We start from the raw sequence: 56,771 nt of genomic DNA, 5'->3' as shown, positions 1-56,771 counted from the left end.
AACGCGGCAGCGAGGCGTGGTACGACGAATTTATCAAGGTAATGATCAGTCTGGGCTGGCTACCGGTGCGCAGTCGGTTCGAGCGCGTCTCCAGCGTCGGCAAGGGCCTGACGGTGCAACTGGCGGCGTTGAATATGATTGCGACGTTGCTGGCCTCGACGTCATTGAGCGGGCCGTTGCTGGCTACGCTGCCCAAGCTGGCGGCGGATGCGCTGGAGGCGCTGAAGCAGCAGCCGACGTCTTTCGAACTGTTCAAACGCAACAGCGCCGTGCACCAGGGCGGTGATTTCGGCCTGGCGTCCTGCGCCGAATCCGACGGTGAATTGACGATGGTGCTGGTGACCTACAGCACCCAGGGCGTGAGTAAACAGGTGGGGTTGCCATTCCTGGAGTGGGATAGCTCCTCGTTCGAGGCCTTCAGCGGGCAAACCTGCCTGGTGCTCAATACCTCGGTGGTCAACGAAAAAACCATCCAGCTGATGCGCGAGAGCGCCGGAGACAAAGTACAGCTGGCAATCGCGAAATACCGGATTTAGGGCACCAGATAGCCGCGCACGCCCGTAAAAATAATCTGCGCGGCAAGGGCGCAAACAAACAAGCCCATCAACCGACTGACAATCTGCAAGCCCTGGTCACCCAAAATGCGTTCGATGCGGTTGGACAAGTACAGCACCACACCCACCGTGAAGCTGGCCAGGGCGATGCTGAGGATGGCCATGATTTTGTCATCCCAGTGCGGCTGGCTGACCCCCATTACCAGCAACGCACCGATGGTGCCGGGGCCGACGGTGAGGGGGATGGTCAGCGGCACGATGGTTACGTCCTGCTGCACGTTATCGGTCTGCACGGCCGACTTACCCTGAGCCATGCCCAGGGCAGAGATGAACAGCACACTGCCGGCGCCGATGCGGAATGCGTCCACGGTGATGCCGAACACACTGAAAATCAACCGGCCGAACAGGTAGAGCAACACACTGGAAACCAGCGTTGCCAAGGCCACTTTCCAGGCCAGGCGGCGTCGTTCTTTGCTGGAATAGCCGCGAGTCAGGCTGATAAAGCAGGACAGCACGAAGAACGGGCTGTAGAGCACCAGCATCTTCAGGTAAACGCTGAATAGCACGTGGAGCATGGAGGAGGCTCGCGGCAGGAGAAGTGGGGAGAGTCTAACAGGCGCCAGGGGGCAAATGTGGGAGGGCAAGCCCTCTCCCACATGGGATTTCAGGTCACGATGGGGCGTGTTCGGGGCGCTGTTGACGCTGTGCCACCCAGAACTCCACCAGTTCACGCAGTTGCGACAGTTCCACTGGCTTGGCCATATGCCCGTCCATGCCGGCTTGGCGTGCACGCTCTTTATGTTCCGAGAGAATGTGCGCGGTGAGCGCGACCACCGGCGTGCGGATACGTTGGTGGCTGACTTCCCAGGCGCGCAGTTGTTGGGTGGCCGAAAAACCGTCGAGGATTGGCATCTCGCAGTCCATCAACACCAGGTCATAACGCTGGGCTTTCATGGCCTCCAGCGCTTCTTCGCCGTTGCTGGCGGTGTCCGGATCGAGATTGAGTTTTCCGAGCATGCCGCGGATGACTTTGGTGGAAATGCTGTTGTCTTCGGCCACCAGAATGCGGAAATCGCTGGGCACGGTGACAGCTTCCGGCGTCGTCAGGACCGGGCGCGGCGTGGCGCTGCCTTTGCTGCGTTGGGTCAGTTCGTCGGCCAGGGTGGTCTTGAGGGTGTAGCCGGCCACCGGCTTGGCCAGGATGCGCTTGATCCCGCAGTTACGCGCGATGATCTTGCTCGGCGCGTTGCTGATGCCGGTGAGCATGATCAACAGAATGTCGTGGTTCAGGCTAGGGTCTTCCTTGATCTTCGCCGCCAGTTGCATGCCGGTCATGCCTGGCATGTTCTGGTCCAGCAGCACCACGTCGAAGTAGTCGCGCAGGTGCGCCTTGGTACGCAGCAGTGCCAGGGCCTCCTTGCCAGAAGGCGCGGCACTGACGTTCAGGCCCCAGGCCGAGCATTGCTGCACCAGCACTTTGCGGCAGGTGTCGTTGTCGTCCACCACCAGCACGCGGGCGCCTTTGAGCGGACCGTCGAGGTCGGACGTCGGGTGTTCCAGGCGCTCCGGGTCCAGCGGCAGGGTCAGCCATAGGGTGCTGCCCTGATGGCTGCCGCTCTTGATGCCGAATTCGCCGTTCATCAACAGGATCAGCTGGCGCGCGATTACCAACCCCAGGTGGCCACTCAAACGGGTGGCCGACAGGAAATTCTTACTGTGCAGTTCGCTATGCAGCAGGGCATCGCGCTCGGCGGCTTCCATCGGGATGCCGCTGTCTTGCACGGCGATGCGCAGGCGCGGTTTGGTGCTGCGATCGTCCAAGGCCACCACGATCAGCACTTCGCCTTCGTCGGTTTTCTGCAGGGCGTTTTCCAACAGGCTCAACAGCGCCTGACGCAGGCGTGTCGGGTCGCCGCTGATAACGCGCGGCACCTGGGGCTGGATAAAGCTGATCAGTTCGACATTCTGCTGCTCGGCCTTGGCGCGGAAGATACTCAGGCAGTCCTCGATCAGCGCATTGAGGTCGAACTGCACATCGTCCAATTCGATCTGCCCGGATTCGAGTTTGGAGATGTCGAGAATCTCGTTGATCAGCGTGAGCAGTTCGTTACCGGCGCTGTGGATGGTCTGCACATAGTCCCGTTGCTTCACCGACAGCGGAGTGCCCAGCAGCAGTTCGGTCATGCCCAGCACGCCGTTCATGGGGGTGCGGATTTCGTGGCTGATTTTTGCCAGGAACTCGGCCTTGGCGGCGATCTCGGCATTGCTGGCGGCCAGGTCGCGGCTGAGGCTGAAGCGTGCCTCGACAATCGCGCGCTGGCGCTCGCCCAGGGCCAGGCTCATCAACAGGCCACTCAGGCAAATGAATGCCAGCAGCGTCACGATCAGGCCCTGGGGCGAGACCATCGTCAGGCCCAGCAGCGCCGGCAGAATGATCAGAGTGCCGATATTGAAGACCACCATCCCCGCCACGAACAGTCGCGCTGGACGGTAGCCTTTCTGCCAGTGATACGCTGAAACGAACAACATGCTCAGCCCTGCCAACGCCACCAGCGCGTAGGTGATGATATTCAGGGGCAGGGTGTTGACGAACAACAACAGCAGACCGCACAGCACGATGAGCAGGATGTCGGCCATCAGCAGCTTGTTCAGTACATGGGGGCCGAGCGGCATAAAGAAGCGATAGGCAAACATCAGCCCGCACGGTGCGGTCAGCAGCAGGGCCAGGTACGCGCCGGGGGTCTGCACTGCGTGCCAGTTGGGCAGCCACGGGCCGACCAGGTTAAGCAGCAGCGCCAGGCTGAGCATCAACAGGGCCTCGCAGGCGGCCAGCCATAGGCTGCTGCGCGAGCGGTGGTAGGCGAAGCGTGTGAGGTTATGCAGGATCAGCATCAGCAGGCAGCCGAACAGCAGGCCGTAGATCAGCGTCTGCGTCTGGTTGGCGGCGGCAAGTACGGCCGGTTCCAGAGTGATATAGGGGCGCAGCTCGTGTTCCGAGACCAGCCGCACGTAGACCTCAAGGACGTTCTGACTTTGCGGCAGCGGTAGCATGAAGTCGCTGCTGGGCAGCGGGCGTTCCGTCTGGGCCTGGCGGGTGCCGGTGCTTTGTTGCTCTACCAGGGTGTCACCATCGAGCACGTACAGGTTCAGGTGGGACAGGTCCGGGGCGAAGATGCGCAGCACTTGCTCGTGCTTGCCGGGTTGCAACTTGAAACGTACCCACAACGCACCGTCCGGCTCCGCGGCGGTAATACGGTCCAGTTCGATGGGGCTGAATTGATTGGTGTAACGCGAGGAGCGGATGTCGCTCAGTTGCAGGTCAGCCTGTTCATCAAGCAATACTGCCCAGCCACTGCCTTGCGCGGCGGCCTGGGCCGGGAGCAAACAGAGCAGCGTCAGCAGACTGACAGTGAAACCTATGGCGATCCTGAGCCAGCGCACGGCGAAATCCCTTCGTAGGTTGATGCACGGGTTAACTATGCGCGGGGTGGCGGGTATACGGCAAGGGCCTTGAGCCCTTGCCTAACCGAACGGATAGCTACTGACAATGCTAGCGATGTTCGAGATTTACTGGCTCTCACCACGCTCGCGGGCAATGGCGCGATAGCCAATGTCCTTACGGTAGAAACAGCCCTTCCAGTCGATTGCCGCGGCCAGTTTGTACGCTTGCTGCTGCGCGGCGTCGACACTGGCGCCCATGGCGGTTGCGCACAGCACGCGGCCGCCGGCGGTGACGACCTGGCCGTCCTTGAGCGCAGTGCCCGCATGGAACACCTTGCCTTCCAGCTTAGCCGCCGCTTCCAGGCCTTCAATCACGTCGCCCTTGGCGTAGTCGGCAGGGTAGCCGCCGGCTGCCAGCACAATACCGACGCTCGGACGTGGGTCCCACTGTGCTTCAACCTTGTCCAAGGCCTGGGCCAGGGCGGCTTCCACCAGCAGCACCAGGCTCGATTGCAGGCGCAGCATCACCGGTTGGGTTTCCGGATCGCCGAAGCGGCAGTTGAACTCGATGACTTTCGGATTGCCGGCTTTGTCGATCATCAGACCGGCGTAGAGGAAACCGGTGTACACGTTGCCTTCGTCGGCCATGCCGCGCACGGTCGGCCAGATCACCTGATCCATCACACGCTGGTGCACGTCGCTGGTCACCACAGGCGCCGGGGAGTAGGCGCCCATGCCACCAGTGTTCGGGCCAGTGTCGCCGTCGCCGACGCGCTTGTGGTCTTGGCTGGTGGCCATTGGCAGCACGTTCTTGCCGTCGACCATCACGATGAAGCTGGCTTCTTCGCCGTCGAGGAATTCTTCGATGACGACACGCGAGCCCGCATCGCCGAAGGCGTTGCCGGCGAGCATGTCGCGTACGGCGTCTTCGGCTTCCGGCAGGGTCATCGCTACGATCACGCCTTTACCGGCGGCCAGGCCGTCGGCCTTGATCACGATTGGCGCGCCTTTTTCACGCAGGTAAGCCAGGGCCGGCTCGATCTCGGTGAAGTTCTGGTAATCGGCGGTCGGGATCTTGTGGCGGGCGAGGAAATCCTTGGTAAAGGCTTTCGAGCCTTCCAATTGCGCCGCACCGGCGGTGGGGCCGAAGCAATCCAGGCCACGGCTGCGGAACAGGTCCACCACACCGGCCACCAGCGGTACTTCCGGGCCGACGATGGTCAGGGAAACGTTTTTCTCGGCGAAATCGGCCAGTTGCTCAAGGGCCAGCACGTCGATGGCAACGTTCTGGCATTTGGCTTCAATGGCGGTGCCGGCATTGCCGGGTGCTACGAAAACTGTCTGGACGCGAGGGTCCTGGGCAACTTTCCAGGCCAGGGCGTGTTCACGGCCGCCGCTGCCAATGATCAAAACATTCATGTCAAAACCTCAAATTCTGTAGGCGCCGCTGGAGCGCTTTATGTGGAAGGTGGCAAGCCCCTCCCACATTCCGATCGAGTCGGCTTAGTGGCGGAAGTGACGCATGCCAGTGAAGACCATGGCAATGCCAGCTTCGTCGGCCGCGGCAATCACTTCGGCGTCGCGCATCGAGCCGCCTGGTTGGATTACGGCGGTCACACCGGCCTTGGCGGCGTTGTCCAGGCCGTCACGGAACGGGAAGAACGCGTCGGACGCCATTACCGAACCGGCCACCTGCAACCCGGCGTGCTCGGCCTTGATCGCGGCGATACGCGCCGAGTTCACGCGGCTCATCTGGCCGGCGCCGACGCCGATGGTCTGGCGGTTCTTGGCGTAGACGATGGCGTTGGATTTAACGTACTTGGCCACTTTCCAGGCGAAGATCAGGTCGTGGATTTCCTGTTCGGTCGGCGCCCGCTGGGTCACCACTTTCAGGTCGTCGGCGCTGATCATGCCGATATCGCGGCTCTGCACCAGCAGGCCGCCGTTGACGCGCTTGTAGTCCCAGGCCGCGGCGCGGTCGGCCGACCACTCGCCGCAGGCCAGCAGGCGCACATTGGCCTTGGCTGCGACGATGGCGCGGGCTTCTTCGCTCACGGATGGGGCGATGATCACTTCAACGAATTGACGATCGACGATGGCCTTGGCGGTCTCGGCGTCCAGTTCGCGGTTGAAGGCGATGATGCCGCCGAACGCCGACTCGGTGTCGGTGGCGTAGGCCAGTTCGTAGGCCTGGCGAATGCCGCCTTCGGCGTCCGGGCTGACGGCCACGCCGCACGGGTTGGCGTGCTTGACGATCACGCAGGCCGGCTTGACGAAGCTCTTGACGCATTCCAGCGCAGCGTCGGTGTCGGCCACGTTGTTGTAGGACAGCTCTTTGCCTTGCAGCTGGGTCGCGGTGGCGATGCCCACTTCGGCAGGCTTGGCTTCCACGTAGAACGCCGCGCTCTGGTGCGGGTTCTCGCCGTAGCGCATTTCCTGGGCCTTGATGAACTGGCTGTTGAAGGTACGTGGGAACTGGCTGCGGCCTTCGGTGCTGAGGGTTTCGGCGGCTTGATTAACGGTGCCCATGTAGTTGGCGATCATGCCGTCGTAGGCGGCGGTGTGTTCGAACGCCTTGAGCATCAGGTCGAAACGCTGAGCGTAGGTCAGGCCACCGGCCTTGAGGTTTTCCAACACGCTGGCGTAGTCGCTGGCATTGACCACAATGGCCACGTCTTTGTGGTTCTTGGCCGCCGAGCGGACCATGGTCGGGCCGCCGATGTCGATGTTTTCGATGGCGGTCGGCAGGTCACAGCCGGGTTTGTTGATGGTGGCTTCGAATGGGTAGAGGTTGACGGCCACCAGGTCGATCGGCTTGATGCCGTGCTCGTTCATGATCGCGTCGTCGGTGCCGCGACGGCCGAGGATGCCGCCGTGGATTTTCGGGTGCAGGGTCTTGACCCGACCGTCCATCATTTCTGCGAAACCGGTGTAGTCCGCGACTTCTACTGCGGCCACGCCGTTGTCCTGCAGCAGTTTGAAGGTCCCGCCCGTGGAGAGGATTTCCACGCCCAGAGCTTCCAGCTCACGGGCAAATTCGAGGATCCCGGTCTTGTCGGAGACACTGATCAAGGCGCGGCGGATCGGCAGGCGGGTGGTCTGGTCGGTCATTTCAATTTCCATCAAAAGCAAAGGAGTCAGCAAAAAAGGCGACCGGTTTTACGCGGGCGCCTTTCTGGTTGGATTGAATGCTTACAGCAAATCGTACTGCTTGAGCTTCTTGCGCAGGGTCCCACGGTTGAGGCCCAGCAGCTCACTGGCTTTGGTCTGGTTGCCCTTGACGTAGTTCATCACGCTTTCGAGCAAGGGCGCCTCGACTTCGGAGAGCACCAGGTTGTACACGTCCGTGACGGAAGCGCCCTCAAGGTGGGCGAAATAATTGTGCAGCGCCTTCTCGACACTCCCGCGAAGGGTCTGACCTTCTTCGCTCGGCGTGTTGAGGTGCTGTTTCAAATTGACGTTGTCGCTCACGGGTGCTGTTCCACTCACTAAAGTCTCGGTCATCATCGTCATGCGGCCACCCCCTCTCCGTCCCCTGTCACCAGGCTCTTGTAACGTCCGGCGAAGAACTCACGAACGTTGGCGCACTGTGCTTCCGTATCATCCAAACGATTGAAGTGGGCGCGAAACTCCTTGGCGCCCGGCAAGGTTGCGAGATACCAGCCCACATGCTTACGAGCAATGCGTACTCCCATGACGTCTCCATAGAAGGCGTGCAGGGCGGCCAGATGCTCTAGCAGAATACGTTCCACCTCGACCAGCTCCGGCGCCGGCAAGGTTTCGCCGGTGCGCAGGAAGTGCTCGATCTCACGAAAAATCCACGGCCGCCCCTGGGCAGCACGGCCAATCAACAGGCCATCGGCACCGGTCGCGTGGAGTACGCGCCGGGCTTTCTCGGCGGAGTCGATATCGCCATTGGCAAAGACCGGCATCGACACCGCCTGCTTTATCGCGGCGATGGTGTCGTACTCGGCTTCACCGGTGTAAAGGTCGGCGCGGGTGCGGCCATGCACCGCCAGCGCTGTAATACCTGCCTGTTCGGCGATCTTCGCCACCGTCAGACCATTCTTGTTGTCCCGGTCCCAGCCGGTGCGAATCTTCAGGGTTACCGGCACATCGACTGCGGCGACAACGGCCTGCAGGATCTCGGCAACCAACTGCTCATCTTTCAACAGCGCTGAACCGGCGGCCTTGTTGCAGACCTTCTTGGCCGGGCAGCCCATGTTGATATCGATAATCTGCGCACCCAGCTCCACGTTGGCTCGGGCCGCATCCGCCAGCATCTGCGCATCTCCACCGGCGATCTGCACCGAGCGGGGCTCGGGATCACCTTCGTGGATCATGCGCATCCGCGACTTGCGGGTGTTCCACAAACTCATGTCGCTGGTGACCATTTCCGAGACTACTAGGCCGGCGCCCAATCGTTTGCACAGCTGACGAAAGGGCTGGTCGGTGACGCCCGCCATGGGGGCGAGAATCAAGCCGTTCTGCAATGTGTATGGGCCGATGCGTACCGCCGACATAGGACTTCCCTGTTGTGGGGCCGGATCATTAGAGTTCGAAAAAGGGTTGGCATGATACCCGCTCTCGATGACTGGATAAAGGCTGAATTGGATAAAATCTGAACAGTTATTTCTTTATCGCCGTCGGTTTGGTTGAGCGGCGCGCAGTCAATATTCCACCGTCAGGTTTCGGTGGCTGAGTCGTTTCACTCAGGGGAGTGGAAGCTCAGGCTGTAATTCACGGCTCTGTTACCCGGATCGAGGATATCCAGGGAAATATGGATTGGGGTCTGCGATGGCATTTCGCTAACGCCGGCCAGCTCGCCGCTGAGGTATTCGCTCGGTTTGAACCGACGACTGGCAATCAAGCCGCCGTTGAGATCGGCGAAACGCAGCTCCAGCAGTGGGAAGGGCTGGGAGAAGGTCGCGCGGTTGTAGATGATTGCGTCCACCACCAGCGCCCCGGCGAACTCAGGGTGGCTGCGCACCACCAGGTTGCTGCTCTTGATATGGGCGATATCGACCCGAGACGGTACCGTGCAGCCCAGTGTGGGGCACAACTGCTGGAACCACGGACGGTAGGCGTCCTGGCGGGCCAGGTCGTCGAATTGATAGGCGATGTACTGGCCCGCCAGGCCGGCTGCGGCGAGAAGCACCAGCAATAGCCAGATCAGGCGGCGGCCCAGCCCTGAAGGGCGTTTTTGTGCGTAGAGGTGCAGCGGGTCGTCTTCCAGGTCCTGAAGCACGTCGTCGTGGACGCCGGCCGCAGGGCGCGCACGCTTGCGGCGCGGCTGAGGGTGTTCTTCGGGCTCCGGCGTGGGGGCCTCATCGTGTACTGGAGTGACCGGGGGATCGAATGCGTCGGTGTCGCGTATCGGCCGCAACGGCGGCTCATCCTCGATCTCGTCGGTGTGGAACGACATCGACGGTTCGGTGCGCTGACGTGTCGCAGCGCCTGGGGTCGCTTCGGGTTCGTCTTCGTCGGCTTGGACACGTTCTTCAGCGGGTTCGCTGAACAGGCTGGCGGCCCACTTTTCCTCTTCGGCCTTGACCGTGTCGCGACTGGCGCTGAGGGGTTCTTCCTTCTGCCGACGATCGCCGGGTTGGCGACGGTCTGCGCTCACCGATGTGGCGGGCTGAGTGGGGCGGCGTTCCAGCTTGGCCAGTTCTTCGTCCAGGTCCAAGTGGTCCAGGTCCAGCTCTTCGGCGCTCCATTGCTTCTGGCTGATCGCGCGCGGCGCCTCGGGCAAGGCCTCGGCGGCTGTCGGCGGCTCGGTCGTCGGCGCAGGCGCAGGCGCATGGGCCGCGCGTTGCTCCAGTAACTGGCGAGCCGCGTTGAACACTTGCAGGCACGAGCCGCAACGAACCACGCCGCGGGCCACGCTCAATTGAGCATGGTTGACGCGAAAACGAGTCTGGCAATGTGGGCACTGGGTGACGAAACTGTCGGTCATGCGGCCATCCGATTCAGGCAAGCGCTCATTCTAGCGCCGACGACCGCTGATGCGTACCCAGCCATCGCGGTTAGCGATCGGGTCCAGGTCGAAGTCCTGGGCATAAGCGGCGGCGACTTCATCGCCCTGTTCGGCGAGGATCCCCGACAGCGCCAGGCGCCCGCCGGTCTTGACCAGGCTCGACAGCTGCGGCGCCAGGGACACCAGCGGCCCGGCGAGGATATTGGCCACCAGCACATCGGCCTGCACCTGGGGCAAATCCTGTGGTAGGTAAAGCGGGAATTTGCCTTCAGGAATGTTGTTGCGCCCGGCGTTGTCGCGCGACGCTTCCAAGGCCTGTACATCGATATCGGTGCCGACGGCTTCCTTGGCACCCAGCAGCAGAGCGGCAATTGCCAGAATCCCCGAGCCGCAGCCGAAGTCCAGTACGTGGCTGTCGCGCAGGTCCTGACCGTCGAGCCATTCCAGGCACAGGGCAGTGGTGGGGTGGGTGCCGGTGCCGAACGCCAGGCCCGGGTCGAGCAGCAGGTTCACCGCGTCCGGCTCCGGGGCCGCGTGCCAGCTCGGCACGATCCACAGGCGCTGGCCGAAACGCATGGGCTGGAAGTTGTCCATCCAACTGCGCTCCCAGTCCTGGTCTTCGATCACTTCGCTGTGATGTTCCGGCAGCGGGCTGCCGGTGAGCAGTTCCAGGTGGGCCAGTACGCTGGCGGCTTCGGTGCCGCCCTCGAACAGGGCCAGCAAGTGGGTGTGGGACCACAGTGGGGTGGTGTTCAGCTCGGGTTCGAAGATCGGCTGGTCTTCGGCGTCCATAAAGGTCACCGACACGGCGCCCACTTCGAGGAACGCGTCTTCGTAGGTTTCGGCTTGTTCTGGGCTGATGGCGAGACGGACTTGCAGCCAAGGCATGGCGGGCACCTTTGAAAATAATGAGTGTGCGACGAGGGGGTCGCGAAAGCGCGCAAGTTTACGCGAGCGGCGGGCAGAAGACGACACTACTGACTGCACGCCGGTCAAATGTGGGAGGGGGCTTGCCCCCGATAGCGGTGGACCAGTTAGAGAGACTCAGACTGACACACTGCAGTCGGGGGCAAGCCCCCTCCCGCATTTGGGTTGTGTACATTTTCACAATAGAGGGCCCACAAACAACAAAACCGCCCGAAGGCGGTTTTGTTGGGTGGAGCACTTACTGGTCGGCCAGTTTGTGTTCCAGGTAGTGAATGTTCACACCACCTTCGCAGAAGCCTTCATCGCGGACCAGTTCCCGGTGCAGCGGAACGTTGGTCTTGATGCCGTCGACCACGATTTCGTCCAGAGCGTTGCGCATACGGGCCATGGCCTCGTCGCGGGTGGCGCCCCAGGTGATCAGCTTGCCGATCAGCGAGTCGTAGTTGGACGGAACCTTGTAGCCGCTGTACAGGTGCGAATCGACGCGAACGCCGTTGCCGCCCGGAGCATGGAAGTGCTTGACCAGGCCTGGGCTCGGCATAAAGGTTTTAGGGTCTTCGGCGTTGATTCGGCACTCTAGGGAGTGGCCATGAATCTTCACGTCAGCCTGGGTGAACGACAGCACGTTGCCGGCGGCGATGCTCAGCATCTCCTTGACGATGTCGATACCGGTGACCATCTCCGAAACCGGATGCTCCACCTGCACGCGAGTGTTCATCTCGATGAAGTAGAAACGACCGTTCTCGTAGAGGAACTCGAAGGTACCGGCGCCACGGTAGTTGATGTCGATGCACGCCTTGACGCAGCGCGCCAGAACTTCCTGGCGAGCGGTTTCGTCCAGGCCCGGAGCCGGCGCTTCTTCCAACACCTTCTGGTGACGGCGTTGCAGCGAGCAGTCACGGTCGCCCAGGTGGATGGCGTGGCCCTGGCCGTCGGACAGTACCTGCACTTCCACGTGACGTGGATTGGTCAGGTATTTCTCCAGATAGACCATCGGGTTGCCGAACCAGGCGCCGGCTTCCGCACGGGTCTGCTTGGCAGCTTCGATCAGGTCTTCTTCCTTGTGCACCACGCGCATGCCGCGACCACCACCGCCACCGGCGGCCTTGATGATCACCGGGTAACCGACTTCGCGACCAATGCGCAGGGCGGTTTCCTCGTCTTCAGGCAGTGGGCCGTCGGAACCTGGAACGGTTGGCACGCCGGCCGCAATCATGGCGTCCTTGGCCGACACCTTGTCGCCCATCAGGCGAATGGTCTCGGCTTTCGGGCCGATGAAGGCGAACCCGGATTTTTCCACTTGCTCGGCGAAATCGGCGTTTTCCGCGAGGAAGCCGTAGCCTGGGTGGATGCCATCAGCGCCGGTCACTTCTGCCGCGGCGATGATGTTCGGGATATTCAGGTAGGAGTTCGAGGCCAGTGGCGGGCCGATGCAGATGCTCTCGTCCGCCAGCTTAACGTGCATCAATTCGGTGTCGGCCGTCGAGTAAACAGCGACGGTCTTGATGCCCTCTTCCTTACAGGCGCGCAGGATACGCAGCGCGATCTCGCCGCGGTTGGCGATCAGGACTTTTTGCAGTTTCTTCGCAGGTTTCAACATCGAAGGTGCTCCGCGGTTCAAACGATGGTGAACAGCGGCTGGTCGTACTCAACCGGCTGACCGTTTTCTACCAGGATGGACTCGATCACGCCGGCTTTTTCAGCGGTGATGTGGTTCATCATTTTCATCGCTTCGACGATGCAAATGGTGTCGCCCACTTTCACGGTCTTGCCCACTTCAACGAAGGCTGGCGAGGTCGGTGCCGGGGTGCGGTAGAAAGTACCGACCATTGGCGACTTGACCACGAAACCGTTCAGCGCAGGAGCTGCCGGTGAAGCAGGAGCAGCCGGGGCAGCCGGTGCAGCGGCTGGTGCAGCAGCAGCCGGAGCCGGTGCTTGCATCTGCGGGGCATAGAATTGTTGAGCCGGGGTCTTGCTGTGGCGGCTGATCCGTACGGACTCTTCGCCTTCCTTGATTTCCAGCTCGTCGATACCGGATTCTTCCAGCAGTTCGATCAACTTCTTAACTTTACGGATATCCATGAATCATCAACTCCCAAGGGTCGGTCAGGGGCGCTTGGCCGGTTGTTCAAGCTGTTCCAGGGCGGCCTCCAGGGCCAGTCGGTAACCGCTGGCGCCAAGGCCGCAGATCACTCCTACCGCTACGTCGGAGAAGTAGGAGTGATGGCGGAAAGGTTCGCGTTTGTGCACGTTCGACAAATGCACTTCGATGAATGGGATGCTCACCGCCAGCAGCGCGTCACGTAATGCAACACTTGTATGCGTAAAAGCGGCGGGATTGATCAGGATAAAGTCCACACCTTCGCCGCGCGCGGCATGGATGCGATCAATCAACTCGTACTCGGCATTGCTTTGCAGGTATTGCAGATGGTGGCCGGCATCACGGGCCCTCTGTTCCAGATCGAGGTTGATCTGATCGAGGGTCACTGCCCCGTAGACGCCCGGTTCACGGGTGCCAAGGAGGTTCAGGTTGGGTCCGTGAAGAACCAGTAAGGTCGCCATCGGCTGTTCCTTGTTATAGAGGTGGGTACGTCAGAACCCGGCGACTATGCCGCAAAGCCTTTGTGACTGTCCAGTTCTATGCAGTAGGCGGCACGATTAGCGAGGATTGCGCAAAATTTATGACTGTGGGCCAGTATCCGGTCATAGGCGACACGTCATGAACCCTATGGAGATCAAGTGTGGGAGGGGGCTTGCCCCCGATTGCAGTGTGACAGTCTCAGTATCTCTAACTGATCCACCGCTATCGGGGGCAAGCCCCCTCCCACATTAGTTCTTGATATGACGCTGGGTCCGGTTAGACGCGGAATGCCTGTACGGCGGTATTGAGCTGCCCACCCAGCACCAGCAAATGCTCACCCTGGCTGCGACCTTGGCCAATACGCAGCAAATTATCTTCGCCCAGTTGATGAATTCGCTCGCTGTTGTCGCGAATCTCACTTACCGCGCCACTCTGCTGCGCGGTGACATCGGCGATGCGCACGGCGGTGTCGGAAATGGTCTGGATCGCGCCGACGATTTCGTCCAGCGCACCATCGGCCGCCTGGGCTTGCTGGGCGGTGGCTTCGGCGTGTTCCACCTGGGCGCGCATGCCTTCCACCGATTGGCGGGCGGCGCTTTGCAGGCCGGCGATCAAGTCTTGGATTTCGGCGGTGGCGCCGGCGGTGCGCTGGGCCAGGGAGCGGACTTCGTCGGCGACCACCGCAAAACCGCGGCCGGCCTCCCCGGCGCGGGCGGCTTCGATGGCGGCGTTGAGGGCCAGCAGGTTGGTCTGGTCGGCGATGGAGCGGATTACCGTCAGCACGCCGCCGATGGTGGCGGATTCTTCGGCGAGCTTTTCGATCATCTGCGCGTTTTGCTGTACTTCGCCCACCAGGGCATGCAGGCCGGTCAGGCTCAGGCCGATCACCCGCTGGCCCTGTTCTACGGCCTGGCCTGCGCTGCGGCTGGCGCCGGCGGCCTGGCTGGCGTCGCCGGCCACTTGCTGAATGGTCGCTTCCAGCTCACCCAGGGAGTCGCGGATCTGCGCGGTATCGCCGGCCTGGCGTTCGGCGCCGTCGTGCAGGCCGCTGCTCAACTCGGCCAGCGCGCGGCTGCTGCCGGCAACTTCTTCGGCATTGCCACGAATGGTGCCTACCAAGTCCACCAGATAGGCACGCAAGCGGTTCAGGGAGGCTTCGATGTCGTGCAGTTCGCGGTTGGTCTTGCCCAGGGCAATCGGTTGGCTGAAGTCGCCCTCGGCCCAGGTCGATAAGGCCGGCGCCAGGCTGGTCAGCACTCGGGCCAGGCGGCGTTGCAGGGTGTCGATCAGCAGTGCGATCAGCAGGATCAGGCCAATCATCACGCCTTGCATCAGGCGCACTTCGCCCTGGATTTTGCCATGCTGCGCGCGCACCGCCGGTTCCAGCCCGGCGATGGCCTGTTGCACCGCGTTGATCTTCAGATGCGTGGCGGCGGCCAGATCGGCGCGCTGCTGGATCTGCGCGCGGGTGCGTTTGAGTTCGGCCGGGTAACGGGTCAGCAGGCTGTTGAGTTCGCGCTTGAGGTCGACGCCGCTGTCCTGGGCTTCGGCTTTTTCGGTGTTTTCCAGGCCCATCAACGCGGAGAAGTCATCGGTATTGGATTCGGCGCTGGCTTTCACACCCAGTAATGGCAACTGTTCCAGCAGGTCGGCCTGGCCACGGATCTGGCCCAGTTCGCGCTCCACGTCATCGGCCAGCTCGGCGCGCCCGCTGCTGACCAGTTTGTCGCGGGCCAGTGAGAGTTTGCCCAAGTGCTGGGACGCGGCCAGCAGCGCTGGCAGGTAGCGTGCAGCTTCCGGGGAGTTCACGCCCGTGGCGTACTGGCTCAGCTGTTCCAGGTTCGCACCCAGCTCACGCTCGGCCTGCACCAACAAGGCTTGCGGGTCGCCGGCCAACTTGCCGGCGGCGAGCAGGTCGGTCTTGCTGAAGGTGTCCAGCTCCACCAGGCTGGGGCGCAGGCTCTGCGTCAGCTCGGCGGGCAGTTCATCCAGATGTTGCAGCAGGCTTTCCAGGCTTTGGCTGGCGCCGCTCAAACGCAGCGCATCGCCACTGGCCAGATAGTCCTCGATATTGCGTGCCGCCTGGTTCTGAAAGGTCTGCGACAGGCTCAGGTAGCGTTCCATCAGCAGATAAGGGCGCTCCAAGGCGCGTTGCGACCACCATAAGGTCGCCCCCAGCGCCAGGCACACGGCCACTAACAGGAGGGTGTTGAGATTGGTCAGCAGCTTCAGGCGCATGCGTGGTTTCAGCCGGCAGCAAAAGATAAGTGCCTGAAGTTATTGCGTTTCTATTACAGCGTTATGACGGAGTCAGTGGATTCCGGTGAAAAGATGGCACTTTGCTTTGACGTGCGCGCCGCCTGTACGCGGTTGCGTCCTCCACCTTTGGCGCGGTACAGCGCCTCGTCGGCCTGGGCCGCCATCATCAGGCTGTCGGAACCGTCGCACAACTCCACCAGGCCGGCGCTGAAGGTGCACCACAGATCATGGGGCTGGGCGGGGTAGTGGATTTCGGCGAAGCGTTCGCGAATTTCATCCAGCACCTTGCAGGCCGATTCCAGGTCGGTGTCGGGCATGACGATGGCGAACTCCTCACCGCCGTAGCGCCCGATAAAGTCGGTCTTGCGCAACCGCTGCTTGAGAAACAGCGCCAGGCTCTTGATCACGCGGTCGCCCATCGGGTGGCCGTGGCTGTCATTGACGCGCTTGAAGTGGTCGATATCGAGCATGGCAAAGCTCAGCGGCTTGTTTTCACGGCGCGCGCGGAAGCTGCAGTCTTCGAGCAGTTGCAGGATATGGGTGTGGTTGTACAGACCGGTCAGGCTGTCGCGCACCATCCGCGCCTTGAGGTTACGGGCGCGGGCCGCGCGGTTGCGCACGGTGGTGATCAGGTGGCGCGGCTTGATCGGCTTGGTGAGGAAGTCGTCGCCGCCCTCGCTCATGGCATCCAGTTGCTTGTCCAGATCGTCCTCGGCCGACAGGTAGATGATCGGCACGCTCACATAACGGTCATTGTGGCGGATCACCTTGGCCAGCTCGGTGCCGGTGCAGGCGGGCATGTACATGTCGAGGATGATCAGGTCGGGCTGGAAATCCGCCAATTCGGCCATGGCCTGGATCGGCTCGATCAAGGTGCGGGTGACGATGCCGGCGCTGTTGAGCAGGCGCTCGGTGTGCAGGGCCTGGGCCCGCGAGTCATCGATGATCAGTACTTTATAAGGTTCGTACTGGGCGACGCAGGTCAGCACTTCGATCTTTTCCAGCAGGCTGGAGGCTTCCAGCGTGCCGGTGAGGAATTCCTGGCCCCCGGCGCGTACGGCGGCCAGGCGTGTGGGGGTGTCGGTTTCGTGCAGGCTGAAAAACAGCAGCGGCAGTTTTTGCTCCAGGCCCTCTTGGGCTTCGGCGGCGAGCTTGAGGCCCAGCCCGGTGCCGCAGAAATCCACGTCCATCACGATGGCGGATGGCAGACGCTCGGCCATGGACGAGCGAAACGCCGCTACGCTGTCCAAGGATTGGGCGCTCATCCCAAAGAACTCCAACTGCTTGGCCAGTCGCTCGGCGCGGTCGTGGTCGGCCAGCATCACGTAGATCGGCTTGCGCATCGGCGGCAGAACGGTTTGTTCCAGTTGGTCGCCCTGACGCAGGCCGGTGCGGGACAGGCGCTGCATCAAGCGGTTGAGTTCAGTGATCAAATGGCTGCTCAGGCGGCCGCGGTTCTCGTCCACCGCTTTAAGGGATTCGCCGATATGGTGAGCCAGTTGACCGTGCTCTGGCTGCTCAAAGCGCTCGGCAAAACGCAGCAAGCGCAAATTGGCCTCGCTGAGTTCGGAGAGGTCGGCGCTCGACCATTCGCTGCGTTGCAGGCGCTGCCAGATCTCAAGAATTTGACGTGCCTGATGAATTACCCGCTGGGCAAAATGCTGCTTGAGACGCTCACGGCTGGGGTCTTCTGGCTCGGTCATATCCTGACTACTTGGTGAAGGGGCATGCTGAAGTCGACTGATGGCTCTATGCTAGCACCTCTTTTCATGCCAATGAGTGTCATACGTCAATTAACTGTGCGTCTTCGGCATTCAGTTACTGACTCGATGGTCGCGCGGCAAAAAAAACGTGCATCCTTATATAGTTGAATGTGCCGGTTGCGCCAGTTTGGATAAAAGCCCCGCACCGGCGGGCACGATGGGGTAGGGTTGTGGTCGGAGTGTTTTGAACGCACGCCCTCAATTCAAGTGCATGAACTCAAGTGATTGAAAGGATATCGCCATGCTGGACTGGAAAAACCGTGCAGGCAGTGCCACCGGCCCCGCGCCTGAACCCAAATCGACTAACCGCGGCTATTTTCGTACGCTGCTGATGAGTCGGGCCGTACTCAGCGTACTCGGCCTGTACCTGTTGGTCACCGGCGCTCTGGGCTGGTACTGGAGCGAAGAGCCGGCGCTGTTTCCGGTCCAGCAAAACGCGCAGATCGCTGCCGAAAAAGACGGCAAGCAGATGGTCGTGGGCTTCACCACCGTTGAAACCCTCAAGACTGTGGTCGGCACGCTGTTGAACAAGCCCGGTGGCTACATTTCCAACGACCGCTTCCCGCCGGGCCTGTGGATGGACAACATGCCCAGCTGGGAATACGGCGTGCTGGTGCAAGTGCGCGACCTGACTCGTGCCCTGCGTAAAGACTTCGCCCGCTCCCAATCCCAATCGGCTGAAGACGCTGACTTGGCCAAGGCTGAGCCACGCTTCAACTTCGACAACAAGAGCTGGGTGCTGCCGTCCAGTGAGTCTGAGTACCAGGAAGGCATCAACTCCCTGAGCCGCTACGAAGCGCGCCTCTCCGATCCCAACCAGAAAGGCGCGCTGTTCTACGCCCGCGCCGACAACCTGAACAATTGGCTGGGCGATGTCGCCACGCGCCTGGGTTCGTTGTCCCAGCGCCTGTCGGCCAGTGTCGGTCGGGTAAAACTCAATACCGCGTTGAAAACCGAGGCGCTCGCCCCGGGTGAGGTGCCGCAGGTCGACGAAGAAGTGGTGGAAACCCCATGGATGCAGATCGACAACGTGTTCTACGAAGCCCGTGGCCAGGCCTGGGCACTGTCTCACCTGCTGCGCGCGATCGAAGTCGACTTTGCCGATGTGCTGGCCAAGAAGAACGCCACCGTCAGCGTGCGCCAGATCATTCGTGAACTGGAAGCCTCGCAAGAGCCGGTGTGGAGCCCGATGATCCTCAATGGCAGCGGTTTTGGCGTGCTGGCCAACCACTCGCTGGTCATGGCTAATTACATTTCCCGAGCCAACGCTGCGGTGATCGACCTGCGTCAACTGCTCAACCAGGGTTGATGATGGATGCCAGTCAACGGGAGGAGGCCCATCGCGCGGCCTCCGATGCCGAACTGATCTGTTGGGTCGACGAGCAGGACAACCTGCTCGGCCACCTCGTCAGGTCCGATCTGCGCGCGCGTGGCTTGATCGGCCGCTGCACGTTTATCTTCCTCTTCAACTCCAAGGGTGAGCTGTGCGTGCATCGGCGCACCCTGAGCAAAGCCCTGTACCCAGGGTTCTGGGACACGGCGGCGGGTGGAATGGTCGCGGCGGGTGAGTCTTACGCGGTCTCGGCGGCCCGTGAGCTGGAAGAGGAGTTGGGCGTGGGCGGGGTGGAGCTGGTCGAACATGACCATTTCTATTTCGAGGATGGTGACAGTCGGCTCTGGTGTAAATCCTATTCAGCCGTGTGGGATGGCTCTCTGCGGTTACAGCCAGAAGAGGTGATGGAGGCGCGCTTTTTACCCATCAGCAAAGTCTTGCAGGACGCCAAGAAAAAACCTTACTGCCCTGACGCCCAAGAGGGCTTGCGTCGCTATCTGGCCTTGCGTCGCTAAAGTTGCATGAATTGGCGCCATTTGGCTCTTAGCAAGCGTGCTTTTTGCCGTTACACTGCGCGACTTTTCACCCGCGTCGCTTTGGCGATGCGGTAGCGCTGCCCCTGCCTGAGTGGGGCTTCGCGGTCGGCTGACCCTTTTGGGGGCCGATCAGTCTTCATCCTCCCAAGAGGATTGCCGGTGGCCAAAAAAGCCGCATCCTTCGCCGCCCTTGGTGGCCTGGTATTTTCCACCGACGCAGGTCGACACTGCCCGGACTGTCGTCAGCCCGTGGACGCCTGCATCTGCAAACAGACCCTGATTCCCGAAGGCGACGGTATTGCCCGCGTGCGACGCGAGAGCAAGGGCCGCGGCGGCAAGACGGTGACCACCATCACCGGCGTGCCCCTGGCCGCGGAGCCCCTCAAGGAACTGGCCACCACGCTGAAAAAGCGCTGTGGCACCGGTGGTGCGTTGAAAGACGGCGTCATCGAGATCCAGGGCGACCACGTCGAGCTGTTATTGGCCGAGCTGATCAAGCTGGGATACAAGGCCAAAAAGTCCGGCGGCTGAGCCTCTTACCGGCCAGTGTCTAAACTCTGTCCTGCGAGTGGGGTCTACTTCTCTTACAGGCAAATCGTCATTTTCATTCTTTAGACTGCGCCGGCCTCGAACCCGAGGCGGTGCCTTCGACTTCATTTATAGGGGACTTCGATGTCCGTACGACGCACACGCAAAGACGATGGCAGCCAATGGACCGTTGCGGACAGCCGCAGTGTTTATGGGATCCGCCATTGGGGGGCCGGGTATTTCGCGATCAATGACGCCGGTCGCGTTGAAGTTCGTCCGAACGGCCCGAACAGCACGCCCGTCGACCTTTACGAGCAAGTCGACGAGCTACGCAAAAGCGGGCTTTCGCTGCCGCTGCTGGTGCGCTTCCCCGACATCCTGCAAGACCGTGTGCGCCAACTGACCGGTGCTTTCGATTCGAACATCGAACGCCTGGAGTACCAGAGCAAGTACACCGCGCTGTACCCGATCAAGGTGAACCAGCAGGAAGCGGTGATCGAGAACATCATCGCCACCCAGAACGTTTCCATTGGCCTCGAAGCCGGCTCCAAGCCCGAGCTGCTGGCCGTGCTGGCGTTGGCGCCGAAGGGCGGCACTATCGTTTGCAACGGTTACAAGGACCGTGAGTTCATCCGTCTGGCGCTGATGGGCCAGAAGCTGGGCCACAACGTGTTTATCGTGATCGAAAAAGAATCCGAAGTCGGCCTGGTGATCGAAGAGGCCGCGAGCCTCAAGGTCAAGCCTCAGGTGGGCTTGCGCGTGCGCTTGTCGTCCTTGGCGTCGAGCAAGTGGGCGGACACCGGTGGCGAGAAATCCAAGTTCGGTTTGTCGGCCGCGCAGTTGCTGTCGGTGGTCGAGCGCTTCCGCGCCGCAGGCCTGGATCAGGGCATTCGTCTGCTGCACTTCCATATGGGCTCGCAGATCGCCAACCTGGCGGACTACCAGCACGGCTTCAAAGAGGCCATTCGTTATTACGGCGAACTGCGTAACCTCGGCCTGCCGGTGGATCACATCGATGTCGGCGGTGGCCTGGGCGTGGACTACGACGGTACCCACTCGCGCAATGCCAGCTCCATCAACTACGACATGGACGACTACGCCGGCGTGGTGGTGGGCATGCTCAAGGAGTTCTGCGACGCGCAGAGCCTGCCGCATCCGCATATCTTCTCAGAAAGCGGCCGTTCGCTGACTGCCCACCACGCCATGCTGGTGGTGCAGGTGACCGACGTCGAGAAACACAACGACGAAATTCCGCTGATCGAAAACAAGGAAAGCCTGCCGGAAACCGTGCAATGGCTGGTGGACCTGCTGGGCCCGACCGACATCGAGATGGTCACCGAAACCTACTGGCGCGCCACCCACTACATGAGTGATGTGGCCACCCAGTACGCCGACGGCAAACTGACCCTGGCGGAAAAGGCCCTGGCCGAGCAGTGCTACTTCGCCGTGTGCCGTCGCCTGCATAACTCGCTGAAAGCCCGCCAGCGCTCGCACCGCCAAGTGCTGGACGAACTCAACGACAAACTGGCCGACAAGTACATCTGCAACTTCTCGGTCTTCCAGAGCCTGCCCGACACCTGGGCCATCGGCCAAGTGCTGCCGATCCTGCCGCTGCACCGTCTCGACGAAGAGCCGCTGCGCCGTGCGGTGCTGCAGGACCTGACCTGCGACTCCGACGGCAAGATCAAGCAATACGTCGACGAGCAGAGCATCGAAACCAGCCTGCCGGTACACGCCCTGAAGGAAGGCGAGGACTACCTGCTGGGTATCTTCCTGGTCGGCGCCTACCAGGAAATTCTCGGCGACATGCACAACCTGTTCGGCGACACCGACTCGGTGAACATCTACCAGCGTGAAGACGGCTCGGTGTACAGCGCCGGGATCGAAACCCACGACACCATCGAAGACATGCTGCGCTACGTGCACTTGTCGCCGGAGGAGTTGATGACGCACTACCGTGACAAGTGCGCCAGCGCGAAGATCAGCGCGTCGGAGCGCACCCAGTTCCTGGACGCGTTGCGTCTGGGGCTGACGCGTTCGTCCTACTTGTCTTCCTGATACCGTCTTGAGCGACGCACGGTGTTTTCCGTGCGTCGTATCGGCGGGCGCTTCAGTGCACTTTCAGGCACACACTGTGCCCGCATTGAGCGGTGTTGAACTCGAGGCTAAGTCGGTCAATTCTGTCAACGTTACCGTTTCTACGGTGCACCATGACGACTCGGTCATCAATGGGCAGCTCAACTCGACCTTTTGGCGCAAGTTGGTGAACATCGGCTTCTTGGGTGACTATCAGATTGAACTGGGTGCTGTTTTCCACCTCCAGCATGCCCTGAACATTGGCCGGCCCTTGCCCATTAGTGCAGCCAGCAGTGGTTGCGAGTGTGCAAGCGGCGGCCATCCACAGTGCTTTCGTGATGTTCATATCCGACTCTCCTTGAATGTATGGGATGGGGATTACCCATGGCCATTCAACGCCCGGCGGGTCGGTTTGTAACCTGTGAAAACTAACAGGTCGGATCGCCAAACCATTGGTTCTTTTTGCTCAAGCGCCACGCGATAACCCACAACGTGAAACTGCGCAGCGCCATAAACAGCAGGAAGCTGATCCACAACCCGTGATTGCCCAACCCCTGCAAGACCCACGCGAACGGCAGCACGATCAATACCGTCAACAACATCCCATCGCGCATTTCCCGCGCCCGCGTAGCACCGATAAACAGCCCATCCAGCAGATAACTCCACACCGCAATCAAGGGCAGTACCGCTAGGTAAGGCAGGTAGATGTCCGCGGTTTCGCGCACGCTGGGGATATCGGTCTGCATGGCGATAAACAGATGGCCGGCGACGGTGAACAACAATGCAAACCCAAGGCTGGCGATCAGTGACCAACCACCGGCCACTACCAGCGAACGCCGCAGGGTTTGCCGGTCCCGTGCGCCGATGGCGTGACCGCACAGTGCCTCCACCGCGTGGGCCAGGCCGTCCAGGGCGTGGGCGGTCAGCAGTAGGCCGTTGAGCAGTAGCGCATTGGCCGCCACGGTGGCGTCGCCCAGGCGCGCGCCTTGCACCGTGATCATGAAAAACACCGACTGCAACGCCAGGCTGCGGATAAAAATGTCGCGGTTGACCGCCAGCAACGGGCGCCAGCTCTGCCAGCGCTTGAGGGCCGCCCAGGCGATATGCCCGGGGTAGGCGCGTAGGGCTTTTTGCGTGAGGGCCAGGCCAAGCAAGGCACCGGTCCACTCGGCGATGACCGAGGCGCGTGCCGACCCCGCCACGCCCCACTCCAGGCCAAGCACGAACCAAAGGTTCAGGGCGATATTGACCAGGTTGGTGGTCAGCAGAATCGCCAGCGGCGCGCGGGCGTTCTGCGTGCCGAGGAACCAGCCGACCAGCGCATAGCTGGCCAGTGCAGCGGGCAGGCCGAACAGGCGGGTGTGGAAAAAATCCCGGGTCAGTTGATTCAGTTGCGCGGACGGCTGCATCCATTCCAGTGCCATATGGCTCAGGGGAATGCCCACCGTGCCCAGCAATATGGCCAGCCCAAGCGCCAGCAGCAAGCCTTGCAGCAGGATCTGTCGCAGCGCCGCGCCATCCTTGCGCCCGGCGGCCTGAGCGGCGAAACCAGTGGAGCCCATACGCAGAAAACCCATGGCCCAGGCCAGAAAGGTGTACAGGCTGGCACCCACGGCCACCGCGCCCAATTGGTGGGCATGCGGCAAATGGCCGATCACCATGCTGTCGACCAGGGCAACCAGCGGCACCGAGATATTCGACAGAATCATCGGCGCAGCCAGGGCCCATACGCGGCGGTGGGTGGGGCGGTCGCGCCAGTCGGTCAGTAAGGTGGACATGCAGGCTCCTTGGGGGAACGACATTGTAACCATCCATTAGCCATGCAGCAGAGCCAATGTGGGAGGTAGCTGTGGGATTTGGCTGGGGGGTTCAAACGGCTGCGAACCAACCCACCCTCCGTCGGTCAATGTGACCAGCACCACATCGGCCCCGCTCGGGCTGATATATAGTTCACACCCCCGGTTCCCTCTGACAACGAGTGCCCCATGCTTAACAAAGGATTGTTCCTGGCCTGCGCCCTGGCCCTGCTGAGCGCCTGCGATTCTTCCGATAAACCCACTGCGCCCACCGCACCCGTGGCGACCACCAGCACCGCCCCCAAGCCGATCAAAGCGGCGGTGGATGTGGCGGCGCTGAAGCAGCGCTATGCCGGGCGTGAATTAAGCGTGGTAGACGTGTCCGAGGTGCAGTTGGACGGTGCCAGCACGCTATCGGTGAGCTTCTCCATTCCCCTGGACCCGGAGCAGAAGTTTGCCGACAAGCTGCACCTGGTCGACAGTAAGTCCGGCAAGGTCGACGGCGCCTGGGAACTCTCCGATAACCTGATGGAATTGCGCCTGCGTCACCTCGAACCGCAGCGCAAACTGGTGCTCACCGTCGACGCCGGGCTCAAGGCCGTCAACGATAATAAACTCGCCGCCGAGTACATCGCCCGCCTGGAAACCCGCGACCTGCAAGCCACCGTCGGCTTCGCCAGTCGCGGCACCCTGCTGCCGACGCGCCTGGCCGAGGGCCTGCCGGTGATCGCGCTGAACGTCGACAAAATCGACGTCGAATTCTTCCGCATCAAGCCCGAGTCCCTGCCGTCGTTCCTGGCGCAGTGGGGGCGCAATACCAGCCTGCAAAGTTACGAATCCCGCGAGTTGCTGCCCATGGCCGATCTGGTCTACGGCGGGCGTTTCGATTTGAACCCTGCGCGCAATACCCGCGAAACCCTGCTGCTGCCGATCGCTGGCCTCAAGCAATTGCAGCAGCCGGGCGTATATCTGGCGGTGATGCGTGCGTCGGGCACTTATAACTATTCCCAACCGGCCACGCTGTTCACCCTGAGCGACATTGGCCTGTCGGTGCACCGCTACAGCAATCGCCTCGACGTCTTTACCCAAGCCCTGGAAGGCGGCAAAGCCCTGGATGACGTGGACCTGGAAGTGCTGGACGGCGATGGCCGCGTGCTGGCCGAGGGCAAGACCGAAAAGGGCGGCCACGCGCAGTTGCCGCTGCCGAAAAAAGCCCAGGTGTTGTTGGCCAAACAGGGTGAGCAGACCAGCCTGTTGCGCCTGGATAGCGCCGCGCTGGACCTGGCCGAATTCGACATCGGCGGCCAGCCGTCCCACCCCTTGCAGTTCTTTGTGTTCGGCCCGCGCGACCTGTATCGCCCAGGCGAAACCGTGCTGCTCAACGCGTTGCTGCGGGACAAGGACGGCAACACGGTCAAGCCGCAGCCGGTGAGCGTCGAAGTGCGTCGTCCGGATGAACAGGTCAGCCGCAAATTCGTGTGGGATGCCGATGCGTCCGGCCTCTATCAATACGCCCTGCAATTGGCCGGCGAAGCGCCGACCGGGCGCTGGCAACTGGTGTTCGACCTGGGCGACGGCAAGCCGCAGTTGTACGAATTCCTCGTTGAAGACTTCCTGCCCGAACGCTTGGCCCTGGAACTCAAGGGCAGCGACACGCCGTTGAGCCCGGCGGACAGCCCGCAAATCCAGCTCACGGGGCGCTACCTCTACGGCGCGCCTGCCTCGGGTAACCGGGTGAGCGGCCAGGTTTATGTGCGGCCGTTGCGCGAGGCGGTCAAGTCGCTGCCGGGCTACGAGTTCGGTTCCGTCACCGAGGAGGACCTGAGCCAGGATTTCGAGATCGACGAGAACGTGCTCGACGCCAAGGGCCAGGAGGTCCTGAGCCTGGAGAGCAAGTGGGCCGAGGCCAAGTCGCCGCTGCAACTGATCGTGCAGGCCAGCCTGCATGAGTCGGGCGGGCGGCCGATCACACGGCGCCTGGTGCAGCCGATCTGGCCGGCCAGGCAACTGCCGGGCCTGCGCGGGCTGTTTGACGGCAAGGAAACCAATGGCGACGGCCCGGCGGAGTTCGAAGTGTTGCTGGCCAACCAGGACGGCCAGAAGCTTGCCGCGCCCAACCTCAAAGTGCGCCTGGTGCGCGAACGCCGTGACTACTACTGGAACTACTCCGACAACGACGGCTGGAGCTACCACTACAACGAGAAATTCCTCAACCTCGACGAGCAGACCCTCAACATCAAGGCCGGTGATACCGCCAAGGTCAGCTTCCAGGTGGAGTGGGGGCCGTATCGCGTGGAGGTCGAAGACCCGCAGACCGGCCTAGTCAGCAGCCTGCGTTTCTGGGCCGGTTATCAGGCCCAGGACAACACCGAAGGCGGCGCCGTGCGCCCCGATCAGGTCAAGCTGGCGCTGGATAAGCCAGCCTATGGCGATGGCGATACCGCTAACATCACGGTCACGCCGCCGGCCGCCGGTAAGGGCTACTTGCTGGTGGAATCCGCCGAAGGGCCGCTGTGGTGGCAGGAAATCGACGTGCCGGCCGAAGGCAAGAGTTTTGCCGTGAAGCTTGACCCGAAATGGTCGCGCCATGACCTGTATGTCAGCGCCTTGGTGATTCGTCCCGGCGAGCGCAAAGCCAATATCACCCCGAAACGCGCGGTGGGCCTGCTGCACTTGCCCCTGGATCGCACCCAGCGCAAGCTCGGCGTGACCCTCAGCGCTCCGGAAAAAATGCGTCCCAAGCAACCGCTCACGGTGAAGGTCGCCGCCCGGAATGCCGATGGCAGCGTGCCTAAACAAGTACATGTGCTGGTGGCAGCGGTGGACGTGGGCATCCTCAATATCACCGAATATCCGACGCCCGACCCGTACGCCAGCCTGTTCGGCCGTAAGGCTTATGGCGTGGATCAGTTCGACATCTACGGCCAGTTGATCGAAGCCGGCCAGGGCCGTCTGGCCAGCCTGGCGTTCGGCGGTGACGCGGCGTTGGCCAAAGGTGGCAAACGCCCCGACACCAGCCTGACCATCGTGGCGCTGCAAAGCGCGCCGGTGACGTTGAATGACAAGGGCGAGGGTGAAGTCAGCGTCAATATTCCTGATTTCAACGGCGAGTTGCGCCTGATGGCCCAGGCTTGGAGCGATGACCGCTACGGCATGGCCGAAGCCAAGACCGTAGTCGCCGCGCCGCTGGTGGCCGAACTGTCGGCGCCGCGCTTCCTGGCCGGCGGCGACCAGACGAGCCTGGCGTTGGACCTGTCCAACCTGTCGGGCAAGGCGCAGAAGCTCGATGTGCAACTGAGTGCCGAAGGCCAGTTGGAACTGGTCGATGCCGGCGCGCAATCGGTCGAACTCAAGCAAGGCCAGCGCACCACGCTGCGCATCCCGGTGAAAGCCTGGGGTGGGCTGGGGCAGGGCAAGCTCAAAGTGACCGTCAATGGCCTGGACCTGCCGGGCGAACAGCTGCCGCCGTTCAGCCGCGAATGGACGTTGGGCGTGCGCCCAGCCTACCCGGCGCTGCTCAAGCATTATCGCGCGGTGCTCAAAAGCGAACCGTGGAAGTTGCCCGTTGGCACGCTGGATCAATTCGATGCCTCGGGGCGTGAAGCCTTGCTGAGCCTGTCGAGCCGGCCGCCGTTGAACCTGGGCGCGCAGATCAGTGCGCTCAAGGCCTATCCCTATGGTTGCCTGGAGCAGACCGCCAGCGGCCTGTATCCCTCGCTGTATGCCGATGACGCGTTGCTCAAGCGCCTGGGTATCAAGGGTGAGTCGGACGCCGAGCGCAAGCGCAAAATCGAACTGGGCATCGAACGCCTGCTGGGCATGCAGCGCTACAACGGCAGCTTTGGCCTGTGGGGTGCCGATGGCGAAGAGGAATATTGGCTGACCGCATACGTCACCGATTTCCTGCTGCGCGCCCGTGACCAGGGTTTTGCCGTACCGGCCGAGGCCCTGAAAAAAGCCAGCGAGCGCCTGCTGCGTTATGTGCAGGAGCGCAACCTGATCGACGTCGACTACAGCGACAACGCCGACCACACCCGCTTCGCCGTGCAGGCTTATGCCGGCATGGTCCTGGCGCGCAGCCAGCAGGCGCCGTTGGGGGCGTTGCGCAGTCTGTTCGAGCGGCGCAGCGATGCGCGCTCGGGGTTGCCGTTGGTGCAGTTGGCGATTGCCCTGCAGAAAATGGGCGACCAACCGCGTGCCGATCAAGCCTTGCTCGCCGGCCTTGCCGCGCAGCGCAGTAACAAGGATTGGCTGGCCGATTACGGCAGCCCATTGCGCGATCAGGCGATGATCCTGGCGCTGCTTGAAGAAAACGACCTAGCCAAGGGCAAGCGCGAGGAGCGGCTGTTTACCTTGTCGGATCAATTGGCGGCCAGCCCGTATCTGTCGACCCAGGAGCGCAATTCGCTGTTCCTCGCCGGGCGTCTGGGGTTCGCGCAACCGGAGGCCAACTGGCAAGTGTCGCTTACCGGCAGCGGCGGGGTGCATGAGTTAAATAATCAGCAGTCGACACTGGCATTGGACGGCAAGCTGCTGTCCGCCGACCTGGCCCTGAGCAATCAGGGAGAGACGCCGGTGTATCAGCAACTGACGATCTACGGTTACCCACAAGTCCCGCCGGCACCGGGGGGCGACAACCTGAGCATCCGCCGCGAGTACCTGGGCATGAATGGCCAGCCGTTGAACCTGCGCAACCTCAACAGCGGCGACCTGGTGCTGGTGCATGTGGCAGTTAAAGCCAAGCAACGGGTGCCGGACGCTCTGGTGGTGGATTTGCTCCCCGCAGGCCTGGAGCTGGAAAACCAGAACCTGGCACAAAGCGCCGCCAGCCTGGAAAACGCCAGCAGCCAAGTGAAGGAGTGGCGTGAGTCGATGCAGAACGCATCGCTCAAGCACCAGGAGTTCCGCGATGACCGCTACGTGGCGGCCTTGAGTCTGGACAGCGATGTCACCACGCACCTGCTGTACCTGGCGCGTGCCGTAACCCCGGGCACCTATCGCGTGCCGCCGCCGCAGGTGGAGTCGATGTATCGGCCGAACTGGCAGGCGGTGGGTGAGACCCCGGCGGATCTGGTGATCAAGGGGCGCTGATTTCTCAACTCGGAATCGGCGCTAATGTGAGAGGGAGCTTGCTCCCGATGGCGGTGGGTCAGTTGCCAGGTGCGTTGACTGGAACGCTGCTATCGGGGCAAGCCCCCTCCCACAGGGGGCTGTGGCCTGCTTAACGTTAATGCACGACCCAACTGAGCAGCCACAGGCCGAGCATCAGCCAGATGATGCCCATGATTATCGACGCCCGCATAAAGGCGCGTACGGCCGAGTAGAGCAGCATCAGGCCGATGATCAGGGTGATGATGCTGATGATCGAAGTGTCCATGCCCAAGGTGCGGGACAGGCCTTCGACGAAGTTGCTGCCGGCGTGGGTCAGGGCGCCGAACAGTCCGCTGAGGCCGTCGACGATAAAGCGGATGACGGAACCGAGCGCCTGGCCCAGCCATTCGAAGAAGCTTTCTACCTGCATATATGTGTCCTGATCAGAAGGTGGGCGGGTGTGTGCCTTTGGTTGTTATTGCAGCGGGCTAGTTCCCCACAAGCATAGAGGTTTGCCGGTTTGAGGTTTCGTTTATTCATGGCTGGATTCACTCGGCTCCCACGGTTGCTGCGCTGGTTTTTGGGTGCTGTGCTGTCAGTGATTGCGCTGCTGTGGCTGGCTGACCGCATCTGGCCCTTGCCGCTGCCTCAGGATGATTTGGCGCGGGTGGTGCTGGCCGAGGATGGCACGCCGTTATGGCGGTTTGCCGATGCCGACGGCGTGTGGCGCTATCCGGTGCAGACCAATGAGGTGTCGCCGTATTACCTCGATGCGCTGCTCACCTATGAAGACCGCTGGTTTTATCAGCATCCGGGGGTGAACCCGCTGGCGTTGGTGCGGGCGACCTGGCAGAACCTGGCAGGGGAACGGGTGGTGTCGGGTGGCAGCACCCTGTCGATGCAGGTGGCGCGCCTGCTGGACCCGCACTCGCGCACCTTGCATGGCAAATTGCGTCAGCTGTGGCGCACAGCCCAGTTGGAGTGGCACCTGTCCAAGGCCGAGATCCTCAACCTGTACCTCAACCGCGCGCCCTTCGGTGGCACCTTGCAGGGCGTGGCGGCGGCCAGTTGGGCGTACCTGGGCAAATCCCCGGCGCAGTTGACCCACGCCGAGGCCGCGTTGCTGGCGGTATTACCACAGGCGCCCAGCCGCCTGCGGCCGGACCGCCATCCGCAACGTGCGCAGCAGGCCCGCGATAAGGTGCTGCGGCGCCTCGCCGAATTCCAGGTATGGCCGCAAACGGCAGTCGATGAAGCCCTGGAAGAACCGCTGCTGCTCGCCCCACGCCAGGAGCCCAGCCTGGCACCGTTGCTTGCGCGACGCCTGAACCGTCCCGACAGCCCGCCGTTGATCCGCACCACCCTGGACGCCTCCTTGCAGCGCCGTCTGGAAGACCTGCTGCTGGGTTGGCGCGCGCGTCTGCCGGAGCACACCTCGGCTGCGATCCTGGTGGTAGAAGAAGAAACCATGGCGGTGCGCGCCTACTTGGGTTCGGTGGACATCAACGATGCCAGGCGCTTCGGGCATGTGGACATGGTCAGCGCCTTGCGCTCGCCAGGCTCCACCTTGAAGCCTTTCCTGTACGGCATGGCGCTGGACGACGGCTTGATTCATTCCGAGTCGCTGCTGCAGGACGTGCCTCGGCGCTACGGCGATTACCGCCCGGGCAACTTTTCCATGGGCTTTACCGGTGCGGTGCCGGCGAGCACGGCGCTGTCCAGTTCCCTCAACCTGCCGGCGGTGCAGTTGCTGGAAGCCTACGGGCCCAAGCGTTTTGCCGCGCAGATGCGCATCGGCGGCGTGCCCCTGGCGCTGCCGGCGCTGGCCGAGCCGAATTTGGCGCTGATCCTGGGCGGCGCCGGCAGCCGCCTGGAGGATCTGGTGAGCGGCTACAGCGCTTTCGCCCGCGACGGCAAGAGCGCCACTTTGCGCTTTCAACCGGACGATACGCTCAGAGAACGGCCGTTACTGTCGCCAGGCGCCGCCTGGATTGTGCGGCGCATCCTCAGCGGCCAGGCCCGGCCGGATCGCGACCCGCGCGCCGAGTTGGTCCAGCGCCCGGTGCTGGCCTGGAAAACCGGCACCAGCTACGGCTTTCGCGATGCCTGGGCGATTGGTGTGGGGCCGCGCTACTTGATCGGCATCTGGATCGGCCGCCCGGACGGCACGCCCGTGCCCGGTCAGTTCGGTCTGGCGTCGGCGGCGCCATTGATGCTGCAGGTGCACGATGTGCTGACCAACCGCGACAGCCAGCGCGGTATCAGCGCGCCGGTCAAAGCGGTGCCGGCCAATGTCGGCGTGGCGGCGATCTGTTGGCCACTGGGCCAGCCCATGAGCCGCACGGACCCCAATTGCCGACGCCAGCGCTTTGCTTGGACTCTGGACAACACCACGCCGCCGACCTTACAGGCCTTGGATCAACCGCTCAGCGTAGGGCTGATGGAAAACGTGTGGGTCAACGCCAAAGGCTTGCGAGTGGATGCCCACTGCCCCGGCGCGCAGGCCAGGAATATCGCCCTATGGCCCGCGCCGCTGGAGCCCTGGTTGCCCAGGGCCGAACGCCGTGAAGCACGCATCCCGGCGGCCGACCCGGACTGCCCGCCACCGGCCTTGGCGGCCTCTTCACCGCTGTCGATTGTCGGCGTGCGCGAAGGCGACCAACTGCGCCTGCCGGCCGGCAGCCAGCAGGCTTTGCAGTTGAAGCTATCCGCCCTGGGCGGCAGCGGCCGGCGCTGGTGGTTCCTCAACGGCGCGCCACTGGGCGACAGTGCCAACCAGGACAGCATCAATGCCAGTTTCGAGCGCTTGGGCCGCTACCAGCTCAGTGTGCTGGATGAGGCCGGTCAAACCGCCAGGCTTGAATTCAGCGTGGTGGATTAGGACCTCATCGGGGGCAAGCCCCCTCCCACTTTTTGATAGGTGAATGCATTCAAATGTGGGAGGGGGCTTGCCCCCGATGGCGGCCTGAAGGCCATCCCAGGTGATTCACTTGCCTTCAACGCTCATCCCCCCGAAGCTATACACCTTCAGGAGCCCGCCCCATGAACCTCGAACATCTCACCGAACGCCTGCATCGCATCCGCGATACCAACGACTGGAAACAGTTTCACAGCCCGAAAAACCTGGCCATGGCCGCCAGTGTGGAAATGGCCGAGTTGGTGGAAATCTTCCAATGGCTCACCGAAGACCAATCCCGCCAATTGCCCGCCGACAAACTCGCCCACGCTGGCCAGGAAGTCGGCGATATTGTGTTGTATCTGTTGTTGCTGTGCAGTGAGCTGGGCCTGGACATGAACGAGGTGGTGCGCGCCAAACTGGCCGATAGCGAACGGCGGTTTATCCATGAGTGACCGTCACTTCGACCAACTGGCCACGCGCTTTGCCGAAAAAATCTATGGCGGCGCCAAAGGCGCGATCCGCCTGGCGGTGTTGCAGGCCGACCTGGCCGAAGCCTTGCCGCAGCGCCCTTTGCGCGTGCTGGATATCGGTGCCGGGCTCGGGCATATGTCCCTGTGGCTGGCCGAGCGTGGGCATCAGGTGACGCTGGCCGAACCCGCCGCGCCGATGCTCGAAGGTGCTCGCCAACGCTTCGCCGAAGCCGGACAGAGCGCTATCTTCATTCACGCACCGTGGCAGGAACTGCTCGGCCAGCTCACCGAACCCTATGACCTGGTGCTTTGCCACGCCGTGCTGGAATGGCTGGCCGAACCCCACGCCATCCTGCCGGTGTTGCATCAGCTGACCGCGCCGGGGGGCTGGTTGTCCCTGGCGTTCTACAACCGCGATGCGCTGATCTACCGCAACCTGCTCAAAGGCCATTTCCGCAAAATGCGCAAGAACGACATGGCCGGCGAAAAGCAAAGCCTTACTCCGCAACAGCCCCTCGACCCGCGAGAGCTGGCGGCGCAACTCGAAGGGTTGTGGCAGGTCGAAAGCCAAAGTGGCGTGCGGGTGTTCCACGACTATATGCCAGTGGAGTTCCAGGCCCGCGCCGCCTTGCAGGATCTTGTCGAGATGGAGCTCGCTCATCGTCGTCACCCAAGCTTTGCCGGACTTGGGCGTTATTTGCACTGGATCTGCCGTCCGGTTTAAGCGGTTCAGTCTGCGGAGGTCGAAATGCGTCGTCTGTGTTTGATCCTGCTGTCCCTCGGGCTCGGAGCATGCTCCAGCCCCAACCCTTACGTGGCCGCTTCGGCCCCGATCCCGCCGGCACCGCCCCAGGCCGCCACCACGTTCGATGCCAGTGCCTACCCGGCGCCGATGCGTGACTACGGCGCTTACCGCAATTGGGCTTGGCGCAATGGCCAACTGCCGGCGGGCACCGCGTGGGCCGATTCGGCGCAGATCGCCGAAGCGGTCAGCGGGGCCCTCGACCAGCGCGGCCTGCGCCCGCTGCATGACAACCGCCCGGCGGACCTGCTGGTGAGCGCCGATGTTCGCCAGGAGAAGCGCCTGCGCCAAGTCCAGGATGATTACGGCTATGGTTACGGCGGCTATAACCGCTATGGTCCAGGCTACGGCATGTATAACAGCGTGCCGGTGGTGCGCACCTATGAAGTGCAAGTGGTGGTGGTTCGCATCAACCTGTTCGATGCCCGCAGCGGCCAGCCGGTGTGGAGCGCCAGCGCGGAAACCAGCAGCCAGGGCAGCCTCAGCGAGCGGGCCGATGCGCTGCGCCAGGCGGTACAAAAGGCCATGGCCGCGTATCCGCCGCGTTAACCGCTATTCTCATTTAACGTGTCTGCCGCTTTTTGGAGAACCACCATGTTTCGTCGTATCGCTACGCTTGCGTTTGCTGTGCTGCTGAGCGGTTGCCAGACCAGCCAAGTCAACCACGACTTCGATGCCAGCCGGGACTTCGGTGCTTACCGCAGTTGGGCTTGGAAAGACCCCGCCCTGCAATACCGCCCCGATGATCCGCGCATCAAAAGCGACCTCACCGAGCAGCGCATCCGCCAAGCCGTCGGCGAGCAACTTGACCAGCGCGGCTTGCGCCCGGCCGCTGCCGGCGCCAAGGCAGACGTGAACGTACAGGCTTACCTGATCGTCGAAGACCGCCAGCAGCAAGTCACCACCAACTACGGCGGCGCCTGGGGCGGTCCATGGAACGGCTATTGGGGCGCGCCGATGTACAACGAAACCCGCAGCGTCACCTATAAAGTGGCGACCATCCAGATCGACCTGCTGGACGGCAGGGACGGCAAACTGGTGTGGCGCGGCAGCGATGAACAACTGATGAGCAGCACCCCGAACCCGCAAGACCGCAATAACGCGATCCGCACCACGGTCACGCGCATCCTCTCCAGCTATCCGCCCCACTGATCGATCACCGGGGGCTGCGCGGCAGCCCCCGTATCTTTGTCTTCATTCCACCGACCTACGGACAGTACACGCGGACCGCTCGCACTTGCCGGTGATCGTTATGTCCGGTCATGCCGAGATGGATGAACTCAGCGACTTGCTGCGCTTGCAAGTGCTGGACCTGTTTCGCAAACCGATCTATCTGGCGCGGCTGGTCGATACGTTGAACAGCCTGCTTCCCAAACACGTCACAGGGTTCAAGCCTTGAGCGGCCAACGGTGCTCAGCCGATGGGCTGCCACCTGCCGACCATATGCTCAATCCCGCCCGCACCGTTTAACACCCACTCGCCACTAGAACCGGCGGCGCTGGCCGATAGGTGCACTTCGCTGGGCAGCCGCACCGGTTTTCTGAACTCCACAAACAGTTCGATATTGGCCGCAGGCAGATGCTCACCCAGGGCCGCCAGGCTGCGCGCCTTGTTCCATAAACCATGGGCGATGGCCTGGGGAAACCCGAACAGTCTGGCGGTGAGGGCGCTGAGGTGGATCGGGTTGTAGTCGCCGGACACCCGTGCGTAGCGGCGGCCGATGTCGCTGGGGGCGTTCCAGCGCGTCAGTTCGCTGACCTGGGCGGGCGTGGGCAGAGGCTCATCCTCTGCCGGGCCTGACAGCTTCACGCCTCGGCACAGCATGCGGCTCTCGCCTTCCCACAGCAGGCCGAGGGCGTCCTCGACGGTGGTGATCAGGTCGAACGTCGCGCCTTTGGCGTGTGGCTTGAGGTTCTGTGCGTGCACGCCAATCCACAGTTCGCCCACGCCGCCCAAGGGGCGGTGCACGCGAATGCGGTTACTCAAGTGGATCAGCCCGAGCAGGGGAAACGGGAACGCTTTGTCGGTGAGCAATTGCATCTGCACGCCGAAGGCGAGGATATGCGGGTAAGTGGCCGGCAGCATCGGGCTGTCGGCAAAGCCGCACACCTTGCGATAGGCCGCCACCGCCTTGGGATCGACGCTGATCCGGCAGCGCAACCCCAGGTCGGGCAGGCTGGTGCCGCTGATCTTGCGCTTGAGCGCTGCACGCCAATACAGCGGCGGCAGGAACGGTCGGTTGCTTAAGGTCTGCCACTGCATGCTCACGCTCCCAATAGACTTTGCCCACACACCCGTAGGGCTTGCCCGCTGACCGCGCCGGAGCCTGGCTGGCCTAGCCACGCCACGGCCTCGGCGACGTCCTGAGGCAACCCGCCCTGGCCCAACGAACTCATGCGCCGCCCGGCTTCGCGCAGGGCGAAGGGAATATGCGCGGTCATCTGGGTTTCGATAAACCCGGGCGCGACGGCATTGATGCTGATGCCCCGCTGCTTGAGCAACGGCGCCCAGGCTTCGGCCAGGCCGATCAAACCTGCCTTACTCGCCGCGTAATTGGTTTGCCCGCGGTTGCCGGCGATGCCGCTGATGGAGGCCAGCAGCACCACGCGGGCGTTGTCGCGCAGGGTGCCGCTGTCGAGCAGGGCTTTGGTCAGTACTTGCGGCGCATTCAGATTGACCGCCAGCACGGCATCCCAATATTCCGGGGTCATATTGGCCAGGGTCTTGTCGCGGGTGATGCCGGCGTTATGCACCAGAATGTCGAGACCCTCGGGCAGGTGTTCGATCAACTGCGTGGCAGCGTCTTCGGCGCAGATATCCAGGATGACGGTGCGCGCCCCCAGGCGTGCGGCCAGGGCTTCCAGATCGGCCTTGGCCTGGGGCACGTCGAGCAGGATCACCTCGGCACCGTCGCGGGCCAGGGTTTCGGCGATGGCCGCGCCGATGCCACGGGCGGCGCCGGTGACCAGGGCCTTGCGCCGCGCCAGGGGGCGGGTCCAGTCCTCCACTGGGGTAGCGCAGGCTTGCAGGCGAATCACCTGGCCTGAAATGTAGGCACTCTTCGGCGATAGGAAGAAGCGCAGCGCGCCTTCCAGTTGCGCCTCGGCGCCGTCGCCGACATAGAGCAACTGCAACACGCCGCCATTGCGCAGTTCTTTGGCCAAGGAGCGGCTGAAGCCTTCCAGGGCGCGCTGGGCACTGGCGGCAAACGGATCGCTGAGGCTTTCCGGAGCGCGGCCGAGAATCACTAGGTGGGCGCTATGGTCGAGATTTTTCAGCAGCGGCTGAAAGAATTCGCGCAGTTGCTTGAGCGAATCGGTGTGCTGCAGGCCGCTGGCGTCGAACACCACCGCTTTGAGCTTGGGGCCATGGCCGGGGATCCATGTGGGGGCGTCCAGCGGTTCGGCGCCATAGCTGTAAATGGCATCGGTGAGTTTGTTGGCGAACGGCAGCACCTGGGCCGCCAGTGCGCCGCCGCCGAGCAGCAAGGCGCCCTCGACCGGCCGCAGGCGCCCGGCCTGCCAGCGTTCCAGGCGTCCCGGCGACGGCAGGCCAATGGCGGCGACCAGGCGCTGGCCGAGGCTGGAGTTGGCGAAGTCGATATAACGGTCAGACATGGAACGCTCTCCGAAGGCTGGGGTTCAAAGGGTTGACCATCCCAGGGTAGCAGTCGTTCGACTAGGCTTATCCTTCCAGGCCACGGCGGCCGGCCCACCACACACAGGGAGCTTTCCATGACTCAATTGCGGCGTGTAGCGATCATTGGCGCAAATCGCATTCCTTTCGCCCGCTCCAATGGCCCCTACGCTACTGCGAGCAACCAGGCGATGCTGACGGCCGCCCTGGAAGGTCTGATCGAACGCTACAACCTGCACGGCTTGCGCCTGGGCGAAGTGGCCGCCGGTGCGGTACTCAAGCATTCGCGGGATTTCAACCTGACCCGCGAATGCGTGCTGGGCTCGCGCCTGTCGCCGCAAACCCCAGCCTACGACATCCAACAAGCCTGCGGCACCGGGCTGGAGGCGGCGCTGCTGGTGGCCAACAAAATCGCTCTGGGCCAGATCGAATGCGGCATTGCCGGCGGCGTGGACACCACTTCCGACGCGCCGATCGGTGTGAATGAGGGGTTGCGCAAGATCCTGCTGCAGGCCAATCGCAGTAAGTCGATGGCGGATAAATTAAAAGTCCTGTTACAACTTCGTCCCCATCACCTCAAGCCTGAGCTGCCGCGCAATGGCGAACCGCGTACTGGCCTGTCCATGGGCCAGCACTGCGAATTGATGGCCCAGACCTGGCAGATCCCCAGGGCCGAACAGGACCAACTTGCCCTTGAGAGCCATCAGAAAATGGCCGCCGCCTACGCCGAAGGCTGGCACGACGATCTGATCACGCCGTTTTTGGGCCTGACTCGCGACAACAACCTACGCCCCGACCTGACGCTGGAGAAACTCGCCGCCCTCAAACCGGCCTTTGAACGCAGCGAGAAGGGCACCCTCACCGCCGGCAATTCCACGCCACTGACCGATGGCGCCTCCCTGGTGCTGCTGGGTAGTGAGGCGTGGGCTCAGGAACGTGGCCTGCCGATCCTGGCTTACCTGCGCGATGGCGAAGCGGCTGCGGTGGATTTCGTCAACGGCGCCGAAGGCTTGCTGATGGCGCCGGTGTATGCGGTTCCGCGCCTGCTGGCCAGGAACGGTCTGACGCTGCAGGACTTCGATTACTACGAGATCCACGAAGCCTTCGCCGCCCAAGTGTTGTGCACACTCAGGGCCTGGGAAGATGCCGATTACTGCAAGACCCGCCTGGGCCTCGACGCGCCGTTGGGCGCCATCGACCGCAGCCGACTCAATGTCAAAGGCAGCTCCCTGGCGGCGGGGCATCCGTTTGCCGCCACCGGCGGGCGCATTGTTGCCAACTTGGCCAAGTTGTTGGAGACGGCGGGCAAGGGCCGTGGGCTGATCTCGATCTGCGCCGCCGGCGGGCAAGGGGTGACCGCGATCATTGAGCGTTAACGATGCCCCGGAATTGGCCTATTGGTTGCATTCTTAAACGGGCAAAGATCAGTCGCCTCTCCCACCCGCGAGCCGATTGCCGTATAACGAGTGCCATACGCGTATTTGGTAACAAAGGACCCACAATAAAAGCTGATGAAGACTCCTAAACGCATTGAACCCCTGATCGAAGACGGTCTGGTCGACGAAGTGCTGCGCCCACTCATGAGTGGGAAAGAAGCAGCTGTTTATGTGGTGCGCTGCGGCAACGAATTGCGTTGCGCCAAGGTTTACAAGGAGGCGAACAAACGAAGTTTTCGTCAGGCATCCGAATACCAGGAAGGCCGTAAAGTCCGTAACAGCCGCCAGGCCCGCGCCATGGCCAAGGGCTCAAAGTTCGGCAAGAAGGAAACCGAAGACGCCTGGCAGAACGCCGAAGTCGCGGCGTTGTTCCGCTTGGCCGGTGCCGGTGTGCGCGTGCCGCAGCCGTATGACTTCCTCGAAGGCGTGCTGCTGATGGAGCTGGTGGCCGATGAGTATGGCGATGCCGCCCCGCGTCTGAACGACGTGGTGCTGGAGCCGGATCAAGCCCGCGAGTATCACGCTTTCCTGATTTCCCAGATCGTGCTGATGCTGTGTACCGGCCTGGTGCACGGTGACCTGTCCGAGTTCAACGTGCTGCTCACGCCGACCGGCCCGGTAATCATCGACCTGCCCCAGGCGGTGGATGCGGCGGGCAACAACCACGCATTCAGCATGCTGGAGCGGGATGTGGGCAACATGGCTTCCTACTTCGGGCGCTTCGCCCCGGAGTTGAAAAAGACCAAGTACGCCAAGGAAATGTGGGCGTTGTATGAAGCCGGCACCTTGCACCCTGGCAGCGTCTTGACCGGTGAATTCGACGAGCCGGAAGAACTGGCGGACGTGGGTGGTGTGATCCGCGAGATCGAAGCGGCGCGGCTCGATGAAGAGCGTCGCCAGGCGATTCGGGCGGCGGATGACGCGCCGTCGAGCAAAGTCCCCGACGAACCGCCACCGCCGCCTTGGATGCAATAGTCTGCGGCTGCATGCAGATCAACAGGTGGGAGGGGCGGTGCGACGATTCGACTTGCCCCCGGCGGCACAGGTATCTACACACCTTCGGTAGAAAACATAACCTGAGAAAGTGAGATTTTTTGTGGTGAGCAGGCTTGCCCTGCGCTGGGCTGCGAAGCGGCCCTGAAACCTGACAACCGGTTTTGCCTGATACGCCACAGTGTACGGAGAGGGGGCCGCTCCGCGCCCCTGCGCAGGGCAGGCCTGATCACCACAGCGTTATGTGTTCGCCTTTAAAACTTTAAGATATCTATGCCCCGATGGCAGCGTTTCAGTCACCGCAACGGCTGGCTGATCCATCGCTGTCGGGCAAGCTCTCTCCCTCATTGGGGATGCAATATTCTGCGGCTGCATGCAGATCAACAGGTGGGAGGGGCGGTGCGACGATTCGACTTGCCCCCGGCGGCACAGGTATCTACACACACCTTCGGTAGAAAACATAACCTGAGAAATTGAGGTTTTTGTGGTGAGCAGGCTTGCCCTGCGCTGGGCTGCGAAGCGGCCCTGAAACCTGACAACCGGTTTTGCCTGATACGCCACAGTGTGCTGAGAGGGGGCCGCTTCGCGCCCCAGCGCAGGGCAAGCCTGCTCACCACAGCGTTATGTGTCCGCCTTTAAGACTTGAAGATATCTATGCCCCAATGGCAGCGTTTCAGTCACCGCAACGGCTGGCTGATCCACCGCTGTCGGGCAAGCTCTCTCCCACATTGGTTTTGCGTATGGCCTTAGGAGCAGCAAGAGCCGGACGCCAGCTCCTTGAGGATCGGGCAATCGGGCCGATCATCGCCTTGGCAGTGTTCCACCAGGTCCTGCAAGGTGTCGCGCAGTTGGCCCAGTTCCAGGATCTTCTGATTCAACTCGTCGATATGCTGGCGCGCCAAGGCTTTTACGTCGGCGCTGGCGCGGTGGCGGTCTTGCCACAGGGCCAGCAGTTTGCCGACCTCTTCCAGTGAAAACCCCAGATCCCGCGAGCGTTTGATAAACGCCAACGTATGCAGGTCCTCCGCGCCGTACACGCGGTAGCCGCTGTCGGTGCGGTGAGCCGCTTTCAGCAGACCGATGGATTCGTAATAGCGAATCATCTTGGCACTGAGGCCACTCTGACGGGCGGCTTGGCCGATGTTCATGGGTGTCGATCCTCCAAATCCTTGGGTTTCCAGGTTTTCAACAGCAAGGCATTGCTCACTACGCTGACGCTGGACAACGCCATCGCCGCGCCCGCCAACACTGGGTTGAGCAGGCCGAAGGCCGCCAGGGGAATGCCAATCAAGTTATACACAAAGGCCCAGAACAGGTTCTGGCGGATCTTGGCGTAGGTCTTGCGGCTGATCTCCAGCGCGGCCGGCACCAGGCGCGGATCGCCGCGCATCAGGGTAATGCCGGCGGCATGCATGGCCACATCGGTGCCGCCGCCCATGGCGATGCCGATATCGGCGGCCGCCAGGGCCGGGGCGTCATTGATGCCGTCGCCGACCATCGCCACCACGCCGGTTTTTTTCAGCGCGGCGACGGTGGCGGCTTTGTCGGCGGGCAGCACTTCGGCATGCACATCGTCGATGCCCAGCGCCTGCGCCACCACCTGCGCACTGCCGCGATTGTCGCCGGTGAGCAGATGGCTGCTGATGCCTTGAGCCGTGAGCTGCCCCACGGCCTGCAACGCACCGGGCTTGAGGGTGTCGCCAAATGCGAACAGCCCCAGCACCCGCGGTTGCCTGCCTTGCTCGATCAACCAGGACAACGTGCGACCTTCGGCCTCCCAGGTCTGAGCGGTTTGCGTCAGATCGCCAGGGTTCAGGCCGCTGTCTTCCAGCAGGCGACGATTGCCCAAGGCCAGTGGCCGGCCATCGAGGGTGCCGGCGATACCGCGCCCGGTCAGGGATTGGCTGGCACTGACATCGGCAACGTTCAGACCCTGTTCGGCGCAGGCTTCCAGCACTGCGTTGGCCAATGGGTGCTCGCTGCCGCGTTGCAGCGCGCCGGCTTGTTGCAACAGTTGGGCTTGATCGCCATCCACCGCGATCATATGCGCGATTTTTGGCGTGCCGGAGGTGAGGGTGCCGGTCTTGTCGAACACTACGGCGCTCACTTCATGGGCACGTTCCAAGGCCTCGGCGTCCTTGATCAGAATGCCGTGTCGCGCGGCGACGCCGGTGCCGGCCATGATCGCGGTGGGTGTGGCCAGGCCCAGGGCGCATGGGCAGGCGATCACCAGCACCGCGACCGCATTGATGATGGCGGTTTCCAACGGCGCGCCGTACAGCCACCAGCCCACCAGCGTGATCAGCGCCAGCACCAGCACGGTCGGCACAAACACCTGGCTGACTTTATCCACCAGTTTCTGGATCGGCGCCTTGGCGGCCTGGGCGTCTTCTACCAAACGGATGATCCGCGCCAGGACGCTCTCGGCGCCCAGCGCGGTGGTGCGCACCAACAGGCGGCCTTCACCGTTGATGGCGCCGCCGGTGACCTTATCGCCCGGTTGTTTCGGCACGGGCAAGCTCTCGCCGCTGATAAGGGCTTCGTCGGCATGGCTCTGGCCTTCGATCACTTCACCGTCCACCGGGAAGCGTTCGCCGGGTTTGACGCTGACCACGTCGTTGAGGGACAGGGCGTTGATCGCCACCTCTTGTTCATGGCCATCGCGCACGCGGGTGGCGCGCTCGGGGCGCAGGGCTTCCAGGGCGCGGATGGCGCTGGCGGTCTGGCGCTTGGCGCGGCTTTCCAGGTATTTGCCCAGCAGGATCAGGGCAATCACCACTGCGGAGGCTTCGAAATACAGGTGCGGCATGCTGCCAGCGGGGGCGTTGAGCCATTCGTACAGGCTCAGGCCGTAACCGGCACTGGTGCCGATGGCCACCAGCAAATCCATATTGCCCGCTCCGGCGCGCACGGCTTTCCAGGCGGCCACGTAAAAGCGTGCGCCGAGGATAAATTGCACCGGGGTGGCCAGGGCGAATTGCACCCAGGCCGGTAGCATCCAATGCAGGCCGAACGGCTGCACCAGCATCGGCAGCACCAGGGGCAGCGCCAGCACGATGGCCAACAGCAAGGCCCAGCGCTCGCGGTGCAGGCGCTGGGCTTGATCGGCGGCGGTGCGGGTTTCGGTCTGCGGCAGGCTGGCGCTGTAACCGGCCTTGTCGACGGCGGCGATCAGCACGCTGGGGTCCATCTGGCCGAGGACTTCGACGTGGGCACGTTCATTGGCCAGGTTGACGCTGACGCTCTGCACCCCCGGCACCTTGCCCAGCGCGCGCTCGACACGCCCGGCGCAACTGGCGCAGGTCATACCGCCGATGGGCAGGTCAAAGGTGGTGGTTCCATTCATGGGGCAATCCTCCAAGAGAAGTGGCCCCTAGGATCAACCTTGTCCTGTGGGTAAGGTCAAGCGCCTTCAGTATTCCAATGCCGCAGGCTTGAGGTACATGCCGTCCGGGCCTTGGGCGATCCGCAGTTTGCGTACGTCTCCGGCCTTCAACGTGATGTTCTGCGCCGGCGGTGCCAGCAGACCCGGCAAGCAGCCCGGCGCCTGGCCCGGCAGCAACTTGAGGCGCAACGACAGATTACCCGCCGGCAAGTTGAACGAGGTGGACTGCTCTTGGAACAGCCGGCCGGCCAACTGGTCGTTGAGGTACAGGCCAATCTCGCAATTGGTCGGCACTTCCAGGCGTTCCCGGGAAATGATCAGCACCGCATAGTCTTCTGCGGCCAGGGCCTGGGGCGCGGCGGCAGACAAGCTCATCAGGCCCACAAGGCCAAAAAACGACCAGCGCATGGCGAGTACTCCGTGGTTCACAGCTTGAGAAAGTTGAAGCTTGGCCGACGTGGCCGCCGAATACCAGCCCGGCCGATTTCTCAGGAACTTGACCTTGCCATCGTGGCAAGGTCGAGACTGGGTCCAACCTCATCAAAGGAGTCATGTCATGCAAGTATTCACTGTGGAAGGAATGACCTGCGGCCATTGCGTCAAAGCGGTGACCCAAGCGGTACAGAGCCAGGACCCGACAGCCGAAGTGAAGGTGGACCTGGCGGCGAAGCAGGTCAGCGTGCAGAGCCAACTGAGCCGTGAAGCGATTGCAGGGCTGATCAAGGAGGAAGGCTACAGCGTCGTCTGAAATTTAATAGTTAGCGAGCTATCGTAATGTTCAAGGCACCCAAGCACGGCTAGACTGTCGGGCTGCCGACTCACTTGGGTGCCTGATGAACCTTCGCATAATTCTGATCCTGGGTGCCCTGAGCGCCTTCGCTCCACTGGCGATCGATTTTTACTTGCCGGGTTTTCCGGCGATGGCCACCGCGTTTGCCACCGATGAAAAACATATCCAGCTGACGTTGGCGGTGTATTTCGCTGGCCTGGCTATCGGCCAATTGATCTACGGCCCCCTGGCAGACCGTTTCGGTCGGCGCGGGCCGCTGCTCAGCGGCGTTACCCTGTTTACCTTGGCCTCCTTCGCCTGTGCCTTTGCGCCGTCCCTGGAGTGGCTGATCGGCGCGCGCTTTGTACAAGCCCTGGGTGGCTGCGCGGGCATGGTGATTTCCCGCGCGGTGGTCAGCGACAAATGCGATGCCGTGGGCTCGGCCAAAGTGTTCTCCCAACTGATGCTGGTGACCGGCTTGGCGCCGATCCTCGCGCCGCTGGCCGGTGGCTTGATGGTGGGGTTGTGGGGCTGGCAGTCGATCTTCCTGGCGTTGTCGATCTTTAGCGTGATGGCGGCAGTCGCCGTGGCGGTAGGGTTGCCGGAAACTTTCCCGGCCCATCAACCGCGCCAACCGTTGTCCGGCTCGCTGCGGCGTTATCTGGGGTTGCTGTCGGACCGGGTCTACCTCGGCTATGCCCTCACCGGCGCGCTGTCGATTGCCGGAATGTTTGCCTACATCGCCGGTTCTCCTTTCGTATTTATCAAACTCTACGGCGTGCCCGCCGAGCATTACGGCTGGGTGTTCGGCTCCAACGCCGCCGGTTTTATCCTGGTGGCCCAGCTCAATGCCCGGCTGTTAGCCAGACGTGGCCCGGCATTTTTGCTGTCGCGCACAGTGTGGGTGTACGTGGCGGCGGCGCTGACGCTGCTGGGAGTGGCCGCGCTGCGCACCCAAGCGCTGTGGCCTCTGCTGATACCGCTGTTTATCTGTATCGCCAGCCTGGGTTGCATCCTGCCTAACACCTCGGCCTGTGCTATGGCAGGCCAGGGCGCGCGGGCCGGTAGTGCTTCGGCATTGCTCGGTTGTATTCAGTTCGGCGTGGCGGCGGGGGCGGCGTCGTTGGTGGGGGCGTTGCACGATGGCACAGCGATGCCGATGGCGATGGTCATCAGCTTGTGCGGGCTATTGGCGGTGACAGTGGCCATGTCGACCTTGCGCCTGCAACGGGCCAGGGCCGTGCAGGCGCAGGGCTGACCGAGGGGGTCAGCCAGCGGCGGCGCGCTGCTGGTTGACCCGGAAATTGTGCGGCGCCTGAATGCGCGCTTGCAGGGTCTCGGCAAAGGCGCGGGCCTCGGCTTCACTGCGGAAGGTAATGGTTCTCTGGTCCAGACGGACCTCCCATTGAGATTTTGCTAACGCTTTTATCAGGATCTTCATTGCTGACTTCCTCACGTAAAAGAATCGTGGCAAAGGCGGCCAATATAAACCCGAATGCGCTCGCAAATATGACAAAGGTCAACTGTCTGACTAGCGGCGTCGTCCATCACTCACACGAGTAACAGACGACGCCTACAGACCTGTTTCAGAAACCTTCCAACACGATCTTGCCTTTGGCCTTGCCGCTCTCCAGCAACGCGTGAGCCCGACGCAGATTGGCCGCGTTGATCGCACCGAAGTGCTCGCCCACGGTGGTTTCCAGCGTGCCGGCGTCGATCAGTTCAGCCACGCGATTGAGCAGGTGGTGTTGTTCGATCATGTCCGGCGTCTCGAACATCGAGCGGGTGTACATAAACTCCCAATGCAGCGACAGGCTCTTGCGCTTGAGCTTGCTGACGTCCAGTGCCTTGGGGTCGTCGATCAGCGCGAGCTTGCCCTGAGGTTGCAGCGCTTCGACCAACTGATCCAGGTGGTGCTCGGTCTGGGTCAGGCTGGCGACATGGGTCACTTGCGCTTCGCCGGCCTGTTGCAAGGCTTGGCTCAGCGGCTGGCTGTGGTCGATCACCCGATGGGCGCCCAGTGCTTTGGCCCATGCCTGGGTTTCCGGGCGCGACGCGGTGCCGATCACCATCAATGCCGTCAGTTGCCGGGCCAGTTGGGTGAGGATCGAACCCACACCGCCGGCGGCGCCGACGATCAGCAGGCTCTGGCCTTCATCTTCCTTGCCCTCGCGAATCTGCAGGCGCTCGAACAGCAGTTCCCAGGCCGTGATAGCGGTCAGCGGCAGCGCGGCGGCTTCGGCAAAGTTCAGGCTCTTGGGCATATGCCCGACGATGCGTTCGTCCACCGTGTGCAGTTCGCTGTTGCCGCCCGGGCGGGTCAGGGAGCCGGCGTAGAACACCTTGTCGCCAGCTTTGAAGAGGGTCACGTCGCTGCCGACCGCCTTGACCACCCCGGCGACGTCCCAGCCCAGCACCTTGGCAGCGCCGTGTTCGGGGGCGACGTTCTGGCGCACTTTGGTGTCCACCGGGTTGACCGAGATGGCTTTGACTTCTACCAGCAGGTCGCGGGGGCCGGCGACGGGGGCCGGCAATTCGATGTCTTGCAGGGACAGGGGATCGTTGATGGGCAGTGACGCGTAGTAGGCAATGGCTTTCATGGAGGCTCCGGAAAATAGCGGTGATCAGGCGAGAAAATTCAGGCGTTTGAGTTCGAAATGTTCGAGTACCTGCGCCGCCTCGGCGCGGAAGTGCTGGATATGCGCACTCTGGTCGTGGGCGGCCAGGGCTGCGTCGTCGCGCCAACGTTCGAGCATGTAGAAGGTCCCGGGGTGTTGCTGGTCCTGATGCAGATCGTACTGCTCGCAGCCGTCTTCACGGCGTGTGGGTTCAAGCAGACTGCGCAGCAGGGTTTCCAGGGCGGCCTGTTGGCCAGGTTTGGCGATCAGCGTGGCGATCACGTTAAAGGCAGCGGACATAAGCGACTCCTGGCACGTTAAACACGGGGTGGGCAGATGATTGGCTATTTCCCGCCATCATAAAAGCGGCTAAAACAGAGGGCTGTTTCAACGGAATTTTGATAATGCTGCGCTTCGATGATTTGCAATTGTTTGTACGTGCGGCGGACTTGGGCAGCCTGTCGGCAGCGGCGCGGGTGATGGACCTGTCGCCGGCGGTGGCCAGTGCGGCGCTCAAGCGCATTGAGCAGCAGTTGGGCGCGCGTTTGCTGGCGCGCTCCACCCGCAGCCTGCGCTTGACCGCCGAGGGTGAAGGGTTCCTAGAGTATGCCCGTGCTGCGTTGGGTTCCTTGGATGAGGGGCGGCGCTTGCTGGCCAGCGGTCAGGACCATGTCAGCGGCGTGCTGCAACTCTCGGCACCGTCGGACTTTGGCCGTAACCAATTACTGCCCTGGCTGGATGAGTTCCAGCGTGAACATCCGCAGCTCAACGTGCGCCTGTTGTTGGGTGATCGAATCGCCGACCTGTTTCGCCAACCGGTGGATATCGCCCTGCGCTACGGCGAACCCGAGGACTCCAGCCTGGTGGCGCTGCCCGTGGCGCCGAGCAACGTGCGTGTGTTGTGCGCCGCCCCCAGTTATTTGGCGCGTCACGGCGAGCCCCGTCACCTGGAACAACTGGCTCAGCACAATTGCCTGTTGTACATGCTCGGTAGCCGCGTGCATGACCATTGGGCGTTTCGCGACGGTAAGCGCGACATCAGTCTGACGGTCAGCGGCGACCGTTTCAGCGACGACGCCGATGTGGTGCGGCGCTGGGCGGTGGCCGGGGTGGGCATTGCCTACAAATCCTGGCTGGATGTGAGCACCGACGTGCTCGCCGGGCGCCTGCGCTTGATCCTCCCAGAGCTGCGCGGCGAGCCCACACCGCTCAATCTGCTGTGTGCCCACCGGGCGCAATTGAGCAAACCCGTCAACTTGCTGCGGGACATGCTGGTCACCCGTTGTGCGAACTTGACCGCGCAAATGCCGGAGCCAGCAGGGGCTGGGCAATAGCCTCCACCACAGCCAGAAATTTCACTCATGTTCTGTCCCTATTCGCGCTGTCAGACGCCGCGGAACCGGCCCATGGCGCACCTATACTTTGGCGCCAACCGCAGCAGAAAAGTGATTTAACAGGGAGTGAACCGATGGAAGCAGCACCTTGTATCAGTCAGATCGCCGGCTTGCTCGCCGAGCCGAAACGCGCCGCCATGCTCTGGGTCTTGATGGACGGCTCCGCTAAAACTTCAGAAGAACTCGCCAGGTTGACCGGGCTCTCGCCAGCGTCGGCCAATGCGCATTTGGCGCGGCTCACCGGCAGTGGCTTGCTACGGGCCGAGGCGCGGCGTGGCAAGCGTCTGTTTCGGGTGGCCGCCGCCGATGTCAGCCTCGCCATCGATGCGTTGGCCAGTACCACCCTGGCCAGTGCCGCCCGTGCCGCGCCCTGTTCGCCGGAACCGACGCTGTTGGCGCCGCCGTCACTGCGTCGGGCGCGACTGTGTCACGGCCATCTCGGCGGCGAGCTGGCGGCGGGGCTGTACGAGCGCATGATGGAGGCGAGGTGGATCGAGCGTTATGAACAACGCACCGATGTCACCGTCAAGGGGGCCCAGCAACTGGCGAACTTGGGCATTTTCACCCAGGCACTAAGCTCGCCGCTGACCTGCGATTGTTTCGACTGGAGCCAGCAGCATCCGCACTTGGGCGGTGCGCTGGGGGCGGGGTTGCTGCAATTGTTTCTGCAATCGAACTGGGTCAGCCTGATCAATGATTCCCAGGCGCTACAGGTCAGTGAGATCGGGCAGCAGGAAATCGACCGCCTGGCTGCGCCTGAATAGTCGTGGCGTCGTTGAGAGTTTTAATCAGGTCGCATCCAGCAAAAATCTGGAAAAAGCATGCCGCACACTCGTCCTCGGGCTTTTCTTACTGGGGGTGTGGCATGGGTATGCAAGGTTTTAGTGCAGCGGAACGCCTCGAACGGTTACCCATCAGCGGTTACCACCGAGTGATTTTTATCATCATTGCCTTGGCGTTTTTTTTCGACTCCATGGATCTGGCGATGATGACCTTCCTGTTGGGCTCGATCAAAACCGAGTTCGGGCTGAGCACCGCCCAGGCGGGTTTGCTCGCCAGTTCGAGTTTTTTCGGCATGGTGGTGGGGGCGTCGTTGTCCGGGATGCTCGCCGATCGCTTCGGGCGTAAGCCGGTGTTTCAGTGGAGCATCGTGCTGTGGGGCTTGGCCAGCTATCTGTGTTCCACGGCGCAGACCGTGGAGACATTGACGCTGTTTCGTATCCTGCTGGGGATCGGCATGGGCATGGAGTTTCCGATTGCGCAATCGATGCTGTCCGAGCTGATCCCGGCCAAGGCGCGCGGGCGCTATATCGCGTTGATGGATGGTTTCTGGCCGCTGGGCTTTGTGGCGGCGGGGGTGCTGTCGTATTTCCTGCTGCCGGTGATCGGCTGGCGTGACATCTTCCTGGTGTTGGCGGTGCCGGCGGTGTTTGTGTTGGCAATCCGTTTTTTCATCCCCGAATCGCCGCGCTGGCTGGAACAGGCCGGCCGCCATGACGCAGCGGACAAGGTGCTGATTGGGATCGAGAACAAAGTGCGTACCTCCCTGGGCCGCACCGACTTGCCGGAACCGATTCGCCTGCCACGGGTGCAGAGCGTGCCGGGGAATTTCTTTTCGGCATTTCAGCAATTGTGGTCCGCGCAGTATCGCCAGCGCACGCTGATGATCTGGAGCGTCTGGTTCTTTGCCCTGCTCGGTTTCTACGGGCTGACCTCGTGGCTGAGCGCGCTGTTGCAGCAGTCCGGTTTCGCGGTGACCCAATCGGTGTACTACACGGTGATCATTTCCCTGGGCGGGATCCCCGGCTTTTTGATGGCGGCCTGGTTGGTCGAGCGCTGGGGGCGTAAACCGGTGTGTGTGGTGACATTGCTCGGTGGCGGCTTGATGGCGTTTCTGTATGGGCAGAGTGCGGTGTTTGGCGGCAATGTCGGCTTGCTGATCACCACGGGGCTGTTGATGCAGTTCTTTTTGTTTGGCATGTGGGCGGTGCTCTACACCTACACGCCGGAGTTGTACCCCACGTCGGCGCGGGCGACCGGGTCCGGGTTTGCCTCGGCGATTGGCCGGGTCGGTTCGTTGCTGGGGCCGTTGGTGACCGGGCTGGTGTTTCCGGTGACCGGGCAGGGCGGAGTATTTGCCTTGGGCGCGCTATGTTTTGCGGTGGCGGCGCTGGTGGTGTGGGTATTTGGGATGGAAACCAAGGGCAAAACGTTGGAAGAGTTGGCCGAAGCCTGAAAACCGCTGCGCAAAAGAAGGGAGGGTGCAAGCACCCTCCCTTCTTTCGTTACGGCTTGATCAAGCGCGCATCCAGGCTGTTCTGGGCCAGGCGTTTGGCCTGGTCCTGGGTCATGCCCAGTGATTCATACAGCGCATAGAAGTTTTCGGTGACATAACCGCCGAGGTACGCCGGGTCATCCGAATTCACCGTCACCTTCACGCCCCGCTCAAGCATGTCGAGGATGTTGTGCTGGGCCATGTCGTCGAACACGCAGAGCTTGGTGTTGGACAACGGGCACACGGTGAGCGGAATTTGCTCGTCGATGATGCGCTGCATCAGGCGCTCGTCTTCGATGGCGCGCACGCCGTGGTCGATACGCTGGATTTTCAGCAGGTCGAGGGCTTCCCAGATGTATTCCGGTGGGCCTTCTTCGCCGGCGTGTGCCACGGTGAGGAAGCCTTCATGCCGTGCGCGATCGAACACGCGCTGGAACTTGCTTGGCGGGTGGCCCATTTCCGAGCTGTCCAGGCCAACGGCCACGAACGCATCGCGGAACGGCAGGGCCTGGTCCAGGGTTTTCTCGGCTTCTGCTTCACTCAGGTGGCGCAGGAAGCTGAGGATCAAACCGCTGGTGATGCCCAATTGCTGCTCGCCATCTTTGAGCGCGGCGGCGATGCCGTTCAGCACCACCTCGAACGGGATGCCACGATCGGTGTGGGTTTGCGGATCGAAGAACGGCTCGGTGTGGATCACGTTCTGGGCTTTACAGCGCAGCAGGTAGGCCCAGGTAAGGTCGTAAAAATCCTGGGAGGTGCGCAGCACATCGGCGCCCTGGTAGTACAGGTCGAGAAATTCTTGCAGGTTATTGAAGGCGTAGGCCTTGCGCAGGGTGTCGACGTCGTTCCACGGCAGCGCGATTTTATTGCGCTCGGCCAGGGCAAACAGCAGCTCAGGCTCCAGCGAACCCTCCAGGTGCAGGTGCAGTTCGGCCTTGGGCAGGGCGTTGAGCCAATCGTACATGTCTAAATTCTCATCAGGTGCAATCGCCGCATTCTACAGGCCATGGCTGAAATAATCGGCAAAACCTGACCAGCAGGAGAGTATTCGTTTTATTCGCGCAAGGGCGACGTGAACTAAGGTGTAACGAAACGTTAGCGGCGTGGCGCAGTCTGTACCCCATCAATGACTGATTTGCCGCATTAAAAGGCCCGGAATGCTCACATCCCTCAAGCAAGAAAAATTTATGCTGCTGGCGCTGATTGCCGCCATCGCCGCCTATCCGTTGGAGCATTGGATGCTGCACAGCGGGCAAATGGTGGCGCTGCTCGCAGGGCTGGCGCTGATCGCGTTTATCGTGATGGCGTCGATGCGTGTAGCCCACCACGCCGAGCAACTGGCGGAAAAAGTCGGCGACCCCTACGGCACTATGATCCTGACCCTCGCGGCCGTGCTGGTGGAGGTGGTGATCCTGGCGATCATGATGAGTAACGAACCTTCACCGACCCTGGTGCGCGACACCATTTACTCGGCGGTGATGCTCGACATCAACGGCATCCTTGGCCTCGCTGCGCTGATGGGCGGGATCAAGCATGGCGAACAGTCCTACAACGACGATTCGGCGCGGACCTACAGCGTGATGATCCTCACCGCCATGGGCGTGTCGATGGTGGTGCCGGAATTTATCCCCAGAGGCGATTGGAAAATTTACTCGGCCTTCACCATCGGCGCGATGGTGGTGCTGTACACCTTGTTCCTGAGGATGCAGGTGGGGCCGCACAGTTACTTCTTCAGTTACAGCTACCCGGAAAAACGCCGTAAGCAGTTGCCGGCAGACGCGGAAGCGCCGCCGGTCAGCCTGGCGTTTTCCATTGGCACTTTGGTGTTCGGTGTGGTGGTGATTGGTGCGTTGGCAGAGGTCATGTCCAAGACTCTCGACCTTGGCCTGGAAGGCACGGGCGCGCCGCCGGTAGTGACGGCGATTGTGGTGGCGGCGATTTCGGCGGCGCCGGAAATTCTGACGGCATTGCGCGCCGCGTTGGCCAACCGTATGCAGTCGGTGGTCAACATCGCGTTGGGTGCTTCGTTGTCAACAGTGATCCTGACCGTGCCGGTAATGGAGGCCATGGCGCTCTACACCGGCCAGCCGTTCCAGATGGCAATGACCCCCGTGCAAACCGTGATGGTGTTTATCACGCTGATCGTCAGCGCGATCAACCTCAACGATGGCGAAACAAACGCCATCGAAGGGATGACCCACTTTGTGCTGTTTGCGACGTTTATCATGTTGTCGCTGCTGGGCCTGTAAGCGCAGCAGCGTAAGGTGGGTGAGGACGCCGGGATCAGCTCCCGGCGATCAACGCCCGCGCCGCCTGGCTGTGATCGGCAATCAAGCCTTTCAGATCCAGGCCTTCCACCTGCCCGTCGATGACTCGCCACTGCCCGCCGACCATCACCCGATCCGCTCGGTCCGCGCCGCACAGCAGCAGCGCCGAGATCGGATCATGGCTGCCGGAAAAGCGCAGCTCATCCAGCTTGAACAGCGCCAGGTCGGCTTGTTTGCCAACGGCCAACTCGCCTATATCCGTACGCCCCAACAAATGCGCCGAGCCTTTAGTGGCCCAGCCGAGCACGCCTTCGGGGGTGATGTGCTGCGCGCCATAACGCAAGCGCTGGATATACAGGGCCTGGCGCGCTTCGAGGATCATGTTCGACGCGTCGTTGGAGGCCGAGCCGTCCACACCCAGGCCGATTGGCGCGCCGGCGGCGATCAGGTCCAGGGTCGGGCAGATGCCCGAAGCCAAGCGCATATTGGAGCTTGGGCAGTGACAGATACCGGTACCGGCCTCGCCCAGGCGCGCGATTTCATCCGGGTTGAAGTGAATGCCGTGGGCCAGCCAGGTGCGCTGGCCGAGCCAGCCGACGCTGTCGAGGTAGTCCACCGTGCGCAGGCCGAAGCGCTGCAGGCAGAAGTTTTCTTCGTCGAGGGTTTCGGCCAGATGGGTGTGCAGGCGCACATCGAGTTGAGTGGCCAATTCGGCACTGGCGCGCATGATTTCCGGCGTGACTGAAAACGGCGAGCAGGGTGCCAGGGCGATCTGGATCTGCGCGCCGTCGCCGCGCTGGTGGTAGGCGCGGATCAGGCGTTGGCTGTCGTCCAGGATCACTTGGCCTTGTTGCACGGTTTGCTGCGGTGGCAGGCCGCCATCGGCTTCGCCCAAGCTCATGGAGCCGCGGGTGAGCATGGCGCGCATGCCCAGTTCGCGCACGCTGTCCACTTGCACATCGATGGCGTGTTCCAGGCCGTCGGGGAACAAGTAGTGATGGTCGGCCGCAGTGGTGCAGCCGGACAGCAACAGCTCGGCCAATGCCACTTTACTGGCCAGGGCGAGTTTTTCCGGGGTCAGCCGCGCCCATACCGGGTAAAGGGTTTTCAGCCACGGAAACAACGGCTGATTGACTACCGGCGCCCAGGCACGGGTGAGGGTCTGGTAGAAGTGATGGTGTGTGTTGATCAGGCCCGGCAGGACCACATGTTCACGGGCATCGAAGACCTGTTCGCAAGGTTGCGCAGGGACTTGGCCAGCCGATAGCACTTCGGCGATCACACCGTTTTGCAGCACCAGGCCGCCACGGGCATCGAGGCCATTGGCAGTGAAAATCGCGAGGGGGTTTTTTAACCAGATACGGGTCGCAGGCATTGGCCGGCTCCTCTGAATGATGGGTTCAGGTTTGCCAGCTCAGTGTTGCCCTGTCTGCTGATCCAGGGTCGCCGGTGGGGGCGAGGGGCTAGAGTACGTGGAGTTCGGTTTGTAGGAAAGCGGATTGATTTGTGTGGGAGGGATAAGCCCCTCCCACATTTTTTTCGTGTGTACTTACCAGGCGATAGTGGCGCCTTTGTAGTCCACGAAATGATGGCCACCTTTGCCGGCGAAGGCATTCACTTGATCCACCAGGCCACGCACGCTGGTATCGACATCAATATGGGCGTTTTCGCCGCCCATGTCGGTTTTGACCCAGCCCGGGTGCATCGACAGCACCGTTAGCCGGTGGTCGCCCAATTGGGTGATAAAGCTGTTGGTCATGGAATTGAGCGCAGCCTTACTGGCTTTGTACAGCGCCATCTCCGAGCCGTCGGGAATGGTGACGCTGCCCAGCACCGAACTCATGAACGCCAACACACCGCTGTCTTTGCGGATCTGCCCGACAAAACGCTGGGCCAGGTTGATCGGCGCCACGGCGTTGGTGAAGAACAGCTGGCCGACTTCGGCCAGGGTGGCGTGGCCGGGTTCCTGATTGTCCGGGCCTTTGACGCCGGCATTGATGAACAGCAGATCGAAGGTGCGCTCTTTGAGGCGCTGGTTCAGGGCGATCACGGCTTGTTGATCGTCCATGTCGAGTTTCTCGATCTGTACCGGGCCAACGGCTTTCAGCGCATCGGCTTTGCTCGGATCGCGCACGGTGGCGGTCACGTCCCAGCCGTCCTGGAGCAGTTGCTTGACCAGGCCAAGACCCAGCCCGCGGGAGGCGCCGATGATCAGTGCGGTTTTTGGCGTAGACATGAAAGGCTTCCTTTGAAATCGCGGTTCAGGGAGATTCAGCGCACAACAGTAGCAGTTTCAGCGTTGCAGGAGGATGCGGCCACGGCTCAAGTCTGGGAGCTGGGTTTGCAGGGTTTCGATCTGCGCTTCCCCCAGGGCCAGATGCAATTCGACACCATTGGCGGTGAAGGTTTCTTCCACCACCAGCCCGCCCAATTCGGCCACGCGCAGTTTGACCAGGTTCAATTCGGAGAAGCCGCACGCACAACGCAACGGCACGCGGCTGATCAGCTCGATGCGCTCGGCGTTTTGTAAGCATTTATTCGCGCCACCGCCATAGGCACGGGCAAGCCCACCGGTGCCCAGTTGGATACCGCCGTACCAGCGGATGACCAGCACGGCGACCTGGTCAAAACCTTGGGCCTCGATGGCGGCCAGGATCGGTCGCCCGGCCGTGCCGCCGGGTTCGCCGTCGTCGTTGCTGCGGTATTGATCGCCCAATTTCCAGGCCCAGCAGTTGTGCGTGGCATCGAGAACGCTGTGCTCCTGAAAAAACGCCTGGGCGTCCTGTGGGCTGGTGATCGGCACAGCGAGGGTGATAAAGCGGCTTTTGCGTATCTCTTCACGAAACTCGCAAGGGCCGGTGAGCGTGAAAGGCATAGGTTGCTTCGTCTAGAGGGCCGGCTTGATGCCGCAGCCTTTGAGAATGATATGGATCAGGTTGGTGCCGGCGTCTTCCATGTCTTGTTTGGTCAGGCGCGTACGCCCGGTGACGCGGCAGATCTGGGTAGCGAAATCGGCGTAGTGCTGGGTGCTGCCCCACAGCAGGAAGATCAGGTGCACGGGGTCCACGGGGTCCATTTTGCCGGCGTCGATCCAGGCCTGGAACACCGCCGCACGCCCGCTGAACCAGGCGCGGTAGTCCTGGCTGAAATATTCTGTGAGGCATTCGCCGCCGCTGATGATCTCCATGGCGAAGATCCGCGAGGCCTGGGGCTGGCGCCGTGAGAACTCCATCTTGGTGCGGATGTAGCGGGTCAGGGCCTCGGCGGGATCGTCCTCGGCGGTCAGCGTGTTGAAGGTGCTGTCCCATAGCTCAAGGATATTGCTGAGCACCGCGATATACAGGCCCAGTTTATTGGTGAAGTAGTAGTGCAAGTTGGCCTTGGGCAGCCCGGCGCTGGCAGCAATGGTGTTCATGCTGGTGCCCTTGTAGCCATGGCGCGCGAACTCATCCTCAGCAGCCTGGAGAATCGCTTGTTCGTTCTTTTGCCGGATGCGGCTGGCGGGCTTACCGGCGTGGTGGCTGTGGGCAGGAACTTCGAGGCTCATGGAGATTACCGTGCTGATCGATAGAGACGACGTGTGCACAGATAACCCACCCTCAAGCCCCAGACAAGTCCCGATGCAATAAAACCGTCAAAGCGGCTCCAGCGTGTCGCTTTCGGTTGCGTGGTTTACGGCGGTGCCGGGGGTTTTGGCCTCCGGCAATAGCACGCACAACACAATCGCGGTCAGGCCGCCGCTGGTGATGGCGGAATCGAACAGATTCTGTATCAGCGCGGGCATCAGGTGTAGCAGGTTTGGCTGGGCAGCGATCCCCAGGCCGACGCCGAACGAAGTTGCGATGATCAGCATGCTGCGCCGGTCCAGTGGCGCCTGCGCGAGGATGCGCACCCCGGCGGCGGCGACACTGCCGAACATCACCAGGGTCGCGCCGCCCAATACCGGCTTGGGGATTTGCTGCAGCACGGCCCCAATCAGCGGAAACAAACCGAGGCAGAACAGCACCACGCCGATATATAAGCCGACGTAACGGCTGGCGACGCCGGTGAGTTGGATCACCCCGTTGTTCTGCGCGAAGGTAGTGTTGGGGAACGCACTGAAGGTGGCGGCGATCATGCAGCTCACCCCGTCACCCAGCACGCCGCCTTTGAGCCGGCTTATATAGGAAGGGCCACTGATGGGTTGGCGGGCGATCATGCAATTGGCAGTCAGGTCGCCGACAGTTTCGATGCTGCTGATCAGATAGATCAGCGCAATCGGCAGGAAAGCGCTCCAGTCGAAGTTGAAACCAAACCGAAACGGTATCGGCAAGCTGACCAGAGGCAAGTCCGGCAAGGCCTGAGGCACCAGTTTGCCGCTGAACCAGGCCGCCAGACTGCCCAGGGCCAGGCCGATGATAATCGCCGAAAGCCGCACCCACGGTGTGTTCGAGCGATTGAGCAGAATGATCGTTAGCACCACGAACAGCCCCAATGCCAGGTTGGTCGGAGCGCCGAAATCGGCGGCGTTGAAACCGCCGCCCAGGTCGGTAATGCCGACTTTGATCAGGCTGATGCCGATCAGTGTTATCACGATGCCGGTGACCAGCGGCGTAATTACCCGGCGCAACTGCCCGATGAAGCGGCTGAGGACGATCTGCACGGCCGCGCCGAAAAAGCACACGCCGAAGATCATCGCCATGATGTCTTCCGGGCTGCCGCCGCGTTGCTTGACCAGAAAACCGGCTGACAGCACCGCGCCGAGAAACGCAAAGCTGGTGCCTTGCAGGCAGATCATTCCGGCGCCGATACCAAACGGCCTACGCGCTTGGATGAAGGTGCCCACACCGGAAACCATCAACGCCATGCTGATCAGGTAGGGCAAATGCGCGGTAAGGCCGAGGGTGGAGCCGATGATCAGCGGCGGAGTGATGATACCGACGAAGGCGGCCAACACATGCTGCAAGGCGGCCAATAGGGCGGGGG

General features: G+C 62.2%; 49 protein-coding genes and 1 pseudogene (1 of these 50 running past the window's edge). 20 read left to right on the top strand and 30 right to left on the bottom strand.

Features of this window, described 5'->3' with window-relative positions; genetic code table 11:
• Positions 1 to 536, top strand: partial view of a hypothetical protein gene (locus tag YA0848_RS28945; protein ID WP_034095675.1) — the 3' portion only. 244 nt of this gene lie to the left of the window's left edge; the window shows 536 of its 780 coding nt (coding positions 245-780); its start codon lies off the left edge, out of view; its stop codon occupies positions 534 to 536.
• Here the strand turns inward: YA0848_RS28945 and YA0848_RS28940 are convergent.
• The 13 genes from YA0848_RS28940 to YA0848_RS28880 form a co-directional block, all read right to left on the bottom strand.
• Entirely contained in the window at positions 533 to 1,129 is a 597-nt protein-coding gene (locus YA0848_RS28940) for a MarC family protein (protein WP_034095676.1), read from the bottom strand. The two genes, YA0848_RS28945 and YA0848_RS28940, sit on opposite strands and share 4 nt — an antisense overlap.
• A 94-nt stretch (positions 1,130 to 1,223) precedes the next feature.
• A complete protein-coding gene (locus YA0848_RS28935) occupies positions 1,224 to 3,995 on the bottom strand; it encodes a hybrid sensor histidine kinase/response regulator (protein ID WP_034095677.1) in 2,772 nt (923 codons plus the stop codon).
• A 126-nt stretch (positions 3,996 to 4,121) separates the two neighbouring features.
• A complete protein-coding gene (gene purD, locus YA0848_RS28930) occupies positions 4,122 to 5,414 on the bottom strand; it encodes a phosphoribosylamine--glycine ligase (protein WP_034111583.1) in 1,293 nt (430 codons plus the stop codon).
• An 84-nt stretch (positions 5,415 to 5,498) separates the two neighbouring features.
• Positions 5,499 to 7,106, bottom strand: a complete 1,608-nt coding sequence (gene purH / locus YA0848_RS28925) for a bifunctional phosphoribosylaminoimidazolecarboxamide formyltransferase/IMP cyclohydrolase (protein WP_034095679.1) — start codon at positions 7,104 to 7,106, stop codon at positions 5,499 to 5,501.
• Positions 7,107 to 7,187: 81 nt separating this feature from the next.
• The gene (gene fis, locus YA0848_RS28920) at positions 7,188 to 7,508 is read right to left on the bottom strand and encodes a DNA-binding transcriptional regulator Fis (RefSeq protein WP_003221275.1); all 321 of its coding nucleotides are present in this window, start codon (positions 7,506 to 7,508) and stop codon (positions 7,188 to 7,190) included.
• Positions 7,505 to 8,518 carry a tRNA dihydrouridine synthase DusB gene (gene dusB / locus YA0848_RS28915; RefSeq protein WP_034095680.1) on the bottom strand — a complete coding sequence of 338 codons (1,014 nt, stop codon included), beginning with the start codon at positions 8,516 to 8,518 and terminating at the stop codon, positions 7,505 to 7,507. Before dusB ends, fis begins: the two co-directional genes overlap by 4 nt.
• A 185-nt stretch (positions 8,519 to 8,703) precedes the next feature.
• The gene (locus YA0848_RS28910) at positions 8,704 to 9,951 is read right to left on the bottom strand and encodes a DUF3426 domain-containing protein (RefSeq protein ID WP_169902871.1); all 1,248 of its coding nucleotides are present in this window, start codon (positions 9,949 to 9,951) and stop codon (positions 8,704 to 8,706) included.
• Positions 9,952 to 9,981: 30 nt separating this feature from the next.
• The gene (prmA, locus tag YA0848_RS28905) at positions 9,982 to 10,860 is read right to left on the bottom strand and encodes a 50S ribosomal protein L11 methyltransferase (protein WP_169869048.1); all 879 of its coding nucleotides are present in this window, start codon (positions 10,858 to 10,860) and stop codon (positions 9,982 to 9,984) included.
• Between the two features lie 277 nt (positions 10,861 to 11,137).
• Entirely contained in the window at positions 11,138 to 12,499 is a 1,362-nt protein-coding gene (gene accC / locus YA0848_RS28900; protein WP_034095683.1) for an acetyl-CoA carboxylase biotin carboxylase subunit, read from the bottom strand.
• A gap of 17 nt (positions 12,500 to 12,516) precedes the next feature.
• Entirely contained in the window at positions 12,517 to 12,981 is a 465-nt protein-coding gene (accB, locus tag YA0848_RS28895) for an acetyl-CoA carboxylase biotin carboxyl carrier protein (RefSeq protein ID WP_034095684.1), read from the bottom strand.
• Positions 12,982 to 13,005: 24 nt separating this feature from the next.
• Positions 13,006 to 13,461 carry a type II 3-dehydroquinate dehydratase gene (gene aroQ, locus YA0848_RS28890; RefSeq protein WP_034095685.1) on the bottom strand — a complete coding sequence of 152 codons (456 nt, stop codon included), beginning with the start codon at positions 13,459 to 13,461 and terminating at the stop codon, positions 13,006 to 13,008.
• Between the two features lie 295 nt (positions 13,462 to 13,756).
• A complete protein-coding gene (locus tag YA0848_RS28885; RefSeq protein WP_034111590.1) occupies positions 13,757 to 15,718 on the bottom strand; it encodes a methyl-accepting chemotaxis protein in 1,962 nt (653 codons plus the stop codon).
• Positions 15,719 to 15,771: 53 nt separating this feature from the next.
• Positions 15,772 to 17,442 carry a response regulator gene (locus tag YA0848_RS28880; RefSeq protein ID WP_034095687.1) on the bottom strand — a complete coding sequence of 557 codons (1,671 nt, stop codon included), beginning with the start codon at positions 17,440 to 17,442 and terminating at the stop codon, positions 15,772 to 15,774.
• Positions 17,443 to 17,743: 301 nt separating this feature from the next.
• On the opposite strand from YA0848_RS28880, the gene YA0848_RS28875 reads away from it, so the two are divergent.
• From YA0848_RS28875 to speA, 4 genes are all read left to right on the top strand, one after another.
• Positions 17,744 to 18,811, top strand: a complete 1,068-nt coding sequence (locus YA0848_RS28875; protein WP_034095688.1) for a DUF2333 family protein — start codon at positions 17,744 to 17,746, stop codon at positions 18,809 to 18,811.
• A gap of 2 nt (positions 18,812 to 18,813) precedes the next feature.
• On the top strand, positions 18,814 to 19,350 hold the full coding sequence (locus YA0848_RS28870; RefSeq protein WP_040266000.1) for an NUDIX hydrolase: 537 nt from the start codon (positions 18,814 to 18,816) through the stop codon (positions 19,348 to 19,350).
• Positions 19,351 to 19,530: 180 nt separating this feature from the next.
• Positions 19,531 to 19,902 carry a translation initiation factor Sui1 gene (locus YA0848_RS28865; protein WP_034095690.1) on the top strand — a complete coding sequence of 124 codons (372 nt, stop codon included), beginning with the start codon at positions 19,531 to 19,533 and terminating at the stop codon, positions 19,900 to 19,902.
• Positions 19,903 to 20,043: 141 nt separating this feature from the next.
• Complete coding sequence (gene speA / locus YA0848_RS28860; protein ID WP_034095691.1) at positions 20,044 to 21,957, top strand: arginine decarboxylase; 1,914 nt, start codon at positions 20,044 to 20,046, stop codon at positions 21,955 to 21,957.
• 52 nt (positions 21,958 to 22,009) lie between these two features.
• Here speA and YA0848_RS28855 read toward each other — a convergent pair whose 3' ends face one another.
• Both YA0848_RS28855 and YA0848_RS28850 read right to left on the bottom strand, forming a co-directional pair.
• Entirely contained in the window at positions 22,010 to 22,321 is a 312-nt protein-coding gene (locus tag YA0848_RS28855) for a hypothetical protein (RefSeq protein ID WP_034111594.1), read from the bottom strand.
• 82 nt (positions 22,322 to 22,403) lie between these two features.
• Complete coding sequence (locus YA0848_RS28850; protein WP_099313083.1) at positions 22,404 to 23,753, bottom strand: MATE family efflux transporter; 1,350 nt, start codon at positions 23,751 to 23,753, stop codon at positions 22,404 to 22,406.
• A 207-nt stretch (positions 23,754 to 23,960) separates the two neighbouring features.
• Between YA0848_RS28850 and YA0848_RS28845 the strand changes: the two genes are divergently transcribed.
• Positions 23,961 to 28,862: an alpha-2-macroglobulin family protein gene (locus YA0848_RS28845; RefSeq protein ID WP_198712448.1), complete on the top strand. Its 4,902-nt coding sequence runs from the start codon at positions 23,961 to 23,963 to the stop codon at positions 28,860 to 28,862.
• A gap of 136 nt (positions 28,863 to 28,998) precedes the next feature.
• Here YA0848_RS28845 and YA0848_RS28840 read toward each other — a convergent pair whose 3' ends face one another.
• Complete coding sequence (locus YA0848_RS28840; RefSeq protein ID WP_034095695.1) at positions 28,999 to 29,292, bottom strand: hypothetical protein; 294 nt, start codon at positions 29,290 to 29,292, stop codon at positions 28,999 to 29,001.
• Between the two features lie 108 nt (positions 29,293 to 29,400).
• Between YA0848_RS28840 and pbpC the strand changes: the two genes are divergently transcribed.
• The 6 genes and pseudogenes from pbpC to YA0848_RS28810 form a co-directional block, all read left to right on the top strand.
• Positions 29,401 to 31,743, top strand: a complete 2,343-nt coding sequence (gene pbpC, locus YA0848_RS28835; protein WP_169902867.1) for a peptidoglycan glycosyltransferase PbpC — start codon at positions 29,401 to 29,403, stop codon at positions 31,741 to 31,743.
• Between the two features lie 161 nt (positions 31,744 to 31,904).
• Entirely contained in the window at positions 31,905 to 32,213 is a 309-nt protein-coding gene (locus tag YA0848_RS28830) for a MazG-like family protein (RefSeq protein WP_034095697.1), read from the top strand.
• Positions 32,206 to 32,955 (top strand): methyltransferase domain-containing protein, encoded by a 750-nt coding sequence (locus YA0848_RS28825; protein ID WP_034095698.1) that lies wholly within the window; start codon positions 32,206 to 32,208, stop codon positions 32,953 to 32,955. Before YA0848_RS28830 ends, YA0848_RS28825 begins: the two co-directional genes overlap by 8 nt.
• Positions 32,956 to 32,979: 24 nt before the next feature.
• A complete protein-coding gene (locus tag YA0848_RS28820) occupies positions 32,980 to 33,582 on the top strand; it encodes a DUF4136 domain-containing protein (protein WP_034095699.1) in 603 nt (200 codons plus the stop codon).
• Between the two features lie 45 nt (positions 33,583 to 33,627).
• A complete protein-coding gene (locus tag YA0848_RS28815) occupies positions 33,628 to 34,185 on the top strand; it encodes a DUF4136 domain-containing protein (protein WP_034095700.1) in 558 nt (185 codons plus the stop codon).
• A 67-nt stretch (positions 34,186 to 34,252) separates the two neighbouring features.
• Positions 34,253 to 34,432 (top strand): annotated as a pseudogene (locus tag YA0848_RS28810) (response regulator); the annotation flags it as partial.
• 14 nt (positions 34,433 to 34,446) lie between these two features.
• On the opposite strand, the gene YA0848_RS28805 reads toward YA0848_RS28810, so the two are convergent.
• Together YA0848_RS28805 and YA0848_RS28800 are read right to left on the bottom strand one after the other, a co-directional pair.
• On the bottom strand, positions 34,447 to 35,295 hold the full coding sequence (locus YA0848_RS28805) for a MaoC family dehydratase (protein WP_034111602.1): 849 nt from the start codon (positions 35,293 to 35,295) through the stop codon (positions 34,447 to 34,449).
• 2 nt (positions 35,296 to 35,297) lie between these two features.
• The gene (locus tag YA0848_RS28800) at positions 35,298 to 36,650 is read right to left on the bottom strand and encodes a 3-oxoacyl-ACP reductase (RefSeq protein ID WP_169902865.1); all 1,353 of its coding nucleotides are present in this window, start codon (positions 36,648 to 36,650) and stop codon (positions 35,298 to 35,300) included.
• A 117-nt stretch (positions 36,651 to 36,767) separates the two neighbouring features.
• Between YA0848_RS28800 and YA0848_RS28795 the strand changes: the two genes are divergently transcribed.
• A complete protein-coding gene (locus YA0848_RS28795) occupies positions 36,768 to 38,045 on the top strand; it encodes an acetyl-CoA C-acetyltransferase (RefSeq protein ID WP_034095703.1) in 1,278 nt (425 codons plus the stop codon).
• A gap of 135 nt (positions 38,046 to 38,180) precedes the next feature.
• Positions 38,181 to 39,080, top strand: coding sequence for a PA4780 family RIO1-like protein kinase (locus YA0848_RS28790; RefSeq protein ID WP_034095704.1), 900 nt, complete (start codon positions 38,181 to 38,183; stop codon positions 39,078 to 39,080).
• A 764-nt stretch (positions 39,081 to 39,844) separates the two neighbouring features.
• Here YA0848_RS28790 and cueR read toward each other — a convergent pair.
• The 3 genes from cueR to YA0848_RS28775 form a co-directional block, all read right to left on the bottom strand.
• A complete protein-coding gene (gene cueR, locus YA0848_RS28785; protein WP_034095719.1) occupies positions 39,845 to 40,246 on the bottom strand; it encodes a Cu(I)-responsive transcriptional regulator in 402 nt (133 codons plus the stop codon).
• Entirely contained in the window at positions 40,243 to 42,444 is a 2,202-nt protein-coding gene (locus tag YA0848_RS28780; RefSeq protein ID WP_169869111.1) for a heavy metal translocating P-type ATPase, read from the bottom strand. The genes cueR and YA0848_RS28780 overlap by 4 nt, the downstream gene beginning before the upstream one ends.
• Before the next feature lie 66 nt (positions 42,445 to 42,510).
• On the bottom strand, positions 42,511 to 42,891 hold the full coding sequence (locus YA0848_RS28775) for a hypothetical protein (RefSeq protein ID WP_034095721.1): 381 nt from the start codon (positions 42,889 to 42,891) through the stop codon (positions 42,511 to 42,513).
• Positions 42,892 to 43,039: 148 nt separating this feature from the next.
• On the opposite strand from YA0848_RS28775, the gene YA0848_RS28770 reads away from it, so the two are divergent.
• Positions 43,040 to 43,231 (top strand): heavy-metal-associated domain-containing protein, encoded by a 192-nt coding sequence (locus YA0848_RS28770; RefSeq protein WP_034095722.1) that lies wholly within the window; start codon positions 43,040 to 43,042, stop codon positions 43,229 to 43,231.
• Between the two features lie 85 nt (positions 43,232 to 43,316).
• A complete protein-coding gene (locus tag YA0848_RS28765; RefSeq protein ID WP_169902863.1) occupies positions 43,317 to 44,510 on the top strand; it encodes a multidrug effflux MFS transporter in 1,194 nt (397 codons plus the stop codon).
• 9 nt (positions 44,511 to 44,519) lie between these two features.
• On the opposite strand, the gene YA0848_RS28760 is transcribed toward YA0848_RS28765, so the two are convergent.
• From YA0848_RS28760 to YA0848_RS28750, 3 genes are all read right to left on the bottom strand, one after another.
• The gene (locus tag YA0848_RS28760; RefSeq protein ID WP_167389858.1) at positions 44,520 to 44,693 is read right to left on the bottom strand and encodes a hypothetical protein; all 174 of its coding nucleotides are present in this window, start codon (positions 44,691 to 44,693) and stop codon (positions 44,520 to 44,522) included.
• A gap of 145 nt (positions 44,694 to 44,838) precedes the next feature.
• Positions 44,839 to 45,852 carry a zinc-binding alcohol dehydrogenase family protein gene (locus YA0848_RS28755; protein WP_169902861.1) on the bottom strand — a complete coding sequence of 338 codons (1,014 nt, stop codon included), beginning with the start codon at positions 45,850 to 45,852 and terminating at the stop codon, positions 44,839 to 44,841.
• Between the two features lie 24 nt (positions 45,853 to 45,876).
• Positions 45,877 to 46,170 carry a putative quinol monooxygenase gene (locus tag YA0848_RS28750; protein WP_099312888.1) on the bottom strand — a complete coding sequence of 98 codons (294 nt, stop codon included), beginning with the start codon at positions 46,168 to 46,170 and terminating at the stop codon, positions 45,877 to 45,879.
• A gap of 104 nt (positions 46,171 to 46,274) precedes the next feature.
• On the opposite strand from YA0848_RS28750, the gene YA0848_RS28745 reads away from it, so the two are divergent.
• The 3 genes from YA0848_RS28745 (at position 46,275) to YA0848_RS28735 (ending at position 49,500) form a co-directional block, all read left to right on the top strand.
• Positions 46,275 to 47,204: a LysR family transcriptional regulator gene (locus tag YA0848_RS28745; RefSeq protein WP_034095726.1), complete on the top strand. Its 930-nt coding sequence runs from the start codon at positions 46,275 to 46,277 to the stop codon at positions 47,202 to 47,204.
• A gap of 134 nt (positions 47,205 to 47,338) precedes the next feature.
• On the top strand, positions 47,339 to 48,028 hold the full coding sequence (locus YA0848_RS28740; RefSeq protein WP_034095727.1) for an ArsR/SmtB family transcription factor: 690 nt from the start codon (positions 47,339 to 47,341) through the stop codon (positions 48,026 to 48,028).
• A 101-nt stretch (positions 48,029 to 48,129) separates the two neighbouring features.
• Positions 48,130 to 49,500 carry an MFS transporter gene (locus YA0848_RS28735; protein ID WP_034095728.1) on the top strand — a complete coding sequence of 457 codons (1,371 nt, stop codon included), beginning with the start codon at positions 48,130 to 48,132 and terminating at the stop codon, positions 49,498 to 49,500.
• Between the two features lie 49 nt (positions 49,501 to 49,549).
• Here YA0848_RS28735 and YA0848_RS28730 read toward each other — a convergent pair whose 3' ends face one another.
• On the bottom strand, positions 49,550 to 50,503 hold the full coding sequence (locus tag YA0848_RS28730; RefSeq protein WP_198712455.1) for an adenosine deaminase: 954 nt from the start codon (positions 50,501 to 50,503) through the stop codon (positions 49,550 to 49,552).
• 193 nt (positions 50,504 to 50,696) lie between these two features.
• On the opposite strand from YA0848_RS28730, the gene YA0848_RS28725 reads away from it, so the two are divergent.
• On the top strand, positions 50,697 to 51,788 hold the full coding sequence (locus tag YA0848_RS28725; RefSeq protein ID WP_034111618.1) for a calcium:proton antiporter: 1,092 nt from the start codon (positions 50,697 to 50,699) through the stop codon (positions 51,786 to 51,788).
• 34 nt (positions 51,789 to 51,822) lie between these two features.
• Here the strand turns inward: YA0848_RS28725 and YA0848_RS28720 are convergent, their stop codons facing one another.
• The 5 genes from YA0848_RS28720 to YA0848_RS28700 form a co-directional block, all read right to left on the bottom strand.
• A complete protein-coding gene (locus YA0848_RS28720) occupies positions 51,823 to 53,181 on the bottom strand; it encodes an 8-oxoguanine deaminase (protein WP_047881370.1) in 1,359 nt (452 codons plus the stop codon).
• Between the two features lie 174 nt (positions 53,182 to 53,355).
• Positions 53,356 to 54,042, bottom strand: a complete 687-nt coding sequence (locus tag YA0848_RS28715) for an SDR family oxidoreductase (protein WP_034095732.1) — start codon at positions 54,040 to 54,042, stop codon at positions 53,356 to 53,358.
• 57 nt (positions 54,043 to 54,099) lie between these two features.
• Complete coding sequence (locus tag YA0848_RS28710) at positions 54,100 to 54,681, bottom strand: IMPACT family protein (protein WP_198712454.1); 582 nt, start codon at positions 54,679 to 54,681, stop codon at positions 54,100 to 54,102.
• 12 nt (positions 54,682 to 54,693) lie between these two features.
• A complete protein-coding gene (locus tag YA0848_RS28705) occupies positions 54,694 to 55,353 on the bottom strand; it encodes a TetR/AcrR family transcriptional regulator (protein ID WP_034095734.1) in 660 nt (219 codons plus the stop codon).
• A gap of 87 nt (positions 55,354 to 55,440) precedes the next feature.
• A partial coding sequence (locus tag YA0848_RS28700) for a nucleobase:cation symporter-2 family protein (RefSeq protein WP_198712453.1) occupies positions 55,441 to 56,771 on the bottom strand: 1,331 nt, incomplete at its 5' end.

This window comes from Pseudomonas sp. S4_EA_1b (genome assembly GCF_016307435.1).
GTDB lineage: Bacteria > Pseudomonadota > Gammaproteobacteria > Pseudomonadales > Pseudomonadaceae > Aquipseudomonas > Aquipseudomonas rhodesiae.
The sequence above is the reverse complement of the archived record's forward strand: the minus strand, read 5'-3'. Positions and strand labels throughout refer to the sequence as shown.

What these genes read in the sequence shown, in the direction of transcription:
- YA0848_RS28940 (WP_034095676.1), bottom strand. Translation starts at nt 1,129, where the DNA reads ATGCTCCACGTGCTATTCAGCGTTTACCTGAAGATGCTGGTGCTCTAC.
- purD (WP_034111583.1), bottom strand. Translation starts at nt 5,414, where the DNA reads ATGAATGTTTTGATCATTGGCAGCGGCGGCCGTGAACACGCCCTGGCC.
- purH (WP_034095679.1), bottom strand. Translation starts at nt 7,106, where the DNA reads ATGACCGACCAGACCACCCGCCTGCCGATCCGCCGCGCCTTGATCAGT.
- fis (WP_003221275.1), bottom strand. Translation starts at nt 7,508, where the DNA reads ATGACGATGATGACCGAGACTTTAGTGAGTGGAACAGCACCCGTGAGC.
- dusB (WP_034095680.1), bottom strand. Translation starts at nt 8,518, where the DNA reads ATGTCGGCGGTACGCATCGGCCCATACACATTGCAGAACGGCTTGATT.
- YA0848_RS28910 (WP_169902871.1), bottom strand. Translation starts at nt 9,951, where the DNA reads ATGACCGACAGTTTCGTCACCCAGTGCCCACATTGCCAGACTCGTTTT.
- prmA (WP_169869048.1), bottom strand. Translation starts at nt 10,860, where the DNA reads ATGCCTTGGCTGCAAGTCCGTCTCGCCATCAGCCCAGAACAAGCCGAA.
- accC (WP_034095683.1), bottom strand. Translation starts at nt 12,499, where the DNA reads ATGTTGAAACCTGCGAAGAAACTGCAAAAAGTCCTGATCGCCAACCGC.
- accB (WP_034095684.1), bottom strand. Translation starts at nt 12,981, where the DNA reads ATGGATATCCGTAAAGTTAAGAAGTTGATCGAACTGCTGGAAGAATCC.
- aroQ (WP_034095685.1), bottom strand. Translation starts at nt 13,461, where the DNA reads ATGGCGACCTTACTGGTTCTTCACGGACCCAACCTGAACCTCCTTGGC.
- YA0848_RS28885 (WP_034111590.1), bottom strand. Translation starts at nt 15,718, where the DNA reads ATGCGCCTGAAGCTGCTGACCAATCTCAACACCCTCCTGTTAGTGGCC.
- YA0848_RS28880 (WP_034095687.1), bottom strand. Translation starts at nt 17,442, where the DNA reads ATGACCGAGCCAGAAGACCCCAGCCGTGAGCGTCTCAAGCAGCATTTT.
- YA0848_RS28875 (WP_034095688.1), top strand. Translation starts at nt 17,744, where the DNA reads ATGCTGGACTGGAAAAACCGTGCAGGCAGTGCCACCGGCCCCGCGCCT.
- YA0848_RS28870 (WP_040266000.1), top strand. Translation starts at nt 18,814, where the DNA reads ATGGATGCCAGTCAACGGGAGGAGGCCCATCGCGCGGCCTCCGATGCC.
- speA (WP_034095691.1), top strand. Translation starts at nt 20,044, where the DNA reads ATGTCCGTACGACGCACACGCAAAGACGATGGCAGCCAATGGACCGTT.
- YA0848_RS28855 (WP_034111594.1), bottom strand. Translation starts at nt 22,321, where the DNA reads ATGAACATCACGAAAGCACTGTGGATGGCCGCCGCTTGCACACTCGCA.
- YA0848_RS28850 (WP_099313083.1), bottom strand. Translation starts at nt 23,753, where the DNA reads ATGTCCACCTTACTGACCGACTGGCGCGACCGCCCCACCCACCGCCGC.
- YA0848_RS28845 (WP_198712448.1), top strand. Translation starts at nt 23,961, where the DNA reads ATGCTTAACAAAGGATTGTTCCTGGCCTGCGCCCTGGCCCTGCTGAGC.
- YA0848_RS28840 (WP_034095695.1), bottom strand. Translation starts at nt 29,292, where the DNA reads ATGCAGGTAGAAAGCTTCTTCGAATGGCTGGGCCAGGCGCTCGGTTCC.
- pbpC (WP_169902867.1), top strand. Translation starts at nt 29,401, where the DNA reads ATGGCTGGATTCACTCGGCTCCCACGGTTGCTGCGCTGGTTTTTGGGT.
- YA0848_RS28830 (WP_034095697.1), top strand. Translation starts at nt 31,905, where the DNA reads ATGAACCTCGAACATCTCACCGAACGCCTGCATCGCATCCGCGATACC.
- YA0848_RS28825 (WP_034095698.1), top strand. Translation starts at nt 32,206, where the DNA reads ATGAGTGACCGTCACTTCGACCAACTGGCCACGCGCTTTGCCGAAAAA.
- YA0848_RS28820 (WP_034095699.1), top strand. Translation starts at nt 32,980, where the DNA reads ATGCGTCGTCTGTGTTTGATCCTGCTGTCCCTCGGGCTCGGAGCATGC.
- YA0848_RS28815 (WP_034095700.1), top strand. Translation starts at nt 33,628, where the DNA reads ATGTTTCGTCGTATCGCTACGCTTGCGTTTGCTGTGCTGCTGAGCGGT.
- YA0848_RS28805 (WP_034111602.1), bottom strand. Translation starts at nt 35,295, where the DNA reads ATGCAGTGGCAGACCTTAAGCAACCGACCGTTCCTGCCGCCGCTGTAT.
- YA0848_RS28800 (WP_169902865.1), bottom strand. Translation starts at nt 36,650, where the DNA reads ATGTCTGACCGTTATATCGACTTCGCCAACTCCAGCCTCGGCCAGCGC.
- YA0848_RS28795 (WP_034095703.1), top strand. Translation starts at nt 36,768, where the DNA reads ATGACTCAATTGCGGCGTGTAGCGATCATTGGCGCAAATCGCATTCCT.
- YA0848_RS28790 (WP_034095704.1), top strand. Translation starts at nt 38,181, where the DNA reads ATGAAGACTCCTAAACGCATTGAACCCCTGATCGAAGACGGTCTGGTC.
- cueR (WP_034095719.1), bottom strand. Translation starts at nt 40,246, where the DNA reads ATGAACATCGGCCAAGCCGCCCGTCAGAGTGGCCTCAGTGCCAAGATG.
- YA0848_RS28780 (WP_169869111.1), bottom strand. Translation starts at nt 42,444, where the DNA reads ATGAATGGAACCACCACCTTTGACCTGCCCATCGGCGGTATGACCTGC.
- YA0848_RS28775 (WP_034095721.1), bottom strand. Translation starts at nt 42,891, where the DNA reads ATGCGCTGGTCGTTTTTTGGCCTTGTGGGCCTGATGAGCTTGTCTGCC.
- YA0848_RS28770 (WP_034095722.1), top strand. Translation starts at nt 43,040, where the DNA reads ATGCAAGTATTCACTGTGGAAGGAATGACCTGCGGCCATTGCGTCAAA.
- YA0848_RS28765 (WP_169902863.1), top strand. Translation starts at nt 43,317, where the DNA reads ATGAACCTTCGCATAATTCTGATCCTGGGTGCCCTGAGCGCCTTCGCT.
- YA0848_RS28760 (WP_167389858.1), bottom strand. Translation starts at nt 44,693, where the DNA reads ATGAAGATCCTGATAAAAGCGTTAGCAAAATCTCAATGGGAGGTCCGT.
- YA0848_RS28755 (WP_169902861.1), bottom strand. Translation starts at nt 45,852, where the DNA reads ATGAAAGCCATTGCCTACTACGCGTCACTGCCCATCAACGATCCCCTG.
- YA0848_RS28750 (WP_099312888.1), bottom strand. Translation starts at nt 46,170, where the DNA reads ATGTCCGCTGCCTTTAACGTGATCGCCACGCTGATCGCCAAACCTGGC.
- YA0848_RS28745 (WP_034095726.1), top strand. Translation starts at nt 46,275, where the DNA reads ATGCTGCGCTTCGATGATTTGCAATTGTTTGTACGTGCGGCGGACTTG.
- YA0848_RS28740 (WP_034095727.1), top strand. Translation starts at nt 47,339, where the DNA reads ATGGAAGCAGCACCTTGTATCAGTCAGATCGCCGGCTTGCTCGCCGAG.
- YA0848_RS28735 (WP_034095728.1), top strand. Translation starts at nt 48,130, where the DNA reads ATGGGTATGCAAGGTTTTAGTGCAGCGGAACGCCTCGAACGGTTACCC.
- YA0848_RS28730 (WP_198712455.1), bottom strand. Translation starts at nt 50,503, where the DNA reads ATGTACGATTGGCTCAACGCCCTGCCCAAGGCCGAACTGCACCTGCAC.
- YA0848_RS28725 (WP_034111618.1), top strand. Translation starts at nt 50,697, where the DNA reads ATGCTCACATCCCTCAAGCAAGAAAAATTTATGCTGCTGGCGCTGATT.
- YA0848_RS28720 (WP_047881370.1), bottom strand. Translation starts at nt 53,181, where the DNA reads ATGCCTGCGACCCGTATCTGGTTAAAAAACCCCCTCGCGATTTTCACT.
- YA0848_RS28715 (WP_034095732.1), bottom strand. Translation starts at nt 54,042, where the DNA reads ATGTCTACGCCAAAAACCGCACTGATCATCGGCGCCTCCCGCGGGCTG.
- YA0848_RS28710 (WP_198712454.1), bottom strand. Translation starts at nt 54,681, where the DNA reads ATGCCTTTCACGCTCACCGGCCCTTGCGAGTTTCGTGAAGAGATACGC.
- YA0848_RS28705 (WP_034095734.1), bottom strand. Translation starts at nt 55,353, where the DNA reads ATGAGCCTCGAAGTTCCTGCCCACAGCCACCACGCCGGTAAGCCCGCC.